At 60.4% G+C, this 56702-nt stretch carries 56 protein-coding genes (2 of these 56 only partly in view); 35 read left to right on the top strand and 21 right to left on the bottom strand.

Translation table 11 applies throughout. The annotated features are described in order from the left end of the window. Positions 1-1107 carry the 3' portion of an anion permease gene (locus U0004_RS15960; RefSeq protein WP_070253454.1) on the top strand. It extends 399 nt beyond the left edge of the window, so the window shows 1107 of its 1506 coding nt (coding positions 400-1506); its start codon lies off the left edge, out of view; the stop codon is at positions 1105-1107. A gap of 13 nt (positions 1108-1120) precedes the next feature. Here U0004_RS15960 and U0004_RS15955 read toward each other — a convergent pair whose 3' ends face one another. From U0004_RS15955 to U0004_RS15920, 8 genes are all read right to left on the bottom strand, one after another. Beyond that, positions 1121-1495 (bottom strand): hypothetical protein, encoded by a 375-nt coding sequence (locus U0004_RS15955; RefSeq protein WP_070253453.1) that lies wholly within the window; start codon positions 1493-1495, stop codon positions 1121-1123. 20 nt (positions 1496-1515) lie between these two features. After that, a complete protein-coding gene (locus tag U0004_RS15950) occupies positions 1516-4056 on the bottom strand; it encodes an EAL domain-containing protein (protein ID WP_070253452.1) in 2541 nt (846 codons plus the stop codon). Further along, a complete protein-coding gene (locus tag U0004_RS15945; RefSeq protein WP_115057498.1) occupies positions 4053-7721 on the bottom strand; it encodes a response regulator in 3669 nt (1222 codons plus the stop codon). Before U0004_RS15945 ends, U0004_RS15950 begins: the two co-directional genes overlap by 4 nt. A gap of 28 nt (positions 7722-7749) precedes the next feature. After that, positions 7750-8907, bottom strand: a complete 1158-nt coding sequence (locus U0004_RS15940; protein ID WP_070257600.1) for an ABC transporter substrate-binding protein — start codon at positions 8905-8907, stop codon at positions 7750-7752. 120 nt (positions 8908-9027) lie between these two features. Then, positions 9028-10035 (bottom strand): NADP-dependent oxidoreductase, encoded by a 1008-nt coding sequence (locus tag U0004_RS15935; RefSeq protein WP_070257601.1) that lies wholly within the window; start codon positions 10033-10035, stop codon positions 9028-9030. A gap of 35 nt (positions 10036-10070) precedes the next feature. Further along, entirely contained in the window at positions 10071-10880 is an 810-nt protein-coding gene (locus U0004_RS15930) for an oxidoreductase (RefSeq protein ID WP_070257602.1), read from the bottom strand. Between the two features lie 104 nt (positions 10881-10984). Then, positions 10985-11602, bottom strand: a complete 618-nt coding sequence (locus tag U0004_RS15925) for a TetR/AcrR family transcriptional regulator (protein ID WP_070257603.1) — start codon at positions 11600-11602, stop codon at positions 10985-10987. Between the two features lie 60 nt (positions 11603-11662). Continuing rightward, positions 11663-12565: a LysR family transcriptional regulator gene (locus U0004_RS15920; RefSeq protein ID WP_070257604.1), complete on the bottom strand. Its 903-nt coding sequence runs from the start codon at positions 12563-12565 to the stop codon at positions 11663-11665. A 148-nt stretch (positions 12566-12713) separates the two neighbouring features. On the opposite strand from U0004_RS15920, the gene U0004_RS15915 reads away from it, so the two are divergent. Both U0004_RS15915 and U0004_RS15910 read left to right on the top strand, forming a co-directional pair. Beyond that, positions 12714-14111 (top strand): amidohydrolase family protein, encoded by a 1398-nt coding sequence (locus U0004_RS15915; protein ID WP_070257605.1) that lies wholly within the window; start codon positions 12714-12716, stop codon positions 14109-14111. A gap of 10 nt (positions 14112-14121) precedes the next feature. After that, positions 14122-14595, top strand: coding sequence for a DMT family transporter (locus tag U0004_RS15910; RefSeq protein WP_070257617.1), 474 nt, complete (start codon positions 14122-14124; stop codon positions 14593-14595). A gap of 324 nt (positions 14596-14919) precedes the next feature. Here U0004_RS15910 and U0004_RS15905 read toward each other — a convergent pair whose 3' ends face one another. From U0004_RS15905 to U0004_RS15885, 5 genes are all read right to left on the bottom strand, one after another. After that, positions 14920-16869, bottom strand: a complete 1950-nt coding sequence (locus U0004_RS15905; protein WP_115057497.1) for a cytochrome c/FTR1 family iron permease — start codon at positions 16867-16869, stop codon at positions 14920-14922. 147 nt (positions 16870-17016) lie between these two features. Next, positions 17017-17721: a hypothetical protein gene (locus U0004_RS15900; RefSeq protein WP_070257607.1), complete on the bottom strand. Its 705-nt coding sequence runs from the start codon at positions 17719-17721 to the stop codon at positions 17017-17019. Positions 17722-17812: 91 nt separating this feature from the next. After that, complete coding sequence (locus tag U0004_RS15895; protein WP_269462252.1) at positions 17813-18850, bottom strand: zinc-dependent alcohol dehydrogenase; 1038 nt, start codon at positions 18848-18850, stop codon at positions 17813-17815. Positions 18851-19019: 169 nt separating this feature from the next. After that, the gene (locus U0004_RS15890) at positions 19020-20018 is read right to left on the bottom strand and encodes an acetoacetate decarboxylase (ADC) (protein WP_231958258.1); all 999 of its coding nucleotides are present in this window, start codon (positions 20016-20018) and stop codon (positions 19020-19022) included. A 38-nt stretch (positions 20019-20056) separates the two neighbouring features. Next, positions 20057-21298 (bottom strand): NADH:flavin oxidoreductase/NADH oxidase family protein, encoded by a 1242-nt coding sequence (locus U0004_RS15885; RefSeq protein WP_070257609.1) that lies wholly within the window; start codon positions 21296-21298, stop codon positions 20057-20059. A 236-nt stretch (positions 21299-21534) separates the two neighbouring features. On the opposite strand from U0004_RS15885, the gene U0004_RS15880 reads away from it, so the two are divergent. Together U0004_RS15880 and U0004_RS15875 are read left to right on the top strand one after the other, a co-directional pair. Next, positions 21535-22323 (top strand): type 1 glutamine amidotransferase domain-containing protein, encoded by a 789-nt coding sequence (locus U0004_RS15880; RefSeq protein WP_070257610.1) that lies wholly within the window; start codon positions 21535-21537, stop codon positions 22321-22323. A 16-nt stretch (positions 22324-22339) separates the two neighbouring features. Then, positions 22340-22753, top strand: a complete 414-nt coding sequence (locus U0004_RS15875) for a MerR family transcriptional regulator (protein ID WP_070257611.1) — start codon at positions 22340-22342, stop codon at positions 22751-22753. An 18-nt stretch (positions 22754-22771) separates the two neighbouring features. Here the strand turns inward: U0004_RS15875 and U0004_RS15870 are convergent, their stop codons facing one another. Both U0004_RS15870 and U0004_RS15865 read right to left on the bottom strand, forming a co-directional pair. Next, the gene (locus tag U0004_RS15870) at positions 22772-23266 is read right to left on the bottom strand and encodes a MarR family winged helix-turn-helix transcriptional regulator (RefSeq protein WP_081345705.1); all 495 of its coding nucleotides are present in this window, start codon (positions 23264-23266) and stop codon (positions 22772-22774) included. Beyond that, a complete protein-coding gene (locus U0004_RS15865; protein ID WP_070257612.1) occupies positions 23259-24590 on the bottom strand; it encodes a S41 family peptidase in 1332 nt (443 codons plus the stop codon). Before U0004_RS15865 ends, U0004_RS15870 begins: the two co-directional genes overlap by 8 nt. Before the next feature lie 270 nt (positions 24591-24860). Here U0004_RS15865 and U0004_RS15860 point away from each other — a divergent pair, with 270 nt between their 5' ends. The 6 genes from U0004_RS15860 to U0004_RS15835 all read left to right on the top strand — a co-directional run bounded on the left by U0004_RS15860 (position 24861) and on the right by U0004_RS15835 (position 29006). Further along, on the top strand, positions 24861-25274 hold the full coding sequence (locus U0004_RS15860; RefSeq protein ID WP_070257613.1) for a VOC family protein: 414 nt from the start codon (positions 24861-24863) through the stop codon (positions 25272-25274). 236 nt (positions 25275-25510) lie between these two features. Next, positions 25511-25912: a hypothetical protein gene (locus tag U0004_RS15855; RefSeq protein WP_139144186.1), complete on the top strand. Its 402-nt coding sequence runs from the start codon at positions 25511-25513 to the stop codon at positions 25910-25912. Positions 25913-26306: 394 nt separating this feature from the next. Continuing rightward, entirely contained in the window at positions 26307-27050 is a 744-nt protein-coding gene (locus tag U0004_RS15850) for a KilA-N domain-containing protein (RefSeq protein ID WP_071653693.1), read from the top strand. 75 nt (positions 27051-27125) lie between these two features. Next, positions 27126-27362, top strand: coding sequence for a hypothetical protein (locus U0004_RS15845; RefSeq protein ID WP_071653694.1), 237 nt, complete (start codon positions 27126-27128; stop codon positions 27360-27362). A gap of 38 nt (positions 27363-27400) precedes the next feature. Beyond that, positions 27401-28420 (top strand): DUF4917 family protein, encoded by a 1020-nt coding sequence (locus U0004_RS15840; RefSeq protein ID WP_070257615.1) that lies wholly within the window; start codon positions 27401-27403, stop codon positions 28418-28420. Positions 28421-28472: 52 nt separating this feature from the next. Continuing rightward, complete coding sequence (locus U0004_RS15835) at positions 28473-29006, top strand: hypothetical protein (RefSeq protein ID WP_070257616.1); 534 nt, start codon at positions 28473-28475, stop codon at positions 29004-29006. 43 nt (positions 29007-29049) lie between these two features. Here U0004_RS15835 and U0004_RS15830 read toward each other — a convergent pair whose 3' ends face one another. Further along, positions 29050-29442 (bottom strand): helix-turn-helix domain-containing protein, encoded by a 393-nt coding sequence (locus U0004_RS15830; RefSeq protein WP_115057496.1) that lies wholly within the window; start codon positions 29440-29442, stop codon positions 29050-29052. Between the two features lie 285 nt (positions 29443-29727). Here U0004_RS15830 and U0004_RS15825 point away from each other — a divergent pair, with 285 nt between their 5' ends. From U0004_RS15825 to U0004_RS15785, 9 genes are all read left to right on the top strand, one after another. Next, positions 29728-30402, top strand: a complete 675-nt coding sequence (locus U0004_RS15825) for a hypothetical protein (protein WP_070254906.1) — start codon at positions 29728-29730, stop codon at positions 30400-30402. A 512-nt stretch (positions 30403-30914) separates the two neighbouring features. After that, a complete protein-coding gene (locus U0004_RS15820) occupies positions 30915-31130 on the top strand; it encodes a major coat protein (protein ID WP_070254907.1) in 216 nt (71 codons plus the stop codon). Between the two features lie 54 nt (positions 31131-31184). Continuing rightward, positions 31185-32555, top strand: a complete 1371-nt coding sequence (locus U0004_RS15815; RefSeq protein WP_175494849.1) for a hypothetical protein — start codon at positions 31185-31187, stop codon at positions 32553-32555. Between the two features lie 2 nt (positions 32556-32557). Further along, positions 32558-32893, top strand: a complete 336-nt coding sequence (locus U0004_RS15810) for a hypothetical protein (RefSeq protein ID WP_139144115.1) — start codon at positions 32558-32560, stop codon at positions 32891-32893. A 9-nt stretch (positions 32894-32902) separates the two neighbouring features. Beyond that, positions 32903-34048, top strand: a complete 1146-nt coding sequence (locus tag U0004_RS15805) for a zonular occludens toxin domain-containing protein (RefSeq protein ID WP_081345549.1) — start codon at positions 32903-32905, stop codon at positions 34046-34048. Beyond that, positions 34045-35373, top strand: coding sequence for a type II secretion system protein GspD (locus U0004_RS15800; RefSeq protein WP_167468662.1), 1329 nt, complete (start codon positions 34045-34047; stop codon positions 35371-35373). Before U0004_RS15805 ends, U0004_RS15800 begins: the two co-directional genes overlap by 4 nt. A gap of 237 nt (positions 35374-35610) precedes the next feature. Further along, positions 35611-35880 carry a hypothetical protein gene (locus U0004_RS15795; RefSeq protein WP_070254915.1) on the top strand — a complete coding sequence of 90 codons (270 nt, stop codon included), beginning with the start codon at positions 35611-35613 and terminating at the stop codon, positions 35878-35880. Positions 35881-36090: 210 nt separating this feature from the next. After that, positions 36091-36990: a rolling circle replication-associated protein gene (locus U0004_RS15790; RefSeq protein WP_070254917.1), complete on the top strand. Its 900-nt coding sequence runs from the start codon at positions 36091-36093 to the stop codon at positions 36988-36990. Between the two features lie 40 nt (positions 36991-37030). Next, the gene (locus U0004_RS15785; protein WP_139144116.1) at positions 37031-37249 is read left to right on the top strand and encodes a hypothetical protein; all 219 of its coding nucleotides are present in this window, start codon (positions 37031-37033) and stop codon (positions 37247-37249) included. 495 nt (positions 37250-37744) lie between these two features. Here U0004_RS15785 and U0004_RS15780 read toward each other — a convergent pair whose 3' ends face one another. Next, positions 37745-38383 (bottom strand): NAD(P)H-binding protein, encoded by a 639-nt coding sequence (locus U0004_RS15780; protein WP_070254919.1) that lies wholly within the window; start codon positions 38381-38383, stop codon positions 37745-37747. A 29-nt stretch (positions 38384-38412) separates the two neighbouring features. Here U0004_RS15780 and U0004_RS15775 point away from each other — a divergent pair, with 29 nt between their 5' ends. From U0004_RS15775 to U0004_RS15765, 3 genes are all read left to right on the top strand, one after another. After that, positions 38413-38634, top strand: a complete 222-nt coding sequence (locus tag U0004_RS15775) for a hypothetical protein (protein WP_139144118.1) — start codon at positions 38413-38415, stop codon at positions 38632-38634. Positions 38635-38987: 353 nt separating this feature from the next. Further along, positions 38988-40355, top strand: a complete 1368-nt coding sequence (locus tag U0004_RS15770; RefSeq protein WP_231958257.1) for a chitinase — start codon at positions 38988-38990, stop codon at positions 40353-40355. Positions 40356-40582: 227 nt separating this feature from the next. After that, complete coding sequence (locus U0004_RS15765; RefSeq protein WP_070254921.1) at positions 40583-41005, top strand: DUF2061 domain-containing protein; 423 nt, start codon at positions 40583-40585, stop codon at positions 41003-41005. Positions 41006-41024: 19 nt separating this feature from the next. On the opposite strand, the gene U0004_RS15760 is transcribed toward U0004_RS15765, so the two are convergent. Beyond that, the gene (locus tag U0004_RS15760; protein WP_115057495.1) at positions 41025-42461 is read right to left on the bottom strand and encodes an amidase; all 1437 of its coding nucleotides are present in this window, start codon (positions 42459-42461) and stop codon (positions 41025-41027) included. Positions 42462-42562: 101 nt separating this feature from the next. On the opposite strand from U0004_RS15760, the gene U0004_RS15755 reads away from it, so the two are divergent. The 4 genes from U0004_RS15755 (at position 42563) to U0004_RS15740 (ending at position 47751) form a co-directional block, all read left to right on the top strand. Next, positions 42563-43474: a LysR family transcriptional regulator gene (locus tag U0004_RS15755; protein WP_370452805.1), complete on the top strand. Its 912-nt coding sequence runs from the start codon at positions 42563-42565 to the stop codon at positions 43472-43474. A 123-nt stretch (positions 43475-43597) separates the two neighbouring features. After that, positions 43598-45688, top strand: a complete 2091-nt coding sequence (locus tag U0004_RS15750) for a c-type cytochrome (RefSeq protein ID WP_070254452.1) — start codon at positions 43598-43600, stop codon at positions 45686-45688. 58 nt (positions 45689-45746) lie between these two features. After that, positions 45747-46532: a class I SAM-dependent methyltransferase gene (locus tag U0004_RS15745; RefSeq protein WP_070254451.1), complete on the top strand. Its 786-nt coding sequence runs from the start codon at positions 45747-45749 to the stop codon at positions 46530-46532. An 82-nt stretch (positions 46533-46614) separates the two neighbouring features. Further along, complete coding sequence (locus U0004_RS15740) at positions 46615-47751, top strand: catalase family protein (protein WP_070254450.1); 1137 nt, start codon at positions 46615-46617, stop codon at positions 47749-47751. 67 nt (positions 47752-47818) lie between these two features. Here U0004_RS15740 and U0004_RS15735 read toward each other — a convergent pair whose 3' ends face one another. Then, positions 47819-48613 (bottom strand): SDR family NAD(P)-dependent oxidoreductase, encoded by a 795-nt coding sequence (locus tag U0004_RS15735; protein WP_070254449.1) that lies wholly within the window; start codon positions 48611-48613, stop codon positions 47819-47821. Between the two features lie 71 nt (positions 48614-48684). Here U0004_RS15735 and U0004_RS15730 point away from each other — a divergent pair, with 71 nt between their 5' ends. The 7 genes from U0004_RS15730 (at position 48685) to U0004_RS15700 (ending at position 53644) form a co-directional block, all read left to right on the top strand. Further along, on the top strand, positions 48685-49077 hold the full coding sequence (locus U0004_RS15730) for a MerR family transcriptional regulator (protein WP_070254448.1): 393 nt from the start codon (positions 48685-48687) through the stop codon (positions 49075-49077). A gap of 3 nt (positions 49078-49080) precedes the next feature. Further along, positions 49081-49731, top strand: a complete 651-nt coding sequence (locus U0004_RS15725; RefSeq protein ID WP_070254447.1) for an SMI1/KNR4 family protein — start codon at positions 49081-49083, stop codon at positions 49729-49731. 113 nt (positions 49732-49844) lie between these two features. Continuing rightward, complete coding sequence (locus U0004_RS15720; RefSeq protein WP_070254479.1) at positions 49845-50396, top strand: DUF4142 domain-containing protein; 552 nt, start codon at positions 49845-49847, stop codon at positions 50394-50396. A gap of 103 nt (positions 50397-50499) precedes the next feature. Further along, positions 50500-50880 (top strand): hypothetical protein, encoded by a 381-nt coding sequence (locus U0004_RS15715; protein WP_070254446.1) that lies wholly within the window; start codon positions 50500-50502, stop codon positions 50878-50880. A 28-nt stretch (positions 50881-50908) separates the two neighbouring features. After that, positions 50909-51325: a hypothetical protein gene (locus U0004_RS15710; RefSeq protein ID WP_070254445.1), complete on the top strand. Its 417-nt coding sequence runs from the start codon at positions 50909-50911 to the stop codon at positions 51323-51325. A 240-nt stretch (positions 51326-51565) separates the two neighbouring features. Further along, on the top strand, positions 51566-52033 hold the full coding sequence (locus tag U0004_RS15705; RefSeq protein ID WP_231958256.1) for a cache domain-containing protein: 468 nt from the start codon (positions 51566-51568) through the stop codon (positions 52031-52033). 60 nt (positions 52034-52093) lie between these two features. Beyond that, entirely contained in the window at positions 52094-53644 is a 1551-nt protein-coding gene (locus tag U0004_RS15700) for a methyl-accepting chemotaxis protein (RefSeq protein WP_231958255.1), read from the top strand. On the opposite strand, the gene U0004_RS15695 is transcribed toward U0004_RS15700, so the two are convergent. Next, on the bottom strand, positions 53641-54693 hold the full coding sequence (locus U0004_RS15695; protein ID WP_139144096.1) for a hypothetical protein: 1053 nt from the start codon (positions 54691-54693) through the stop codon (positions 53641-53643). The two genes, U0004_RS15700 and U0004_RS15695, sit on opposite strands and share 4 nt — an antisense overlap. Before the next feature lie 42 nt (positions 54694-54735). Continuing rightward, a complete protein-coding gene (cadR, locus tag U0004_RS15690) occupies positions 54736-55167 on the bottom strand; it encodes a Cd(II)/Pb(II)-responsive transcriptional regulator (protein WP_034787498.1) in 432 nt (143 codons plus the stop codon). Between the two features lie 98 nt (positions 55168-55265). Here cadR and U0004_RS15685 point away from each other — a divergent pair, with 98 nt between their 5' ends. After that, a protein-coding gene (locus U0004_RS15685; protein ID WP_070254443.1) for a heavy metal translocating P-type ATPase crosses the window boundary here: on the top strand, positions 55266-56702 show its 5' portion. 867 nt of this gene lie beyond the right edge of the window; only the first 1437 of its 2304 coding nucleotides appear in the window; it begins with the start codon at positions 55266-55268; its stop codon lies beyond the right edge, outside the window.

Raw genomic sequence — 56702 nt, 5'->3', positions numbered from 1 at the left:
CTGGGCAAGCGCACCATGGGCATCGGCTACGGCCTGGCGATCTGCGAACTGGTGCTGGCGCCATTTACGCCGAGTAACACGGCGCGCGGCGGCGGCATCGTCCACCCCGTCATGAAATCGATCGCCAATGCCTTCGATTCGGACCCGGCCAAGGGCACGGAAAAGAAAGTAGGCACCTATCTGGCCCTCGTCAACTACCACGCCAATCCGATCACCTCGGCCATGTTCCTGACGGCCACGGCGCCGAACCCGCTGGTGGTCGACTTCGTGGCAAAGGCCAGCGGCCAGAGTTTTCACCTGACGTGGACCACCTGGGCCCTGTGCATGCTGCTGCCGGGCCTGGTCTGCCTGCTGGTCATGCCGCTGATTATTTATTGGCTGTCGCCGCCGGAACTGAAAGCCACACCCGACGCCGTCACCTACGCCAAGGCGGAACTGAAAAGCATGGGCCCGCTGTCGCCGTCGGAAAAAGTCATGCTGGGTACCTTCGCCTTGTTGCTGCTGCTGTGGGCAAACGTGCCCGCCATGCTGTTCGGTCCCGCGTTTTCGCTCGATGCGACGGTGGTCGCCTTTGTCGGCCTGTTTGTACTGATCATTACCGGCACCATCGACTGGGACGACGTGCTGTCGGAAAAGAGCGCCTGGGACACCCTCGTGTGGTTCGGCGCGCTCGTCATGATGGCCGAGCAGCTGAACAAGACAGGCGTGATCGCCTGGTTCTCGGCGGGCATGAAGGCCGCCATCGTCGCCAGCGGCATGGACTGGCTGCCGATTGCCGCCGTCCTGGTGCTGGTGTTTGTGTTCTCGCATTACTTCTTCGCCAGCACGACGGCCCACATCAGCGCCATGCTGCTGGCCTTCCTGACGGTGGGCCTGCACCTGATCCCCGCCGGGTACCACGTGCCTTTCATGCTGATGATGACGGCCGGCTCGGCCATCATGATGACCCTGACCCACTATGCGACGGGCACCTCGCCCATCATCTTCGGCAGCGGCTTCGTGACGATGGGCAACTGGTGGCGGGTCGGCTTCATCATGTGCGTGGTGGAACTGCTGATCTTTGCCGTCGTCGGCACGACCTGGTGGAAGGTGCTTGGCTACTGGTAAGATCAGTTGCCCCTCACAGCAGCTGGCCGCGCACGACCCGCAGCAGATAGGTGCGCGCGGCGGCCCGTTCCATGCCTTTTTCTTGCAATAGTGGCAATAGCTGTTCAAACAACTGGCGCCGCTGCAGAGATGCTTCGGACGTGTCACGCCGGTCTGAAAAGAAATCCATCAGGGTCGAGCCGCACAGGCAATTGCGGTAGACCTCGACGATGGCGATGTTGTTGTCATCGAAACTTTGTTTCAGTCCGGAGACATTCTGGCGCATCGCCTGCGTCTGCCCAATGAACTCGTCCGCCGTGGCGAAGACGCGCCCGCAGCAGGCGCAATGCTTGGGAAAGGCGGCTTCGGCCAGGGCCCGCAAGCCTTCGAAGAACAGGTGTTCCTGCATGATGGCTCCTGGTGGCGCGCCTAGGCGGCGCGGTTGCTGATCTCGATGCCATGCGGCCCCACTGGCGGGCGCTGCACGCCCGATTCAAAGCGCTGGAAGGCTTCCTGCAAGTGCTCCTTCAGCAGGGTCTCGTCCCAGGGCTTGGTGATGAACTTGTATACCGAGCCTTCATTGATGGCCGCCGTGACCGAATGCAATTCAGGGTAGCCCGACAACATCACGCGCACGATCTCCGGATAGATACCCTTGATGCGGCGCAAGAGTTCGTTGCCGGACATGCCCGGCATGCGCGCATCCGTGAGGATCACGCCCACCGCATGGGCGGCCACCAGTTCCAGCGCTTCCTGCGGCTTGGTGGTACTGAGTATCTGGTAGCCTTCCTTGCGCAGCGAGCGGCGCAGGGCGGACAGGATATGCTCCTCGTCATCGACCAGCAGCAGCACGCGCTGCGGCGCGTCGGCATGGCAGCTGTCTGGCGGCAAATGAGTGCCTGCATGCAACATCTGATCCATCTCGGCGCCGGGCAGCGGGCGGCTGAAGTAATAGCCTTGCATGGCGTCGCAATGGTTGGTATTGAGAAATCCCAATTGTCCCTCCGTTTCCACGCCTTCGGCCACCGTGGTCATGTGCAGCGACTTGGCCATGGCGATGATGGAGCGGGTCAGCGACGCGCCGTCCACGCTGTCGGTCACGTCGCGGATGAACGATTGATCGATTTTCACCACGTCGATGGGGAATTGCTTGAGATAGGACAGGCTGGAGTAGCCGGTGCCGAAGTCGTCCAGCGACAAGGTGATGCCGATTTCTTTCAACTGTTCCAGCGCCTTCACCACGAGGTCGCGGTTTTGCATCAGCACGCTTTCCGTCAGTTCCAGTTCCAGGCAGTGGGCCGGCACGCCGCTTTCCGCCAGCACTTCGCGCACCAGTTGCGGCATGTCGACCTGGCGGAACTGGCGCGCCGACACGTTGACGGCCATGGTCAGGTGCGTAAAGCCGTAGGCATGCCAGACGCCCAGTTGCGCGCAGGCCGTGCGCAGCACCCATTCCCCGATGGGCACGATCATGCCCGTTTCCTCGGCCAGGGGAATGAAGCGGTCCGGCGGCACCAGCCCGATGCCAGGCCGGCGCCAGCGCAGCAGCGCTTCCATGCCATAAATCTTGCCGCTGGTGAGATCGACCTTGGGCTGGTAGTGCAATTCCAGCTCGCCCAGCGCCAGCGCCTGGTGCAGCGCGTGTTCGATTTCGGCCCGTTCTTCCACCAGCACGCCCATCTTGTGGTTGTAGAACTGGTAACCGTTGCGGCCCTTGTCCTTGGCGCTGTAGAGGGCCGCATCGGCTGTCTTCAGCAGCAAGTCGGCGCTGTCGCCGTCGGAGGGAAACACGCTGGCGCCGATACTGGTGCTGACGTGCAGGGTATGTTCGCCCAGCTGGAAGGGCTCGGCGAACGCCGCCAGCACTTTTTTCACGATCTGTTCGGCCGTTTCGAGGTCGGGCAGGTCCGTCAGCAGGACGACGAACTCGTCGCCGCCCTGGCGGGCCACGGTGTCGCCCGCGCGCACGGCCAGCTTCAGGCGGCGGGCAACTTCCTGCAGCAGCGCATCGCCCACGGGGTGGCCATAGCTGTCGTTGACGAACTTGAAACGGTCGAGGTCCAGCATCAGCGTGGCCAGGTGCAGGCGGGTGCGGCGGGCATGGGCGATGGCCTGGCCGATGCGGTCGTTCAGCAACTGACGGTTGGGCAAGTCCGTCAGCGCATCGTGGTTGGCCAGGTATTCGATGCGCAATTCCTGCAGCTTGCGTTCCGTGATGTCCTGCACGGTACCGCGCATCAGCAGCACTTCGCCACCGTCGCGCACCGCCTCGGCCTGGTGAAAGACGATGCACTCGGCGCCGTCCGGTTGCACCACCTTGTGTTCCAGGCCGTAGCTGGTGCCGTTGGCATGCAGTTCCATGAAGGCATCGAGCAGCAGGGGCCGCTGGTCTTCCGGCAGGCATTGCAGCAGGCGCTCGAAGCTGGTGGAGCCGGAATCGGCGTCCAGGCCCAGGATGCGCAACAGTTCCGGCGACCAGTAGCCGTCGCCGCCGGTGCCCCGGTATTCCCAGTTGCCGAGGCGGGCCAGTGCCTGCGCGTGGCTGAGGCTTTCCTGGATGCGGCTCAATTCGGTTAATGCGCTGCTGGCCCGCAGCAGGTAGCGCAGCCGGTGCGCCAGCAGCCGCCATTGCATCGGCTTGGAGATAAAATCGCTGGCGCCCGCTTCCAGCGCCTGCTTGATGGAGTCATCGTCGTCGTTGCCGGTCAGCACGACGATGGGCACATGCGCGCCGCCGGGCAGCCGGCGCAGCTGGGTGCAGCATTCGAAGCCGCTCATGCCGGGCATGGCGACGTCGAGCAGGATCAGGTCGGGCACGCCGCGCTGGAAGGCGGCCAGCGCTTCCAGGCCGCTGGCCGCTTCCTCGATGCGGAAGCCTTCCGGTTCCAGCGCTTCCGTCACCAGAATGCGCGTCATGGTGTCGTCATCAACCACCAGGACCAGGGCTTGCGGGGGTTGTGCGGTATTCATAGGGCTTCCTTTTCAAGGGCCAGGGCTGCGAGGACACGGTCGAGTTCTTGCTGGATGCCGCGGATATGGTTCAGTGCGCTGCCGACATCATTGCCGCGCGCGTATTGTTCGATTTCACGGCAGGTGGCCGACAAGCCCAGTGCGCCCACGTTGGCGCAGCTGGACTTGAGCGTGTGCGCCGCCAGTTGCAGGGCCGCGGCATCGCTGGCCCCGGCGGCCACTTCCAGCTGGCCCAGCAGGCGCGGGGCGTCGCTGTAGAACAGGTCGATGATGCGGCCCAGCACGTCGGGACGGCCGGGACGCCGCATGGCGCGCAGGTTTTGCAGGGCGGCGGCGTCGAGGATGGAGGCCGATTCGACCGCCGCCGGGACAGGCTCCGCCGCCGTTTCCAGCGTCGCCGCTGCCGTCGTCGCCACCGTCCCGGCTGCCGCCGGCGACGGGCGCCAGCGGGCCAGCATGGCCAGCAGGGCGGCGCGCGTGTACGGCTTGGCGAGGTAGTCGTCCATGCCCGCGTCCAGACACAGTTCGCGGTCGCCCAGGATGGCGTTGGCCGTCAGGGCAATGATGGGCGTACGTTCGCGGCCTTGCTGGGTTTCCATGCGGCGCAACTGCCGGGTCGCCTCGAACCCGTCCATTTCCGGCATCTGGCAATCCATCAGGATCACATCGAACGGGCAGCGTTCCCACAGGGCCAGCGCGCGCCGCCCGTTGTCGGCCGGGATGGCTTCGTAGCCGCTATCTTCCAGCATGGCCAGGGCGATTTCCTGGTTGATCGCGTTGTCTTCCACCAGCAGCATGCGCAGCGGCGCCTGGCCTGCGGCTGCGCTGTCCGGCGCGGCGGGCATGGCAGGCATGGCAGGCAGCGTGGGCGCCATGGTGCCGAAGCCGCCGACGGCTTCGATGCAGTGGCGCAGTTCCAGTGCCCGCACGGGCTTGGTCAGGCAGTATTCCACTCCCAGCGCCGTCACCTGGCGCAGATCGGCCGAGGCGTCGAGTGAGCTGAGCATGATGATTTTCAGCGCCGCCATGCCGGTGTCGGCCTTGATCGCCCGCACCAGTTCGGCGCCATCCATGACGGGCATGCGCATGTCGATGATGGCCAGGTCGAACGGGCGCCCGCCGCACAGCGCGCCTTGCAGCAGCCCCAGCGCTTCGGCGCCGTCGGCGGCGCTGGCGGCAGCCATCTGCCACTCGATCGCGTGCTGCAGCAGGATGCTGCGGTTGGTGGCATTGTCGTCCACGATCAGCACGTGCAAGGCATCGAGCGAGACGCGCGGCGGCGCCGCCGGCGGCGCGTCCTCGGGCGCCACCTTGCCCACGACGACGGTGACGGCGAAGCTGGAACCCTGGCCCGCCACGGATTTGAGCACAATGTTGCCACCCATCATCTCCGCCAGTTGCTTGATGATGGCCAGTCCCAGTCCCGTGCCGCCGTACTTGCGCGAGGTGGTGCTGTCGGCCTGGCGGAAGGGCTGGAAGACGGCCGCCGCCGCTTCCGGCGCCATGCCGATGCCCGTGTCGCTCACTTCCAGCCGGATCTGGCCGGCAGCGGGGCAGCTGACGTCGACGGAAATCTCGCCCCGCTCGGTGAACTTGGTGGCGTTGTTGAGCAGGTTGGTGAGGATCTGGCGCAGGCGCACGGGGTCGCCGCGCACGTGCTGCGGCACGTCGGAGGCGATGCGGCAGGTAAATTCGATGGCCTTGCGCTGGATGCCGTTGGCAAACAGCGCCACGACGTCGTCGATCACCTGGCGCAGGTCGAAGGGAATGTGTTCGAGCACCAGCTTGCCCGCCTCGATCTTGGAAAAGTCAAGGATGTCGTCGATGATGCTCAGCAAGCTTTCGCCCGAACGGTGCACCGTGTGCACGAAACGCTGCTGCTTGGGACTCAGTTCTGTGCGCTGCAGCAACTCCGTCATGCCCAGCACGCCATTCATCGGCGTGCGGATTTCGTGGCTCATCTTGGCCAGGAACTCGGATTTGGCGCGGTTGGCGGCGTCGGCCTCGGCCTTGGCCTGCTTGAGCGCCAGGTCGCGCTGTTCGACGTGCTCGAGCATGCCGTTAAAGCCCAGGATCAATTGCCCGAGTTCATCGCTGCCGTGCTGCGCCACGCGCACCGACAACGCCTTGCCGTCGCGGATATGCGCGATGGCGTGGGACAGGCGCGCCAGCGGCCTGGCGATGGAGGCGCTGATCAGCCCGGTGATGGCCACGCAGGCCAGCAGCAGGACCAGCGCGATGCCGAGGATCAGCATGAAGGCATGCCGCACACCCTCGCGCACCTTGCTCACCGCGTCCTGCTGCTGGCCCGTGATGCGCGCCACCTGCTGCGCGGAATAGGCTGCCTGTTCGCGTTCGAAGGCGCGCACATGGTCGATCACCTCGTCCAGCGCCGCCTGGCTGTCCAGCACGCTGCCCTTGGCTTGCACCAGCCGCTGTCCCGAGCGCTCCACCGCATCCAGATGGGTGTTGACGCCGCGCGTTTCGGCTAGCAAGCCCAGCTGGCCTATGCTTTGCAGCAAGGTCTGCATGGTGGCCATGTCGCGGTGCAGGGCGCTGATGCGCTGCGCGATATCGTGGCCCAGGCGCGTGACGTCGGCGGCTGCCGTGGCCAGCATGACTTCGCCCACGTCGATGCTGATGGCGTCGACGGCCAGGTTGATTTCGCCGCTGGCGTCCTCAATGCGGGCCGAGGTGTGCATGTAGCGGCCGGCCTCCGCCAGCCGGTCGCGGCCGATGGCCAGCTGCAGTTCGATGGGATCGAGCTCCTCGGCCAGGCGCAGGTGGGCGCCGGCCAGGGCGGCGCTGGTTTGTTGCTTGAGGGCGGCATAGCCGGCCTGCTGCGCCGGGCTGCTGCCCTCGGCCAGCAGCCCGGCACGCAGGGCCAGCAAGCCGGCGGCGGGATCGAGCATCTGGCGCGCCGTGACCAGCAGTTTTGCCCGCAGCGCCTGCTGGGCCGGGCTGATGTCGCGCTCGCTGGTGCCTTCCAGGTGCGCGACGGCCGCCGTCAGCCGTTCGCGCAAGGGAGCGATGCGGAAACGGTTTTTCACGGCCTCCGTTTCGGCCAGCGCAATCTGCATGTCGTGGATGCTCTTGCGCAAATCGGTCAGGTAGCGGGCATTCTGGTTCAGGCGCTGGCTTTCCAGCTGCACCTCGGCGGCCGTGGCCTGGGCCTGGCTGTCGACCAGGCGGATCTTGCTGCGTGCATCCTTGGCCGCGGCCTTGATCTGCGCCAGCACTTGCCGCATCTCCGTCGCCTGCGCCTTGTAGTAGGCCTCGTTTTCCAGGCGCTTGCGCACGGCGACGCGCATGCGCTGGAATTCCCGTTCGAAGGCCGAGTGATAGGGGGGCGCTTGCGACTCGCCGTGGCGCCGCAAGTCCTGGCTGATGCTCTCGGCGGTCCGGATACTGGCGACGATCTTGCTCGATACCTGCTCCAGCTGCGCCAGGTCTTCCGCCTTGCCCAGTTCGAAAAAATCCGACGTCATATCCTGCACGGTATAACGCAGGCGCAACACGTCCGTGTACAGGGGCACGGTCTGGTCGGTCAAACCGTGCACATGGGTTTCGATGCCTTTCACCAGCAGCAGGCTGGCCGCCGCCATGGCCGCCACGCCCGCCAGCAGGACGGTGGTACTGATGATCAGCTTGCTCCTGATTTTCATGCCAGGCTCCAGAGGAGGGGCGCGCGCATCACTTCGCGCCAGGCGCCGGGTCGGCCGGAACGATCCGGCCGTCGGCGATGCGGGTCAGGAAGACGGCCGTCGAGGCCTGGTGGTCGCCTGGCCGCAGCGTCACGCGCAAGCCGCCCAGATCGAGCCGGTCGAACGTTTCGAAACTCTGGATCAGGCGCTCGCGCGTGAGGTCGGCGCCCGCGTGGCGCAGCGCCGCCACCATCAGGGTGGCAGAAATGCAGCCCTCGAAACTGACGAACGACAGGCTGGCCGCCGGCACATGCCTGGCCAGCAGCGCGGTGCAGTCGGCGGCGATCGGCAGCGTGCGGTCTTCCGGCAGGGGCACCACTTGCGAAATCACAATGTTATTGCCTTCCGTGCCCAGCAACTGCAGCAGGCTGTCGGTGCCGACAAAGGACACCGTGGCCAGGGCCGCCTTCAGCCCGGCCTGGCTCGCCTCGCGCACGAACGCGGCCACCGGGGTGTAGGGGCCGGCCATGATCACGGCTTGCAGGTCGTGTCCGATCAGGGCCGCCAGGCCCGCCTTGACGGCCGTGGTGCCGCGCTGGAAGGCGCCCTTGGCAACGAGTTCCATGCCGCGCCGCTGCAGCGCGCGCACGGTGCCGTCGAGCACGGCATTGCCGAAGCCGTCGTCCTGGTACAGCACGCCAAACCGCTTGACGCCGCGGCTGGCGAAATACTGCACCAGGGCATCGGACTCATCGTCGTAACTGGCGCGGAAGTTGATGATTTCATGCACCACGGGGCGGCGCAAGGTCATCGCGCCCGTAAACGCGCCCACCAGCGGCACCTTCATTTCCTGGACGATCGGTATGACGGCGTTGGTAGTGGGCGTGCCCACATTGCCGAACAGGGCGAACACCTGCTTGTCCTCGACCAGCCTGAGCGTTTCGCTGATGGCGCGATCCGGATCGTAGCCGTCGTCGGCGACCACCAGCTCGATGCTGCGGCCATGGATGCCGCCGCGCAGGTTAGCCTCCTGGAACACGGCCGTCGCGCCGTCGAGCATGGCCCGCCCCAGCCCCGACGCGGCCCCCGTTTGCGCATTGACCATGCCCAGCCGGACTTGCGTATCGGTGACGCCCGGTTCGGCGGCCTGGCCGATGCCGGCCACGAGGGTGAGAGCGAGCCAGCAGCATTCCGGGAAAACGCGCATGAGCTACCTTTATGGAGGTTGACCGGTATCAATAGGTGAACGGTTGACAAGGAGTATGGAGGAAATTGCCAACGCAAAACTCACACATAGTCACGGCGCGAAAAGCATTCCAAGGGCAACTCAAGGGACGATCAGCTGCACCACCACCTTGCCCCGTGCGCGTCCCTGCGCCAGGTAGGCCAGCGCCTGTTTCGCCTCACGGAAAGGAAACACCTGGTCGATGACGGGACGGATGGTGCCCGCTTCGAGCAGGGCGGCGATCTGCGCCAGCTGGCCGCCGTCGGGACGCACGAAGTGGAAGGCATAGCTGGCGCCGCGCCGCTTCGCCAGGCCGATGATCTTGCGGCTGAGCAAACCAAACACCAGTTTCAGCACCACGTTCATGCCACGCGCACGGGCGAAAGTGGCGTCCGGCGGGCCGATCAGCGAGACGACATGGCTGCCAGGCTTGACGATGCGCAAGGCCTTTTCCAGCCCGTCGCCGCGCACCGTGCCCAGCACGGCGTCGTAATCGCGCAGCACGTCCTCGAACGGCTGTTTCTTGTAATCGACCACGTCATCGGCGCCCAGGCCGCGCACCAGCTCCACGTTCGCCGTGCTGGTGGTCGTGCCCACGCGGGCGCCCAGGTGCGTGGCCAGCTGGATGGCAAACGTGCCGATGCCGCCGGAACCGGCCGGGATGAACACTTTCTGGCCCGGCTGGAGCTGCATGCGCTCATGCATGGCTTGCCACGCCGTCAAGCCCACCATGGGAATCGAGGCCGCCTGCACGAAATCAAGGTTCGCCGGTTTCAGTGCGGCCGCCTGTTCCGGCACCACGGCAAATTCGGCCAGGCTGCCGTATGGCGTGTCGAAAATACTCGCATACACGGCGTCGCCCACCTTGAAGCGCGTGACGGCGCCGCCGACTGCCACCACCACGCCGGCCAGGTCGCTGCCCAGGGTGGCCGGCAAGCGCAGTTTCAATATCGGCTTGAAGTCGCCCTTGGGAATCAGGTTGTCGATGGGGTTCAAGCCCACGGCGTGCACCTGCACCAGCAGTTCGCCGGGGCCGGGAGTGGGGCGGGGCAGTTCGGCAAACGCCACGTGATCAAGGCCGCCGTATTTTTTAAGTTGCAATGCTTGCATGATATTCTCTCTGAATGCTGAAAAGGCGTCGGCGTTCAAGCCAGGCGCAGGTCCTTGCGCAAGCCGGCGTCCATCAGCGCGGCGGGCATGAAACGGCGCATCAGGCGCAGGCGTGCCGCCAGCGGCCCGGCCGTGTAGCGCAATTTCGGCTGGCGCGCCTGCGCCGCCGCCAATACCGTGTCGGCCACGACGCCAGGCTCATCGGCGCCGGCCATCAGCGCTTGCAGCCGGCGCGTGACGGCCGCGCTGACTTGCCGGTAGGCGGACAGCGGCGCATCGGGCGCCAGCAGATTGGCTTCGAACGTGGTTTTCGTATAGGCCGGTTCGATGACGCTGGCGCGGATGCCCCAGCCCCGTACTTCATGGTCGAGCGATTCCGTGTAGCCCTCGATGGCGTGCTTGGTGGCGGAATACAGCGCGCCGTAAGGCATGGGCAAAAAGCCCACGACGGAACCGATATTGAGGATGCGCCCGCCGCCCTGGGCCCGCATGTGTGGCAGCACGGCGCGCGTCATGCGCACGAGACCGAAGAAATTCGTGTCGAAGATGGCTTGCGCCTGCGCCATGCTGCTTTCCTCGGCGCCTGCCGGAGCCACACCGAAACCGGCGTTATTGACCAGCAGGTCGATGCGGCCTTCGCGCTGCATCACCTCGGCCACGGCGGCAGCGACAGACGCATCGCTGGTGACGTCGAGCGCCAGCATCGCATGGCCGGCTGCGGCCGCCTGGCCGCCACGGCGGCTGGTGCCGTACACCGTGTAGCCCGCTTGCGCCAGGCGTTGGGCCGTGGCCGCGCCGATGCCGGACGAGGCGCCGGTGACCAGGGCAATCTTGTGGTTTTTCATGGCAGTTCCTTCAGTGATTGACAGCTTGGGACATGGAATATGACGATCATCATATTTTTGTTGAAAAAAAAGCCCGGGACGGATCAACGCCACGGGCGGTGCGGTTAGCCGGGCGCCTGAATTTGCGCCAGGGTGGCTGCGCACAGTGCGTCCGACAGGGCTGGCTCGTCGACGGCACGGGCGAGGATGGTGGTGCCGATCAGGGCGCACACCGTCGCCATGGCCTGCGCATGCGCTTCGGGCTGGCCCCAGTTCGGCAACTGGCGCGCGAACAGGTCGATCATTTCCTTGATATGGATGGTGGCGGCGCGCCGCACCTCGGGCGCCTGGCGAGGCATTTCCGAGCCCAGCGCCGACACGGGGCAGCCAACCTCGATGGCGGCGATGTGTTCGGGCGACAGATACGCGGCCATCATGGCCTGCAGGGCTTGGCCGGGAGGGGCGGCAGCCGCCACCCTGGCCGCCAGCGCCACCGCTTCGGCTCCCGCGCGGTCGCCCGCTTCGGCCAGCAGCGCGTCGCGCGAGGCGAAGTGGGCATAAAAGCCGCCGTGCGTCAGGCCCGCTTCCTTCATGATGTCGGCCACGCCCGTGCCCGCATAGCCGCTGCGGCGGATGGCGCGCGTGGCCACCTCGACAATGCGTTCGTGGGTGGCTTCCTTGCGGCTTTGCGCCATGATTTTGGCCGCTGACTTGTTGGGTAAGTTCTGCATGATGATCATCATATCGTAATTTCCAACTCCGTGCACGCGATGCGCTACGCCTGCAGGCGGCGCTCGGCGCGGTCAAATCAGGCTGGCGTTGCTGAACAGTTCTGTCGTCCAGTCGGTGAAGGCCCGCATTGCCGGGGAGAGAAAGCGGTGGTGGGGATAGAGCAGCGATACCGGCACAGGTGCCGGCCGCCTGTCGGCCAGCACCTCTACCAATGCTCCAGCCTGCAAATGGTCGCGCACCAGGATGTCGGCCAGCTGCATCAAGCCGTGGCCGTCGAGGCCCAGTTTGATGTACAGCCCGGTCTCGTTGACTGCGGCCGTGCCAGGGACCGGCACCGCGACGCGGACGCCATCGTCGATGAAATGCAGATCGCTCCCCCGCCGCGCCGTGCCGGAAAAGTAGTGGATGGCCCGGTGGCTTGCCAAATCCTCCGGGAGCGCGGGAACACCGTGTTCGGCCAGGTAGGACGGCGCCGCGCAGGTGATCCAGCGCAGCTCGCCCAAGCGGCGCGCGACCAGCGTCGAGTCTTCCAGGCTGCCGGTGCGGATGACGCAATCGACTCCCTCCTGTATCAAGTCGACCTGGCGATCATTGACGCCGATCATCAGGTAGATATCCGGGTAGCGCTGCTGAAATTGCCGCAACTGCGGCAGGATCACGGCATGGGCGATGCCGCCCGGCATATCCACGCGCAGTCGTCCTTGCGGGCGCTCGCCCGGGCCTTGCAGGCTGGCTTCGGTGTCGTCGATGAGGTCGAGTATTTCGCGGCAGCGGTGGAAGTAGCGCTCGCCTTCGGGTGTCAGGCTGAGGTTTCGTGTGGAGCGGTTCAGCAGGCGCGTCTGCAAATGTTTTTCCAGCCGCTTGATGATGCCGGTGACCGACGATGCGGGCAAGCCCAGGGTCTCTGCCGCGCGCACAAAACTCCTGCTCTCGACCACGCGAAGGAATACCTGCATTGCTTGTACGCGATCCATGTCTTGTCCGTGTGATGCTAAGGGAAATGGCACTATAACCTAACATTGTTCGGATTTTCCGCATGCTGAAAACGCCCGGCGCTACTTTTTCCGCCGGCTTGACTGCACTAGACTGCGTGCAAGCCATTACCTATCGCAGGACTCAACCATGCTTGAACAAGATACTCAATTGCCGGCTCTGCTGGCGCCACTGGCCCCAGCCCCCCGCAAGATGCTGATACGCGGCGCGACGATCATCAGCATGGATGGCAATATCGGCAATTTGCCCAAGGGCGACATCCTGATTGCCGACGGCGCCATTGCCGCCATCGGCGTGCACCTGGAGGCCGACGGCGCCGAGGTGATCGATGCCGCGGAGATGATCGCCATTCCGGGCATGGTCGATACCCATCGGCACTCCTGGGAAGGCCAGCTGCGCCGCATCAATCCGAATGCGGCAACGCTCGAGGACTATTGCAACGCCACCCATTTCTCGTTTGCCAAATACTACCGGCCGCGCGACATTTACGTGGGCAACCTGCTCACGGCATTGGGCTGCATCGATGCCGGCATCACGACCGTGATCGACAACTCCCACAACAGCCGCACCGCGGCGCACTCCGACGCGGCCGTCGAAGCATTGTTCGATACGGGTATCCGCGCCGTGCATGCATCCGGTGCGCCCGTATCGGGCGACTGGGATGAGGCGCATTGGCCGGGCAACCTCGCACGCCTGCAGGCCAAGTATTTTGCCAATCCCGACAGCCTGGTGACGCTGGCCATGATGGCGCAGCTGGAACCGGAGCAGTGGGCCATCGCGCGGGCACTGGGCATTCCCATCGTGACCGAGTTTTTTGGTGGTGGCATGGCAGCCGAACTCGAAGGCCTGCACCAGCAGGGGCTGCTTGGCAACGACAACATCTTCAACCACTGCACCTGCCTGCCGGAATCCGGCTGGAAAATCTTGCGCGAGGCAGGCGTGCGCGTCAATGTATGCCCGCGCTCGGATGCCCACTACGGTATCGAGGATGGCATGAACGCCTGGCAGGCGGCGTTCCAGCACGGCATACGCCCCGGCCTCAGTGTCGACAACGAGACCTCGTACAGCGGCGACATGTTCATGGAGATGCGCGTGGCGTTCTACCTGCAGCGGGTCTTGGGGCATACCCAGCGCCTGCATGGGCACCACCATGCGGCGGCGCCCACCGATGCGTTCCGCTTGCTGGAGGCGGCCACGATCGACGGCGCCGCGTGTGCGGGGCTGGAGCAACGCATCGGCAGCCTGGCGCCAGGCAAGCAGGCCGACCTGGTACTGATACGCACCGGCGACCTCAACCTCTACCCGGTCAACAACGCCATCGGTACCGTGGTGCACGCGGTAGAGCGCAGCAATATCGATACCGTCATCATCAACGGGCGCGTGCGCAAACGCGGTGGCGTCGTACTGGGCGTGGATCAGGCAAGGCTGCGCTCCGCGATCGACGAATCCTGCGCTCACCTGTTCAATGCCGCCGGTTACCAGCCCGATCTGTTTGCTGAATCGTTCGCGCCGATCCACCATGCGTAAGCAGCGCCTGATGAACGCGCTACTGTTACCCATCGCTTTCGGCGCGGGCATCGCCATTGCCTTGCAAACCACTTTGAATGGCCAGCTTGCGCGGGGCATCGGTGGAGACTCCCTGACGGCGGCGCTGGTGTCCTTCACCATCGGCGCGCTGTGTCTGGCTGTGATTGCCTTGCTGCGTGGTGGCAGCGTGGCGTCACTGGCGGAAGTTCCCGCTCAGCCCCTCTGGAGCCTGTTGGGTGGCATGCTGGGGGCCGGCTCCTTGCTGTGTAACGTCTTGCTGGCACCGCGCATCGGCTTGACCTTGCTGGTGGGACTGGCCGTGGTCGGCCAGCTCACGTCATCGCTGGTCATCGATCACTTAGCTTTGCTCGGTGCAACGGCACGCCCGATTTCGCCCGGAAAACTGATGGGCTACCTGCTGATGATCTCCGGTTTGGCAGTGCTGGTGTTCGGAGACCGCGTGTCGAAAGCCCTGTCCGGATGAAAACGGTACCATCCACGCAAGGGCGACGTCAGGAAATGGTCCGCAATGGCCACCTCGACGATGCGTTCGTGGGTGGCTTCCTTGCGGTTTGGCGCCGAGGGTTGGGCAGTTGAGTTGTTGCGCAAGTTCCGCATGATGACCATCATATTCTATTCAGGATGTCTTGCCGGGCAAAGGAAAACGGCGGCGCATCCTTGCCTGGCCCGCCGCCCGTCATGACGATGTTGGCGATGAAAGTGGGGCCGATGGCGGGGGAGGGATGGCGCGCCTGAACAGGCGCGCCGTGGCCGGCACGGGCAGCTTGCCCGCGCCGGCTCTACAAGGTCAGGCCAGCTTGCGCTTGCCTGCGGAAACGCGGTTCCAGCCATAGCCAACGACGATGATGGCCAGGATGGCCGCTTGCGCCAGCAAGGTTTCCAGGGTCGGCAGGATGCCCAGCAGGTCGACGCGGATGAAATCGACGGGGCTCACGCCGACCCAGCCCGCTTCCTGCAGCGCGGCCACGCCTTTGCCCATCAAAATCACGGCCAGCACGGCCACGAAGGCGGACGTCCACGAGAAGAATTTGCCGATCGGCATGCGCGCGCTGGTGCGCAGCAAGGCCCAGGCGATCACGACCAGCAGCACGATGGCCACCAGGAAGCCGCCCAGCAGGGCGCCGCCGTTGCCGTCCGCCGCCAGGGCGGAATAGAACAGCACGGTTTCAAAGACTTCGCGGTAAACGGCGATGAAGGCCAGGGCGAACAGGCCCCAGGCGGAGCGCCGCGACATGGCTGCCGTGAGTTTCTCGTGCAAATATTCCTGCCAGCGCCCGGCGCTGCTCTTCTGGTGCATCCACAAGCCCACGCTGAGCAGGACCAGGGCCGCGAACACGGAACCAAGACCCTCGCTCACTTCACGGCTGGCGCCGCTGATGGTCACCAGGTAGGTCGCCGCCACCCATGTCAGGCCGCCCGCCACCAGCGCGCTCGCCCAGCCCGCATGCACATAGGGCAGCACATCGTTGCGCTTGGCCTTGCGCAGGAAGGCGATGATGCCGATGACGATCAGCAGCGCTTCCACGCCTTCGCGCAGCAAGATCGTCAGGGCGCCGATAAAGGTCGTCATCGGGTCGGCCTTGGCGTCGCCCAGCTCCGCTTCCACATGAGTAAACAGTTGCTGCAGCTTTTCGCCAGCCGCGTCGGCGTCGGCCACCGTGCCCTTGGCCACGGCGGAGCGGTAAGCCAGCATGGCGTTTTCCACGGCCAGCAGCAGGGATTTATTGCGCGCGCCAACCATCGGCTCGATCGGCTCGAAACCGTCCAGGTAGGCCGACAGGCCCAGGCGCGTGGCGCCTGCGCGGTCGCCCGCATGCATGGCCTCGAGGCTTTCCGCCAGGCGCAAACGCGACAGGGCCAGGCCGGCCGGCTTGTGCGCGTCGGCCTTGCCAGGGTTGCTGCGCAAGTACGCCGTCAAGGCTTGCGCCTCGTCCGCGCCCAGCTTGGCGGCAACGGCTTCCTGTGTCAGGGTCGTCACGGCAGCCAGGTCCGCGTACAGGTTCTTGCTGCGCGGATCATCCTGCCACAGCTTTTCTCCGCGCGCGCTTGCCGCCGCATCGTGCGACATGCCGCCGACATAGAACGCCAGGTCCCAGCGTTCGTTTTCGGACAGCTGGCCAAAACTGGCCATCGAAGTGCCGGCCACGCCTTGCGAAATGACCTGGTACAGCGCCATCAGGCTGCGCGACTGCGCCCGTTCGGCATCCGTGAAAGCGATCGGCTTCGGTTCCAGGCTGGCCGCCAGCGGACCATCGCCGCCGCCGGCCACGCCGTGGCAGGACGCGCACTGGGCCGCATACAGGGCCGCGCCGCGCGCCAGGTTGGGCAGCACTTTCGGCGCCACGGGAATCGGGTAGGCGGCGATCAGCAAGCCATTCGCGTGGTGCGCCAGGCGCTTGACTTCCGCGCCGTCCGCCTTGGCGACGACGGCTTTGCGCAGGTCGGCGATGGCGGCGGCAATGGCCGCCTGCGAGGCGTGCGCGGGCAGGGCGGCGATCTGCGTCGTCGCGTTGTCCGTAAAATCGAGCATTTCCGCGTATTCCGCTTCGCTGACCACCTTGCCGTCCTCGACGGCGCCGCTGTAATCGACGGCAACATAATCAATCAATTGCCACAATTGCTTGGCGCCGGCGCCCTGGTCGGCCACTTGCGCTTGCGCGCCTCCGGCCAGTAACAGGCTGAGGCTGGCGGCCACGAGTGGATAGCAGACGAGCCATTTCTTGATAGAACTGAACATGATTCTCATTCTCATTTGTCGTTAACCCGGCGACTATAGGACAGACCGTGCTGGGTGTCAACGGCGCACGGGCGTGCGCGTACGGCCCCGGTCAGTATTCTTGACCAGGACAACGTGCCTGGAGAATGGAAAGAAGGGGAAAGAAGGCTATTGCGTCGATGCCGGTTTGGCGTACAGGCCCCTGGCCAGGCCATTGTCCGCATCGTCGACTTTCAGGCCACCCTTGACCACGCGCAAGCACAGCTTCTGGAATGCCTGGGCTCTCAACCACTGGGGATCGGTGACGGCGAATGCGGCGATACGTTCCTGCGCGCGCACGGGCGGCACGGCCAGCCATTGATAGTCGGCTTTTGAACCCTGGCGGCGCAAGCCGGCGCGCACCCAGCTTTCCGACGCCGGCATGCGGACGATGGCGTCGCCGTTCGCCACGCTGACGGCCGTGGCCGTCTTGCCGCTTTGCGCTTCGAACTTTACTTCCACGCCGGCCATCGGCCCCACTTTGGGGAAGCCGACGATGGCCACCCACAGGCCCGCTTCGGCGGGTTTCTGGATGCGCATTTCCGATTCCTCGAACACGCGAAACTGCGGCTCCTTGCCGCCGTTGCCCGCCACCAGGGTCACCACGTCGCCAGCAACGCGCCACTCGCCGCTGGCTTGCTCGTCGGTATTGCCATAGCTGAGCATCCATTCGAAGGTGCCGTCCTTTTTCAGCAGCAGTTCGGAACCCGTTTCCATGACGCCTTGCAGGTAATAGTGTCCGGGCAGCGTAGCCGGGGCCGGCTCCGCCGCGCTGGCCGAAAACGACAAGGCGAGGGCGGCGCAGGCCAGCAGGCCGTAGAGGGATTGCTTCATCGGTGTGTCCTCGGTGTTCTGTATGAGATGCCATCATAGCAACGGCAATTAAATTGCCGTCGCACGACACACCGCGCTGCCCGCCTGGCGTTCAGCTGCCGCTGAAATCGAGCACCACGCGCGAGGCAACCTTGCCATGTTCCAGCCGGCTGAAGATCTCGTTGATGGCCGACAGCGGCTGCAATTCCACGCCGGCCTTGACCTTGCCCGTGGCGGCGAAGGCGAGCGCCTCGGCCATGTCCTGGCGCGTGCCCACAAAAGAGCCGCGTATCGTCACGCAATTGGCCACCACGTCGAACAGCGGCGTCGGGAAGTCTCCCGGCGGCAAGCCCACCAGCACGCAGGTGCCGCGCTTGCGCGTCATCGCCACGCCTTGCTGGAAAGCATCGATCGATGGCGCCGTGATCAGCACGCCGTGGGCGCCGCCCCCGGTCGCTTCGCGCAAGGCCGCGACGGGGTCGCCCTGGCGCGCATTGATGGTCACTTCGGCGCCCAGGGCGCGCGCGTGCTCCAGCTTGCCTTCATCGATGTCGACGGCCGCCACGCGCAAGCCCATGGCCACCGCATATTCGATGGCCAGGTGGCCCAGTCCGCCGATGCCGGATACGGCCAGCCACTGGCCCGGCCGCGCCCCCGTTTCCTTGATGCCCTTGTAACTGGTCACGCCCGCGCAGATGATGGGCGCTGCTTGCACGGCAGAAAGATCCGCCGGAATGTGCGCGACGTAGCGCGGGTCGGCCAGGATGTATTCGGCGAAGCCGCCATTCTTGGTGTAGCCGCCGAACTGCGCCTCGGCGCACACGGTTTCCCAGGCTGCCAGGCAATGTTCGCAATGGCCGCACGCCGAGTACAGCCAGGGCACGCCGACCCGGTCGCCCAGTTGCACTTCGGTCACGCCCGTGCCCACGGCCACCACCAGGCCGATGCCTTCGTGGCCGGGAATGAACGGCGGCGTCGGCTTGACGGGCCAGTCCCCGCGCGCCGCATGCAAGTCAGTGTGGCAGACGCCGCACGCTTCCGTCTTGACGAGGATCTGGCCGGGGCCTGGCACCGGCACGGGAACCTCGCGCAGCACCAGCGGCTGGCCCAGTTGCTCGACGACGGCGGCTTTCATGGTAGGGGGGATCATGGTATTCCTTATGAAGTGGCGAATGCATCGTGCAAGGCGCAGAACAGATCCTTGCGAATGATCATATTCTGCTGCACACAACAGGAAAATTGATTGATCCACATCAACTTATACTGGGAGGGCGGCTATAAAAAAGCACCCGTAAGGATGCTTGCTGCTCATATAAAAATCATTTGTCTGTAGCCAGGGTTTGTAGCGGCTTCGGGGCATACAGTGCATTCTGGAATTCTGGCACGTATTCATATTTCATCATCTTTCCCAGCTTCAATGACTTGATATACCGGGAAAAGCTGCCGTCGCCCAGTTTCAGGCTTGCCGATTCCGCGTTCGTGCTCGATGCATGACTCAGTTGGCGGGAAACGGAATAGCCGTAAGTCAGCTTGCCGGCGCCATCCTTGTTGGTGAAGCTGTTGGTCACCATATCTGCCTTGTGCGACAGGTCGCCCAGTTTTTTTCCTGTAAAAACAAAATCCAGCTGTCCCGTTGCGCTGTCCGTGACGGCAAAGGAAATGCTTGCGTCATTTTCTTTTATGTCGATGCCAGTCAGCCACTTGGGCAGGTTGTAGCCAACGACACCACGCACCCTGGCCAGTTCCGTGTTCACGGGCAGCTTGAGCACATAGCCCCAGAAATCATTGGACAGCGATTGGCCCAGCAACGTGAACGGGCCAAAACTGGAGCTGCCGGGCTTGTTGGTCACGATCGCCAATGAAATTTCATTGTAGCTGTCGTTGTCGCAGTATTCGTAGGCGTAGGCCGTCAACGCCACCGCGCCCCGGCCCGGCCACACTTGCAATGGCTGCACTTCTTTCAGTATGTCTTCCGGCATCAGCTCCTTCAAGCGCGCGATGTCGGCCGTAAATACGGCCGTGATCTTGCGGTTCTTGTAATAGAAGTTCGGTGAATATGAGTCAAAGCCGATGGCGACCTTTTCTTTTTGAATGCCCTGGAACCAGCTCAGGTCTAGTTGCGGCGCTTCCGACGCGATGACCGATAACGGTGGATTCGAGCGAAAGCGGTCATACAAGCCGCCAGCCGCCACCGGCACGTCATGGCCGGCGATATCAATGAAGACCTGCGTGTTTGTCGCAGGAATTTCTGCCCGGGATGGGCTCGCGGCGATACTTAGCATCAATGTTGATACTGCCGCGGCAATTGTCATGTTCATTGCTTGCACCTTCACTGTTTGATTTGGGTAAATTCCATTTACAGGCCGCTTGCCGCGAGCCCGTTCATCCTGCGGCGATACTGCCGGTTCCTGACGGCGGTTTCCCATTGCTGCATCGCTAGCGCCAGGGCGGGCGCCACATTGGGCCTTGTTTGCTTGCCCTGACTCAGGCGCCGCAGCTGATACTTCACCATCGCCATATAGCCGATCGACGACAGCACCTTGTTTTTCCAGGTAATGGCCCTGAGCAAGGGGCTTGCCGATTGATCGGAACGCCATGCTTCCGGCAACTGCGGATCGATGGCCAGCGCCGTTCCCATGCCTGCCATGGCAATGCCGCTGTTCAATACTTGCTCGACCACCGGGTAACGGCGTATGCCGCCCGTCACCATGATGGGCATCCGGGCCACGGTGGCGATGTCCTTCGCGAATTCCAGGAAATAGGCTTCGCGGGCCAAGGTGCGGCCGTCGCGGGTCTGGCCATGCATCGCAGGGGCTTCATAACTGCCGCCGGACAATTCAATCAGGTCCACGCCCAGGGTATTGAGCATGGAAACTACATGCTTGGCATCTTCCGAACTGAAGCCGCCTTTCTGGAAATCCGCCGAGTTGAGCTTCACCGCGACGGCAAAGCCTTGGCCCACAGCTTGCCGCACCCCGTTGACAACATCGACCAGCAGCCGCGCCCGGTTTTCGAGCGAGCCGCCCCACCGGTCCCTGCGTTTATTCGTAATAGGGGAGAGGAACTGGCTGAGCAGGTAGCCGTGCGCGGCATGGATTTGCACGCCCGTAAAGCCGAACTGTGCCGCCAGCTTGGCGGTATGGACAAAGCGCTGCTTCACGTCGGCAATATCGGCTTCCGTCATTTCCCGCGGCGCGGAAAACTGCTTTGAAAAGTTGCCCATATCCATAGGCACAGGTGATGGCGCCATGGTTTCCTGTCCCATGGCGGCAGGCATCTGGCGTCCTGGATGGTTGATCTGCATCCAGACCTGCGCCCCGCGCGAACGGGCGGTGCGTGACCACTGCTCGAAGCGGGCGCCAAATTGCTCGGACTCAAGCACCACCCCGCCTGCCCCCGTCATGGCGCGGCGGTCGATCATCACGTTTCCCGTAATCATCAAGCCAACACCACCGTCGGCCCACGACTGGTACAGGCGGATCAGCTCGTCCGAAGGAGCGTGGTCCTTGTCGGCCATATTCTCTTCCATGGCGGCTTTGGCCAGGCGGTTGGGAATGACGGTCCCATTGGGCAATGTCAGTGCGGTAAAGGGGTTCATGCTTATCTCCAAGGTTGCGATGGCCTCACGATAAGCTTTAAGCTAACTTGAAGGTCAAGCCCTGAAATGCACTTTTTTTGCCTGTGTCCCGTTCGCGACACGGGCTGCAAGAAATGCAGCACCTTGAGACAACAAAAATCCTGCCACCACCCATCTGCCGCTTGACATTCAAGTTGGCTTTAAGCTTATAGTGGATCACATGGTGCAGGCCACGCAACCATCAGGAGGACGATCCCATGTCAGTTTTCAAGCAGCTTTTCCTCGCCTTCATGCCGCTCCTGTTTGCGCAGATGGTCGCTGCAGAACCGGCGTCGCCAAAGCGGGAACCGGGCACAGTACTCGTGGTCATGACCAACCATTCCCAGTATCCGAGCAGAAGCGACCATACGGGGCTCTGGCTCACGGAATTGACGCATGTGTATGACGCGCTGAAGGACGCCGGCTTTGGCGTCGACTTCGTCAGCCCGAACGGCGGCGCCGTGCCGCTCGATGAGCGCAGCCTGGGATGGCTGTATATGGATGCGGCGGCCAAAAACCATTTGAAAGATCCCGCTTTCATGGCGGCGCTGGAATCGACGCACGCGCCGGCCGACATCGACCCTGCTGCCTACCAGGCTATTTTCTACACGGGCGGCCATGGCACGATGTGGGATTTCAAGGGCAACCAGGAGCTCAAGCGCATTGCCGAGGCGATCTACCGCAACGGCGGCATCGTTTCTTCCGTCTGCCATGGCGCCGCCGGCCTGCTCGATCTGCAAGACGATAACGGCAAGCCGCTGATACAAGGGCGCCGAGTGACGGGTTTTTCGAATACGGAGGAATCGCTGGCCGGCATCAAGGAGCAGGTACCCTATCTGCTGCAAAGCGAGCTCGAGGGCAGGGGAGCGCTATATGATAAAAGCTTCATCCCGTTCGGCAGCTTCGTCATGACCGATGGCCGCCTCGTCACGGGCCAGAACCCCGGATCGAGCAAGGAAGTGGCGCAAGCGCTGCTCACGGCCCTGCGGAATAACAAACCATACTAAGGGAGCGGGAAAAACGATGAAAATTGGCGAACTGGCCAAGCGCAGCGGCCTGGCGGCATCCACGATACGCTTCTATGAATCCAAGGGCTTGCTGAAAGCCGTGGACCGGCAATCGAACGGCTACCGCGACTATCCTCTGGAAGCGGTGGCGGTACTGTCCATTATCAGCGACGCCCAGCAGGCGGGCTTTTCCCTGGACGAAATCAAGCAAGTCTTGCCGGAGGATATTTCATCATGGAAACATGATGCGCTGATGGTAGCGCTCAAAAAGAAGATCGTCGATATCGAGTCCCTGGAAGTACGCCTGGCGCAGAACAAGGCGCATCTTTTGTCGCTGATTCAACTGATCGATGCCAGACCCGAGGATATCGACTGCAAGGATAATGCGGCCAGGGTGATGGAAAGCATGGGTATAGTCAGTAAAAAATGAATACAAAACTGGTTTGCATCAGGTAAAACGCGCAGGGGAATGGATGCGCTTGTCCAGCGGCCTCTCGTTGAGCGCATCGGCGGCCCGATCCACGAATTGCCTGACATCCCCCACCTCCGCAAACAAGGCGGCATAGGCCCCCCGGATCAGCACCGTGCACTGCTCGAATTTCGCGAGCTGCGACAAGCCTTCATCCGTGGGCATGAATATCCGTCGCCGGGCATCATTGTCATCGTTCCGATACTGTATGAGGCCCAGGCGGAGCAGCTTTGGTATCTTTTGCATGACCAGCTGGTGCGAATGTCCGAGTTCGCGCGCCAGATCCGCGGCGGAGGCCGTGCCGAGCGTTGCAAGAACAGTCATCAGCGAACACGAACGGACCGGGATGACGATCCCCATCGTATCGAAGACGGCCTTGGATTGCTCAGCGATCAGGACGCTCAGCCGTTCGACAGCGCGGCCGAGAAACACGGCGTCATCGATCGCGGCCGGTTGAGGTGTCTCCTTAGTCAAGGCGCTTGTACCTCTGGATGCTGCCGTCCATGTTCACGCGTTCCAGCGCCGTCACTTTTCCGCGCGAAACATCCAAGCGGTATCGAAAATCCGACACGCCTTCCACCGCGAACAGGTTGGGACCGATCGGCTCGAGCGCGACCCGAAACCGGTCGCGCCAGATATAGTAGAGCGTGCCATTGTCCAGGATGATCTGGCGACCTTCATATTTTCCAGCCGCTTTCGCCAACATCCCGGCATCGACGTGCGGGCGCTCGATGGCCGCCGTCAAGCTCGGGAGCAGCCAGGCAAGTTCGGTTCGCCTGGCGTCATCGGTCTTCGCCAGATTTTCAAGCGCCAGCTTGTGCGCCAGAGGCAGCGCGCGTATAGAGGGGCTAGGGATATCGGGTTGCACGCCGGCACCTTCGAAATCGCCATGGTCCACGGGGTCCTGGATCTGGCCGATCGGCACTTGCAAGAAAAAATCGTCGTTGAGCGGCTTGCGCGCAACCGGATGCGCACCGCCGGCGGTCCGCTCCCCGATCAGTGTCGCTCGCCCGAGCTTCTTCATCGCATAGGAAAACCATTCTGCGGAGGAAAACGACGTGGAGCCGGTCAGGATATAGACCGGCTTGTCCACCATGCGCTTGCCAGGCAGGCCCGGCAGCACCCATTGCCCGCGCTGGATACGCTTGCCATCCTCATTATAATAATAGTCGAAGAGCAGCTGGTCTTTCTCGCTGGAGAAGAAATAGCTCGCCAGGAATTGCGCCATTTCCAGATGTCCGCCATTGTTATAGCGCAAATCGATGATAACGGCATCCGTATTGCCGACGAAGCGCATAGCGGACGCGGCCGTATCATAGGCAAGTTCCGGATCGGCAAAATAGCTGAAGCGTATATAGCCGATATTTCCCTTCAGGCGAGCGACCTCATCGAAACCGAAATTGCTCTCCTCCAGCGTGCTCAATTCTTCTTTTCGTATCTTGGCCTTGAGCGCCGGATTGGCCTTCGCCTTGAATTCCGCGATCCATTTTGCGTCGGCACCCACGAAGAAATGCAGGTCGCCGCTGACTTTGAGGAGATCGTCGGTCAGCTTGCTCGCAAACGCTGCCTTCGTGGTCGCCGCGTCATAATCTCCCTTTTTCAGCCGCTCCTGAAGCACCGGCGTAATTTTTCTTGCGATGTCCGGAAACGGGTAGTTCGCATTCAAGGTGCTATCGAGGGAGGCGATGATCGCGCCCTTTTCGTCTCGTGAGATGCCCGGCACCTCGGCAAAAGCGCCCGATGCGCAAACGATGGACAGCGCCGACAGCGCTTGAAGCAGACATGAGTGATAGCGCATTCTAATGTTTCTCCTCGGTGAGACTCAAGAATACAATATATTGCGCAATATGTTGTATAAAAAATTAGGCAGCATCGGGCGGGCGGCTTCCACCCGGTGCCTGACGCATTGCGTGCTGACGGCCGCTTCAATCCGGTATCCAGTGCGCGTGTCTTGGGCGATGCAGTGTTGCTCAAACCGTGATGTTAACGTCTTGCTATCAATACTGTATGCATGTACAGTTAACGTGCTTCAATCGCATACAACAATCTACCTCGGGAGTAACTCACCATGCTTGACCACATGACTTTCCGCGTGACCGATATTGGTCGTGCTAAAGCGTTTTACAGCGCAGCCCTTGCGCCATTGGGCTACAGCCTATGCTTCGAAGGCAACTACGGTGCGAACATGCTGGGGTTTGCTTACCCTGACGCCTCTGAGCCTGACGGCAAAAAAGCCGATGTATGGTTCATCGATGGCCCATCACCATACGGGGGGCCGCCAGCGACTACCGGCTGCCACCTGGCATGGCGCGCAGAAACTCGTGCGCAAGTGGATGCTTTTTACCTCGCAGCGATCACCGCCGGAGGAAAAGACAATGGCGCCCCCGGCCTCCGCCTAGACTATCACCCTCACTACTATGGCGCCTTTGTCATTGATTTAGAAGGCAACAACATCGAAGCTGTGTGCCACCAACCAGGATGAGTAGCGCACAGTGATGACGCGTGAACGGCCGGATACCCAGACCGCCGAAACGCCGAGCGCATGCGGGGCGCTGGAAGTGCAGGCATACAGGAAGGGCGGCCTTCGCGAAGGTATGACACAACCAGTGTGAAGACGCCCGGCGTAGCTGTTCAGCTTGACCCATATCGCCGACTTTATCCAAAGAATCAGCAGGGCCGGCGCGGCGAGTTTTGACGATCGGATACAGGCCGTGACGCGTGGTCGCAAGCCGCTATGCTCAAGGCATCCTGGGGCGCGGCCCGAACGGTGAACAAATGGGACAAGTCCACGTCCGTGACCCGCACCGTTTCGGCTTCGGCGTGGCCGGGGCGCACAAGATCGCCAGCTACATAGCGAAATACTGCGGCAAAGAAATGCAGTGCAGGGCGCTTGACCAGAAACGCTACTTCCGCTCCAGGGGCATCGTGGTGCCGGAAGTCGATGTATGGCGGGTGCCGTTTTGTACAAACATGCTGCGCGCTGCGCAGGCCGCATTCCAGGCGCTATCAGGTCATTGCATGGACGGCCTACAGAGCTGGTGCAACAACAATCTCGGCGTCGTTTTTTACCTGGCGACGGCTCCGGGGTTGCCACAAGCGGTGGACGATTGTCCCTTCTGACAGTTACTCCACCTTGATTGACAGGTAGGGGGGGGCGTGACATGGCAAATTTTGATGCTAATTCACTGCGGATACTTGAGCAAATAGAGGATGAATTCCGCAATCAGTACTGGATTATCCGTAATTCCAGGCGGACCAATTGGCGGGCAGTGAACCGCACGAGGATGCTAGGCGATTTTATGTACATGCTAGGGGTTCCGAAATGGGCGGTGCAGCAGGCTCGTTATTGTCTTCGTCTGCGTGTATGCAAACGTTGTTTTAAAGATGAATTTCGGTGTTATGGAATTTGTGGGCGCGCAAAGCGTGGTGATTTTGACACGTAGAAATTTATTTTTTGGCTGCTGACTTGTCGATGCGAGTAGAATGAGGTTCACAATTCCCTCGATGGATTTTTATGGACCAGCTAACTCTTATTCCCCGCGTTGAATCTGGAAGTATTATTCCTCAAAGAAGTAGAGATGGATACATTAGTGCCACAGCACTGTGCCAATCTGTAAATAAAAGGTATTCCGACTATAGATCCTTGAAATCCACTAGTGAATTTATTGCTGAATTGATAGCGCAAACAGGCCTATTGGAAAACCAACTTATTCACATTATTAGCGGTGGCAACCCTAGCTTACAAGGAACGTGGGTTCACCCATATCTTGCTATGAACTTGGCGCAGTGGTTATCGCCTAAATTTGCAGTTAAAGTGGCTCAGTGGGTAACTGAATGGCAGCAGGGAATTTCCAAGGCTGTATTGCCAGCGCATATCGAGAGATATATGCTGAACCGTGGGAAAATTCCATATACCCATTTTTCAATGCTTAATGAAATTACTTTAAACCTGATTGCCCCACTAGAACAAGGAGGATATACACTTCCTGAAAATATGGTGCCTGATATTTCAGAAGGAAAAATTTTCTGCAAATGGCTTAGAGAGCACCGTGGAGTAGAACCTAGCGAATTTCCAACTTATCCGCATGCATATCCAGATGGTCGAGTAGTGCCAGCTAAACTTTATCCGATTGAACTGTACGAGGATTTCAAACGTCATTTCAATGAAATTTGGCTACCGCTACATGCGCCGCGATATTTCGCAGCGAAAGATCAACAGGCGTTGTCGTATGTAAAAACTCTCTTACTCTCCAACTAGAAATAATTTTTGGCTTTAATAAATATTATTTTTGGCTTTAATAAATATTAATATAATTTTTATATGGAAAAATAAATGTCTACCAAATCGACTGGCAGTAAAGTAGCTTCCACTGTAGGACGGAGTCTGGCAAATCCGAATGCATCTACACTTCAGCGTAGGTTAGCTGGCAGCGCATTGGCTCAGTCCGGAACGACAAAGGTCACTGGAAAAGTGATGGAAGGTAAGGCATCTGCTGCGTTGCAAAGTGGAAAAAGCAGCCCTACAACAAAGGCGCTGGCAGGTTCCTTAGTTTCTCAATCCAAAAAATAACCGTAACTGGTGTCCAAACTGTATTGCACAGGAATTACATGAAAACGATGACCTTTGAAGAGGCACTTAACGATTCTCTGATATGTAAAAAGCGACATCTACTGCTTGGCAATGGATTTAGTATCGCCTGTCGTCCAGATATCTTTGTTTATAAACGTTTGTTTGAACAAGCTGATTTTCGACAGCTATCCGCAACTGTGAGACAGACATTCGAAGCGTTGGATACACAAGACTTCGAACGGGTTATTAAAGCCCTACGTGATACAAGAACCATTGCTGCGACATACGGGGGAACTCCACCCGAAGTCCTACGGTCCATGTATGAAGACGCCGTGGGTTTACGTGAACTGCTTGTTGAAACCATCGCAAACAGTCATCCAGCTTGGCCTGGTGACATCAGTGATGCTGAGTTCCGCGCATGTAAGATTTTTCTGGCAAATTTCAACAATACGTACACGCTGAATTATGACTTACTCTTGTACTGGACCCAAATGCATACTGATGAGGGCGAGGCTCGGATGTCGGATGATGGTTTTCGCAAATCAGAGGACGATTATGATACCCCTTACGTGGTATGGGAGCCTAGCAACAGTCATAATCAAAATACTTGGTTTTTGCATGGCGCTTTACATCTGTTCGACGCCCGGACCGAAGTTCAGAAATATACTTGGATCAATACCGGTCTTCGTCTTATTGAGCAAATCCGTGATGCCTTGAATCGAGACCTTTTTCCTATTTTTGTGTCAGAAGGAACCAGTAAAGAAAAATTGGAGCGTATCCGCCACAACGATTACTTAGCGAAGGGGTTTCGTAGTTTTTGCGAAATTACCGGTGCTCTCTTTATCTATGGGCACTCATTGGCAGAAAATGATGAACATTTTCTTAAGAGAATAGAAAAAGGAAAAGTTAGCCGATTGTATGTCGGGATTTATGGTGATTTGGAAAATGTAGCCAACAAAATTATTATTCGTAGGGCCTTATTAATGGTGGATAAGCGCGCACAGAGGAATCTCACAGTATTGTTCTATGATGCTGCCACTGCAAAGGTATGGGGTTAAGTTGAAGATTAAATCTCTCAAAAAATGCACTTTATTAAAATAGGGTGGCTGAATGAATGCGATCAATCTTCAAAACGTCACGATCCATAATCACACGGAATTAACTGCGAATGGGGATTGGGTGTTAGTGGAACTAGTTGGGGAAGTGAATGTATTAAAAATCGAGGTCGGGATTGTGCTTAATTTTGGCGGGATTCTTCTTACTGGAACGCTCGTTGGCGGTGCAAGATATTTCGATGAGGTGAAGCAGCAGATGACGGCTTACGAGAGGATTGATGGTTCTCTAGATAGCACCTTGGAAAGAATCGTAGATCAAGGAAAATCTTTGTACAACGTTGCTGCAAAAGACGGGATGCGGCGCCCACCAGAGTACTTACATTTGATTGATGTTCACTTTCCAAGTAACGTCAACGACGTAGGCACTGTGAAATTGTCAACTTGGAGGGGGAAGATCGCGGATGTTTGTGGCTTCCATTTGCATATCGCAGCAGAAGCTCCAGAGCTAAGGCATGCAACTATGTCAAGAGGGTCTGGCGATCTTGGTTCAAGTGTTCTTGGCGTTTGTGAGTTGGAGAGAGCGAAGTAGGAGCTGATTTGTATGAACTAAAAGTAGTACCCACCTCCGTCCATTATTTGACATAATATAAAGAGTCTGCACCTTGCGAGGCGATAGGGGCCTTTATTTGTGCGGCTTGCGCGCTGTCAGGTGTCAAAAACAAATTGACGCCTGCCACCAGTAGGACGCTAGCTGCCGTTGCTGCCGTCCTCGCCATAAAAACTTCCCACAGACTGCTTTGCCCGGTCTTTTCTGCTCGGTCGATGCATGCGGCTCCGACCACTAGTAGCGGATCAATATTTAGCGCCATGGCGACAGCTAAGCATGTTTCGTCATCCATCACTCTTCGACCGTTGACGTAGTGTGCTACAGCGCCCTGAGTGATTCCCAATATCTGCGCCAATTGTTGTTGAGTTGGGTTCCCGAGCTTTGCTTGTAAGTCCGCTAAATATTTCACGCTCTTCATATATTTCTCCTTGACACTATTACGCCTGTATTGTTTAATACACCTGTACTTATTACACCTGTGTTATCTGACGAATCGTAGGTGTTTACCTGCGTCGAGTCAATCGGTTAACGCTGATAAATCTATCCAATTGTCACAAATTTTCACGTTGAAATGCTCAGTGTCCGGTGCGTGGGGTGTCTTGAACGGTTCTCTTCGGCCTGAAATAGCGTGACAAGTAACGAAATTTATTTCGCCGTAATGGCGCCATTTATGCCCTAGAGGGCTAACGAAAAGGGAATACACATGAAAGCCAAAATCGAGATCGTACACATCGTCCAAGTTGCCGGAACCTCCCGTAAAACCGGTAATGACTACGACATCCGCAATGCGCAGTGCGTCGTCCGTAATGTGGGGCCGGATGGTGTCGTCAAGCCGATGATTGGCGTTCTGTCGCTTCCTGCTCGATACAAGGATTTGCCGAAGGGGGTTTACATGATCGAGTTTGACGCCGCCGTGGGTCAAAACAGCCGCATCGTGTCGGAGGTGGCTGACGTCAAGCAGTGGGATGGCGCCGCAGTCGAAGGCCCAGTCCGTACTGTCACCATCGAAGTACTGAGCGTTACCTCGCGCTCCGGCTTCTCCAAAAAATCGCTCAAGGATTACAACATGCTCTTTGCCGATTGCCTTGTACATAAGGTGGATCGTGAGACGGGCGAAGTGGCGCTACTCGTCGGTGAGTTGCTCGTGCCGGATACCTTTAAAGATGTTGTTCCGGGCCTGTATGAAGTCGAGTTTGAAATCGCTATCGGCCAAGACAAGCGTATCGGCGGTCGTGTCGTCGGCATGGTTCCTAAAGTGGCTACTGCGTCCAAAGCGCCGCAAGTTCCAGCTGTGCCTTCCTCCGCTTCCACGGCTCAAGAAAAACCTGTCGCCACGGCATCTTCTAAGGCGAATCCGGCTCAACAAACTTCGGCGTAATTCATATGCCAGTTTGCGTCGAAGGAATGTCACTTGCTACCACGCCCCGCACACCTGGGCTGTCTCCTTACATTCCGGTTCCTTTTCGTAACGATCCCAATGCTTGTACTTGGGTTTTGCAAACTGGTCGTGAGTTCGCGGAGGCTCAGGCTGCTCAGCAGGAGTTGGAGGCTATGTTTTTGCCGTGCATTTTGGTCGTTATTTTTGTCCTCGGCTGGATAGCGGGGGCGCAACGATGATGCTGCTTAAAAATCTCTGGCCCGTTCTGTTTTTGGCTGGCCTGTTTGTCTGCGGCGTGTATCTGGCCAAGTACGTTATTGCCCGTTTTATGGAGCACAAATAATGACTATCGCCGCTGTCGTTGGCTATGCCTTGGGTGCGTTTGGTATTGGGTATGCCGCTGGCTCGATACAGCGAATTATCCGGCGCTCTATCGAAATTTTGGATTAGCTCTCTTTTGGCGCGTGGCCGTCGTCAATCGTACTCGTAGGCCAAATTTTAAGGACTTGAACATGAAAAAAAATATTCTGCGTGGTTTGGCTCTGGTAGGTGCTGTGGCTGTTTCGGCTGGTGCGTCGGCTGCTGACGATCAAGGTGTTGCCGCGATCACGGCATTGTCCGCCACGGCCACTACCTACATCTCGGCAGCGTTCGCGGTTGCCGTCTTGGTCGCCGGTGGTTTCTGGGGTATCAAGATGATGAAAAAGGCATTCTCGAAGGCTGGCTAAGTCTGGCTCTGTGGTACGGGCGACTTCGGTCGCCTTTTTTTTTGAGGGGCCATTATGCGTTTTATTTTTGCTTTTATTGTTCTGGTATTTGTGAGTGTTATTCCAGCATATGCCGGGGGTGGAAAAATCTATTTTTCCAGTGTTGCTACTCCTGTTCTAACGCCTAATTGTGCTGGTATTTTGGTCGCTGTAAACGCTGCTTACTCTCGTGATTATGGGTTTACTTGCGAGGGGCCTGACTCTGGCGATGCTTATACTATTAAGAACTCCGAAGGTAAACAGGAGATGAAAGGCACGCTTCGCGAGGATTGTGATCGTCCTCGTTTTGAATCTGATTCTTCTAAGCCGATAGGCCAGCGATGCCAGCGGGTTAAGTGTTTTGATGGTGATGCGCTTGGCTCATACAAGGTGGCGACTGCTTATTGGCAAATTGCGCCACCGGTACTAAAGCAAGCAATTATGGCCGATGCTGATGCAAAAAATTATAAAGTTTGTATTGAGGGTTGTGTAGCGCGCACTTCGTCGGTTTCAGCTTGTAATGATTCTCGTACTGTAGCTCCAAACTTGGCATTGGTTAGTTGCAATTTGGCAATGGAAGAAACGGGGCAAAAATGCTCTATTTGGGCTGATCCTACTGATGTACCCCCGTTTAATGGTTCTGTGGGGCCAGGTGACGGTAGCGGTACTGGAACAACGACGCCTGATCCGAATAATCCGGGAACGGGTACCGGCACCGGAACAGGAACCGGCACAGGAACGGGCACCGGTACAGGAACGGGCACGGGCACCGGTACAGGAACGGGCACAGGAACCGGCACAGGAACCGGCACAGGAACCGGCACAGGAACCGGTACAGGAACAGGGACGGGCACCGGAACAGGAACGGGCACAGGAACGGGCACAGGAACAGGAACGGGCACCGGTACAGGAACGGGCACGGGCACCGGTACAGGAACGGGCACAGGTACAGGAACGGGCACAGGTACAGGAACGGGCACAGGCACAGGAACAGGCACAGGCACCGGAACGGGCACCGGAACAGGAACAGGAACAGATACCGGGCCTGTAAAACAGCCCTGTGGCGCTCCTGGTCAGGCACCTTGTCGAATTGATGAGACCGGTACGCCGGAGTTGGACGGCAAATTAGGTAATGGTTGGCTTGAAACTTTCGATGATCAGAATAAAAGCGGACTCGATCAAATAGGCCAGCTTGCAAGGGAAAAGTTGGGCGCTGGTGATTGGTTTCCGAATATTAATACTGCTGCTTGTACGAACCCAAGTGTGCCAAATCCGATAACAGGTAATTCAATTGAATTGAATATTTGTAACTATGTCCAAATATTTGCAAGGTTCATTTCGGGAGTTATATGTTTTTTTGCTCTTATCGGTTCTATTCAGCAAATTACTTCAGCTTATAAGGCCTAATCATGCCAATTCTTGCAAACTTATTAGTATCTATTATCACTTTCCTTATTAGTTTCTTTGGTAGATTCATGGTCGCCGAAAAAGCTTTCCGCCTTTCCGCTGTGTTGATATTTATGGGGTTGGCGGGTACTTTATTGGCGACGGGTTTATCTTGTGCTCGTGGTGTCTGCGCACAGGGTATTTCTGGAATGTCGTCTACGCATCCTAATTTTGCTGTCGGCCTTGGCATAGCCTTTAATGGAACGACGATGGCGGCAGCTTCTTGTTATGCATCGGTGTGGCTTGCTTGCCAAATATATGTGATTAATAAAAAAGGTATTAACCTTGTGACTAAGTAGGCGGTTGATATGGCAGTTTACGCAATTACAGGCAAGCTCGGTAGCGGCAAGGGCAAAGCGGCAATTGATCAGATCAGACGTTACTTGCGGGACGGTAAGAGGGTGGCGACGAATTGTGACGTTTTTCTTGAGTACCTGATGCCATCCACGGATAAAAGCGTGGTCATACGCGTGCCAGACAAGCCGTCAGCGGTCGATCTGTACATGGTCGGTAGCGGCAACCGGTTTATCCAGTTCGAACCCATTTTGCAGTATGGCCGCGCTGGCATCACGGCCATAGCGCCGTCGCCTAAGTTGCTGCCTGGGTTTGATGAGCACCACAATGGTGCGCTCATTCTCGATGAATGCGGGTCGTGGTTAAACACACGTAATTTTCAAGACAAGGGCAGGGCGGAAATGTTGGAATGGGCCATCCATGCGCGCAAGTATGGATGGGACATTTTTTTCATCATGCAGAACATTAGCCAGGTCGACAAACAGTTGCGCGAATCGCTGCTTGAGTATGTGGTGCGCTTGAATCGTCTTGATCGCATGAAGGTGCCGCTTTTGAGCCCCGCCATTGCATTTATGACGGCTGGCGCATCGACGGGCAGTATGCCCCGCTTGCATATTGGTGTCGTGCGCTTGGGCGCTTCTCCTGATGCGCTGGTGGCGGATCGCTGGTACTTCCGGGGCGATGACTTGAACAATGCCTATAACACCACGCAAGTCTTTTCTGATAGCTACCCCCATGGCGCGCATTCCTTGCTGTCGGCATGGCACTTATCTGCTTCTGTGGGTGTTCCTCCCGATTTCATCGGGCCATTGCAGGCTACGCCTGCCGCCTTGTCTCTGTTGCGCCCAAGGGCGCTGCCTCCTAAGCCACCACACAAACATATGTCTAAATTTCTATTCTGTTCGCTGCTCTTGGGCGTCGCTCTTGGTGTTTTTGGTTATCACTTTGGAGGCTCATTTTTTGCGCATGATGTTATCCAGAAAAATGAGGAGTTTGTCTATTCCAATACGATCACGGGTGTCGGCTACATGAATCAGGGCCATAAGTACATGGTCAGTCTGTCCGATGGGCGTGTGATACAGGCGTTGCGCTTCCGCTTTGTAGATGGTGGCTGGATAGCGCAGATCGAGCCGGGCTTATGGGTACGAGGTGCCGCATGAAAAAATGGATCCTGTACCTGATGCTGATGCCCTGCATGGCGATGGCCAATAACCAGCCTGTCACGATCAATTTGTCCTCTGCTCCGCTTGTGGCATTTGCGCAAGCAACGTATAAAAATCTTCTTGATCGAGATTACGTTATCGCGCCGGATGCGCTGGCCTTAGATCGCAAGATTTCGGTTTCGGTGCGGTCGCTTACGCCGCAACAATTGCCAGTTTTTATTGAGGGTGTGCTTGCTGATCAGGGTATCGCGTCCGAGTTGCGTGAAGGGGTGTATTACCTGCGTGCTGCACAGTCTTCGCGGTCTGCACAAGCTCCGGTTGTGTCGCTTCCGCCTGAGGTCGCAACACAAAGCGCGTCGTCATCTTCTGCGGCCTTGTTTGCGCCTTTGAACAGGCTCAAATCAGGCGAAGGGGAGGGGTATTTTGACGGTGGGTATGCCAGCGGCATTGCTGGTAGTTCCTCCGGCCGGCGCCGTGATGATGAGTCCGAGGTATATGCGCCGGCTGGCCGTTCGGTTGATTTCTTGGTGCAGGTTATAACGGCTGCGTTTGGGGTGCGTAGTGCTGTGGCGGCTGGCAATCAACTTGTGCTGACCGGCAGCGCGTCGGAGTTAAACAAGATGCGCATCTTGCTCGGTGCGCTCGATCAGTTGCCGCGTATGGTTGATGTGTCGGCGTCGTGGGTCGAGGTCACGGATAACGCCAGCTCGGGCCGCGGCATTTCCATCATGGCCAGCGTGCTTGGTGCGAAGTTCGGCGCGTCGCTGGGCAGTGTCAATTCGGCGTCCGCGATCAGCTTGCGAGGAACAAATTTTCAGTTGGTGATTGACGCGTTGAACACGGATGGCCGTTTCAAACAAGTATCGAACAGCCGCATCGTGGGTGACGACTATCAAAAAATGGTGCTGACGGTGGGCGATGAGACGCCGACGATTGCCAGCACGGGCAAAGACAATTCCGGCAACAGCGTGCAAAACATCGTCTATCGGCCATCCGGCGTTATCGTCGACGTGCTGCCCAAGATACTCGGTAGCGGGAAAATCAATCTCGCCATTGATGGGCAAATTTCAAGTTTCAAGCCTACGGCCAGCGGCGTGACGGGGTCGCCCACGCTGATCAAGCGCCAGGTCAAAACAGCCGTCACGGTGAACGATGGTGAGGTGCTGTTGATCGGTGGTCTGAACGATGCGCAAACCGTCGATAGCTCCTCTGGCTTCTCGTTTCTGCCGTCATCTTGGGCTGCTCGATCGGGGACAAAGCTGCATACCGATTTGGTGCTGATTTTGAGTGCGCAAGTTCCGCGTGCCTCAGAAAAACGGTGACTTGTCACGCTAATTCCGGGGTGACGGCACAAGCGGCCCGAAGGGCAAAATCTTTGAGGGCTGATCGAAGTCGGCGGTTGATTTTGAAGTAATGGCATCAGATGGCCCGTGCGCATCGGAGCGAGGAGCGACACGACTTCAAAGTTTTAGCGGGTAGTCCGGCGCCTTGTTTAGTGCCTTGTCGCTGCACGTTGGCCAGTACGGCCCACTCTGAAAAACCGTTTTGAAAGTTTGCATATGAAACAGCTTGAGGATGACAAGACGATTGATCTACTCGGCCCGATTAAACGCGGCAGGGGACGTCCGGTGACTGGCGCGGCAAAGTCTAGTGCGCAACGGCAAAAAGAGCGTAGGGAGCGCTTGCGTGACGATGGTAAGGCATTTTTAACTGTGCATATTGATGCGCAGGTGCTTATAGGTTTGAAAGCGTATATCCGCTTTAAGGATGTGACGCCGGATCAGGTAATAGAGAAATTGTTGCGTCAGCAGTTGTTGCGTAAGCGGTAGCGGAAAGCTACGTGACGCTACCTGTGCGCAGCGCGGGTAGCGGCGCGGAGCGCCGCTAAACTTGTATTAGGGACACTTAAGAACACAGACAACTAAAACCCTGTGTTTGCCATAGGAAGAAGTAAGGATTTTCGAAGCACAAAAGAAAAGGCCCCGAACAGCTTGCAACTGTCCGAGGCCCTTGATAGACCTACCGACATAGGAATACCAATGAACGAATTAGATTATGAAAATGCGTTGTCGTCAATTGATTTTACGCCTGCTGTACAAGATGCGGATTCAGTTAAACCGGATTGGTGGTCAGACGATGGTGCCAGGGGGACGTGGCAAGACACCTATACGGCCCGTAAGCGAGTTTTCCCTGATGGGCAGTGTGTTGTCAGCGTCGTTAAGGATCGTTACTTTGTAGGGGCTGCACAGACTCGTGTTAAGGCCAAGCGTGGTGAGTCAGAAAAACGCGAAGAAAACGACGATGACGCTGGCCGTCGCGCTAAGTCGAAGGTCAGTGAGCGTTGCAAGGCAATTTCAGCTGATCGCATGGTCACACTAACGTACCGTGAAAACATGGTGGATCGTGAGCAGGCATTAAGGGATTTCAAGGCGTTCCGTCGTAGGTTGAGCAAGGTTGAACATTTTCACTACGTGGCGGTGATCGAGGAGCAGGAACGCGGCGCTTTGCACTTCCATGTTGCTGTCCGTGGCAAGCAAAACTACATATTGTTGCGGTCTGTGTGGCAAAGCGTCCTCGGCCGGGGGCCGGATGGTGAGCATATGGGACAGGTCAACGTGCGTAACCCGAACGATTTTGGATTCTCGATCAAGGGCGCGCACCGTTTGGCTTCATACATTGCCAAGTACTGCGGCAAGGATATGCAGTGCCGGGAACTTAACAAAAAGCGTTATTTCGCATCCAAGGGCATCGTGGTGCCCGAGGTGCAGTATTGGCGCTTGCCGCACTGCGTTTGTATGCTTGACGCCGTCCATGCTGCTTTTAGGATGATTGAGGGGCATGAGATGGGCGATTTGGTCACTTGGTGCAATAACGGTCTTGGCGTTGTGTACTTGGCGACGGCGCCCGGGTTGCCCGACTTGTCTGATTGTCCGTTTTGAGTGCTACACTGTATGTCCATACAGTATTTTCGGAGGGCATATGTCCAGCACTGCACGCACAATTTATTTTGTTCTCTATACACCTCCGGGCGCTCGTAAAAAGCCGCTTAAAAGCCGCTTCCGGATGACTCCGGAGGATGCTGCAAAGCGCTATGCAGGAATGCAGTATGAGCTGGTCGAGGCTGGGAAAATTGACATCCCCGACGGGCTTGATATTTCTAGCAATTCTACGAGTGCGTTTTTACGTGACCAGCGTTAGTTTTCGTGGCGTTTCGCGCCCTGAGGAGTAATGTTGCTCTGGTATGATTGCTCAAATGCAACTAGAACTTTTTCCCTTTGATTGTCTCAGCTCGGATGAGCTCGCAGAAATTTTTCACTCTATACGTAATCATTACTGGTACTTGAGAAATCTCAGGGGTGGCCGGTTCGGCCAGGCGCGTCGAAGGCAGCAGTATAGGATGGTGGCGATCCAAAAAAAACGCCTGTTGTTAGCAGGCGTCTCAAAGCGTGAAATATTGGATTTTTTACGGTGTTGTAGGCTGAAGTGTAAGAGGCATCAGCAACCCTTTAAACCATGTCCGTATTGTCCGCAGTAGCGATGCCCTACGCGTACGTCGTTTTACATAATATAAATTATGCGAAGTTATGGAGAGATTTGAGAAAACCCCCATTTCGCCAACTCCCCAATCGCAAATGCGATTTCCCCCATCTGCGTGCCGCTGTCGTGGTCGCTGGATATCTTCGCTTGGACAAGCTACATGAAATACGGCTTGTCCCCGTCCGTGTTCGGTTTGTTCACGCCCAGGTTGGCGTGCCGGTGCAGGTCTGGCGCTTCGATGATGCTGGCGATCAGGTCTGCCACGCTCTTGCGCGATACCACGGTGCCCTTGAATGGCGCGTGGCGCGTCGTCAGTTCGTAGTCGACTTCGTCTTCGTCCGTCATCCAGGCTGGACGCACGATGGTGTATGCCAGGCCGGACGCTTCGATGGCGTCGGCGGCGCGGCGGAATGGTTTCAGGTGTTCTGCCAGCCTGGCGTTGTTCCATGCGCCGAATTTTCCGGGAACTTCATCGTAGATGCCCATCGACAGGACGAAAACCAGGCGCCCGACACTGGATGCCCGCATGGCGGCAATGATGCTGTTGGCCTGGGCTTCCATGTCGTCGCCCACCAGATTGGCGTAGACCAGATCGTGACCGGGTATCGTTTGCCGCAGCAATGCCTGGTCCAGCACGTCGCCGGCCAGCACGGTGCCGTTGGCCGGGACTGGCGTAGACAGCTTGCCGGGATTGCGCAACAACAGCGTCAAGGCGATGTCTTCACGGCCCGCCAAGGCGCGGATGACCCACTGCGCCACCTGTCCGCCTGCACCCAGTATCAGTATCTTCTTCATTATTTCCGCTTTCGTCATGGCACGCTGCCATGCAGGAAGTTACAGGTTTTCTTTCAGGAGCGGAACATGGAACCCTTGAAAAAGAGACATTGCCTGATGAGGCGCGCGGGCTTAGCGCCTGGCCTGGTGGTAAGTTATTGCCCGTGGCAAGTATTTCCAATGCCAGCAATATCAATGAAATCAGGCATTTGCCGCCCATTTTGCATGAGAAGTCTCAACACTCGCATACCCCACGCTGGACTGCCGTCTGATGCGGCGCCAGACGGTGGCCTTGACGCAAATGCTGCTGGACCTGTCGCGCGCACCGTACGCCGATTTGCGTCAGGAAACCGCGCCGCCAGACCTTGCCCCGCATGCTCCTCCCTTCCCCGCCCTGCTCCCGGCGACATTCCGGACACCATACCAGCGGACTGGAAAACAGGCACTGGTATGGCCAGTATCGCCCTTATGCCGGGGCAAGGCTGCAACTGGTATTGTGATAATGCGCAAAGAATAAAACCAGTTGACTACCACCTGCAATGCTTGCACTCTGAAAAATCGGACGGTGTCCAGCCGCCCGGCCATACTAAAAACACACAAGGAGATGCAAGTGAACCGGACAGTCATGAATACCCTCATCCTTACCCTCTTCGGCGGCACGCTGGCCGCCTGCGGTGGCGGCGGCGACGGATCCAGCGGTGGCGCGAGCCAGTTGCTGGCCGGCGCGACCGCAGCAGTGGCCTGCTACACGCCGTGGAACAGCGGCACCGCCTACAACGGCGGCGGCCAGGCCAGCTACAACAACGTCAATTACACGGCCAACTGGTGGACGCAAGGCAATAATCCTTCGACCAGCAGCGGCGGCGCCGGCAGCGGCCAGCCCTGGACGGCGGTGGGAGACTGCGGCACGCCGACTCCTACCCCGACGCCCACGCCTACCCCAACACCTACGCCGACTCCCACCCCGACCCCGACGCCAACGCCAACACCAACACCTACTCCAACGCCGACCCCGACACCAACGCCTACTCCGACGCCAACGCCCACCGGCCTGGCCAAGCACGCGCTGATCGGCTACTGGCACAACTTCACCAACCCCAGCGGCGCCACGTATCCGATCAGCCAGGTCAGCGATGACTGGGATGTGATCGTCGTCTCCTTTGGCGACAACGCGGGCGGCGGCAATGTCAGCCTGACCATCGATCCCGGTGCGGGCACGGAAGCGCAATTCATTGCCGACGTGGCTGCCAAGCGCGCGAAAGGCAAGAAAGTCATCCTGTCGCTGGGTGGGCAAAACGGTTCCGTTTCCGTCGGCAACACGGCTGAAGCCACCAATTTCACCAACAGCCTGTACGCCATCATCACCAAATATGGCTTCGATGGCATCGACCTGGACCTGGAAAACGGCGTGGCGCAAGGCGCGGCCATCCAGACCTATCTGCCGATCGCCGTGAAAAACCTGAAAACCAAGGTCGGCAGCAGTTTTTACCTGTCGATGGCGCCGGAATGGGTGTATGTGGAAGGGGGCTACACGAGCTATGGCAGCATCTGGGGCGCCTACATTCCCATCATCAACGCCTTGCGCAGCGAGCTGACGGTGCTGCACCCGCAGTACTACAACAATGGCGACATCTACACGCCGTACGCCACGGGCGCCATCAAGGCGGGCTCGGCCGACCAGCTGGTGGCCACGGCGCGCATGCTGATCGAGGGATTCAATTATGGCGGCAATACCTTCGCCGGCCTGCGACCGGACCAGGTGGGCTTTGGCGTGCCATCGGGGCGCAGCTCGGCCGGCTCGGGTTTTACGACGAATGCCGACGTCAGCAATGCCCTGAATTGCCTGACGCGCCTGCTCAACTGCGGCACCATCAAGCCGTTGCAGGCGTATCCCGACTTCCGCGGCGTGATGACCTGGTCGATCAACTGGGACCGCCACGACAACTATAATTTCTCCGTGCCGACGAAGAATGTACTGAAAACCCTGCCGTAACAGCCTTTGCCCGACTGCGCATGGGAGCCTTGCTGCTCACATGCGCAGCACATGCCCTGGCGCAGCATCTCCCTCCCCTTGCGTGTGCTTGGATGCATGGCAATTAATATTTCTCAATCCATAGATGCAATCTATGGATCCAGTTGAAATATTTTACTTCCTTTTGTAAATGAGAATCGTTACTATCTACTTCAAGGATAAGCGAATTCAACAGAAAGGAGCATCCCTTGTTTACAGCCATCAAAACATTCAGCCAGGTCTGCACGCATACGTCGATCGCCTTCGGTCTCGCCTACTTGCTGACGGGGTCCCTGGCAATCGGTGGCTTGGCCGCAATCATCGAACCGGTCATTAATGTCGCCTTGCTGCCATGGCACGAAAAAGCCTGGCACGCGATCCGCCGCCGCTACGCCGCCAGCCGCCTGGGCTTTGCCGCCCTGGCCGGTGAAAAACTCAGCCAGACAGCCCTGCACATGGGCGTGGCCTTCGGTGTCATGTACTGGGCCACGGGTTCCATGGCCTTCGGCGGCTTGCTGGCCGTGGTCGAGCCGATCTGCAACGTGATCGTCCTGCCCTTCCACGACCGGCTGTGGGAAAAAGCCCGCTTTCGCCTGGAATGCCGGGGCGCGGCCCGTCTCGCCGCCTTGTAGTCCTCCTCCGTTCCCCTTCTTAATTACCTGCCCACACGGGCGGACGCCGCTGCACCCACGGCGCCGCCCGCTCCAGTTGCCCTGCCAGGCGCAGCAGCACGCCATCCCTGGCGTAGCCAGCCATGAACTGCATGCCGATCGGCAAGCCCTCATTTGACATGGACAGCGGCACGGACATGGCTGGCAAGCCCGCCACGTTCGCCAGCGGCGTATAGGGCGAATGCTCGAACAGGCGCGCCGTCCAGCCCAGCCCATCAAACTGTTCCTCCTTTTCGCCATAGTGCCCCAGCTGCCACGGCAAGTCCGGCATGGTGGGCGTCAGCAAGACGTCGTATTGCTCAAACAATGCGCCGGCCTGGCGCGTGACCGTGTTGCGCACGTCGAGGGCCGCCACGAAATCGACCGCCGAGACCGTCTTGCCATGACGGTAGCAGGCCAGGGTCGCCGGTTCCAGGGTATCGAGCGACACGCCGCGCCCGCTCTCTTGCGCCAGGCCGTCTATCCACGGCACCAGGTTGGCGCACCAGATACTGGCATTGGCGTGCACGAACGCTTGCCACGACACGCCCAGCGCGGGCGACACTTCTTCCACGTGGTGGCCCAGGCTTTGCAGCAGGCGCACGGCAGTGTCCAGCGCGGCATCGATGGCGGGCACAGGATAGGCGCCATCGCAGGCAGCGCGCTGCACGCCGATGCGCAGCTTGCCCGGCGCCACGCTCACCTGCGACAGCCAGCTATGGCCGGGCGGACTCGTCAGATACGGCTCGCCCGGCAGTACTCCCTGCACGGCGTCAAGCAAGGCGGCGCTGTCGCGCACCGTGCGGCTCACGCCCAGCTGCACGCCCAGGCCGCTGAAGATCTCGTCCATGGCGGGGCCGTTCGAGACGCGACCCCGGCTCGGTTTCAAGCCGAACAGGCCCGTCGAGGCGGCCGGCACGCGGATGGAACCGGCCGCATCCGTCGCATGGGCCAGCGGCACGATGCCGGCTGCCACGGCCGCCGCCGCGCCGCCGCTGGAGCCGCCCGCGCTCAATGCCAGGTTCCAGGGATTGCGCGTGGCGCCGTACAGCACGGGTTCCGTGGTGGTGGCAAAGGCCATTTCGGGCGTGCTGGTGCGGCCGAACGTCACCAGGCCCGCCTGGCGAAACTGCGTCATCAAGTGGGAGTCGGCCTGGGCCACGTGGCCGGCACCCAGGCGGCTGCCCGCTTCGCTGCGCTGGCCCGCCATGGTGACGGCCACATCCTTGATCAGGAATGGCACGCCGGCGAACGGCGCCGCCTTGTCGATGACCGATAAATCTGCCGGCCACAGTTCGACCACGGCGTTGATGCGCGGGTTGACGGCGGCGCAGGCGCGCATGGCAGCGTCGTGCAATTCGGTGGAGGAAACGTCGCCTTCGCGCAGCAGCTGGGCCAGTCCCAAACCATCAAAGCTAGTGTATTCATGGAGTTGCATCAGTTTATTCCTGTAATAGATGAAGAGTGGAAATCACAGGAACTACTGTAGGGCTTGCGCTATCATAGTGGAAATGAATAGTTGATATACAAGGTATAGCCGTGAACAATTCGCATAAGCTGGATTTGCACAAACTGGACTTGAACCTGCTGCTGACCCTCAACGCGCTGCTGATTGAGCGCAACGTCACGCGGGCGGCGGCGCGGCTGCACCTGAGCCAGCCTTCCGTCAGCGTGCAGCTGGGCAAGCTGCGCGCCGCTTTCGATGATCCGCTGCTCTTGCCCGGTCCGCGTGGCATGCTGCCCACGGCGCGTGCGCTGGCCCTGTTCGCGCCCCTGCAAGCCGTGCTGGCCCAGCTGGAGCAAGTCTTGCAGCCGGAACAGGCGTTCGAGCCAGCCACGGCCGAGGTGCGCTGGAACCTGGCGGCCGCCGACGCCACCGAGTATGCGATCTTGCTGCCGATGCTGCCCGGCCTGCGCGCGCAGGCGCCGTTGTCGCGCATGGCCGTCTTCGAAGCCGTGCCGGCGCGCATGGCGCACGACCTGGAAAGCGGCCAGGTCGACCTGGGCTTTCTGGCGCAGGAAGAAGCGCCGCCCGGCTTGCGCCATCGCACCCTGTTCACCGAGCACTATGTGCTGGCGGGCCGCCGCGACCACCCGCTGCTGAAGACGCCGCCCGACCTCGAGCAGTTTTGCGCGCTGGAATTCATCGTCGTCTCGCCCAATGGCGGCGGTTTCCGCAGCAACGTGGATATAGCGCTGGAACAGCTGGGCCGAACGCGCAAGGTGGTACTGTCCGTGCCGCATTTTCTCATCGTGCCACCCCTGCTGGCCGCGTCCGACATGGTGGCCCTGCTGCCGTCGCGCCTGCTGAAGAATGCGCTGGGCGCCTTGCGCACATGGGAGCCGCCCGTCAGCCTGCCCGACTATGAGATGGCCATGGTCTGGCACGAGCGCATGCACCTTGAGCCGGGCCACCGCTGGCTGCGCGAGCGCATCATGGCCAGCTTGTAAGTTGGCCTACACGATTTTCCATCTCAAAACACTAGGCAAAATTACCTAGTCGATCGAAAGAAACTCCCAATGTTCGCCGTGGTGACGACTGCGTAAGCTTGCGCGTAATAATAAAGGGTCACCATGAACGCCATTTCCATCCTGCATCGCGGGTCGCACCGTCCTCCTGCTTCCTCCCCCTCGCTGTTTGGCCGGCTTGCCGCCATGCTCCTGGGCATGCTGGCCTTCTGCGCCGGCGCCTGGGCCGCGCCTGCGCCCGCCGCGTCGGCCGAGCTGATCAAGCGCGGCGAGTATGTTGCCCGACTGGGCGACTGCGTGGCCTGCCACACGAGCCCGAACGGCGCCGCCATGGCCGGCGGCCTGGAGCTCAAGACGCCGTTCGGCACCATTTACAGCACGAATATCACGCCGGACGCCAAGACGGGCCTGGGCACGTATACCTTTGCACAATTCGACCGCGCCATGCGCAAGGGCGTGGCGGCGGACGGGCACAACCTGTATCCGGCCATGCCCTACCCTTCCTACGCGAAGATCACGCCCGACGACATGCAAGCCCTGTACGCCTATTTGCAGCGCGGCGTGGCGCCCGTGGCGCAGAAAAACCGCGAAACGGATATGAAATGGCCGTTCAGCATGCGCTGGGGCCTGTCGCTGTGGAACGCCGTCTTCCTCGACGACGCGCCGTTCAAGCCCGACAGCGCCAAGTCGGCCATGTGGAACCGGGGCAGCTATCTGGCCCAGGGTCTCGGCCATTGCGGATCTTGCCACACGCCGCGCGGCGTGGCCTTCCAGGAAAAGACCATGGGCCAGGATGGCAGCGGCGGCAAGCACTACCTGTCCGGCTTCACCTTCGACGGCTGGCATGCGGTGAACCTGCGCAGCCTGTGGACGCCAGGCGACATCGTGCAATTGCTCAAGACGGGCCGCAACAGTTTCGGCACGGCGGCCGGCAGCATGACGGAAGTCATCACGCACAGCACGCAGTACTTCACGGATGGCGACCTCGATGCGCTGGCGCATTACCTGCACAGTTTGCCGGCCAAGAATGGGGCGGCCGCGCCGCCGAAGAAAACGGCGCCCCTCGTGGCGGCCAGCAACGACGCCCTGTACAACACGCGCGGCGGCCTCGGCTACCTGCAGTTTTGCGCCACCTGCCACCGCCGCGACGGCCGTGGCGTGGAAAACATCTTCCCGCCGCTGGCGCAGAACGACTCGGTGCAGTCGAAGGATGCCACCTCCGTCATTCATATCGCGCTGACGGGCTGGCAGTCGGCCGTCACGCAGCATTCGCCCCGCTCCTTCGGCATGCCCGCGTATGACCGCCTGTCGGACACGGAACTGGCGGAAATCCTCACCTTTGTGCGCGGCAAGTGGGGCAATCAAGGCGCGCCCGTCACGCCTGCGCAGATCGCCAAGGTGCGCAAGGAGCTCAAGCTCAAGGCGCCGGACGCGGGCGGCTTCGTCACGCCCCGCTTCGCCGCCCTGACGGCCGATCCGAATGCCAGCCAGCTGATCCATGGCATGCAACTGATGACGGAAACGCGCGCGCGCCTGCCGCAAAACGTGGGCAACGACCTCAATTGCAGCAGCTGCCACCTGAATGGCGGCACGGTGGCCAACGGTTCGCCCTTCCTCGGCATTTCCGCCTTCTTCCCGTCAGAAGCGCCGCGCGCCGGCAAGATCATCAGCCTGGGCGAGCGCATCAATGGCTGCTTCCGCCGCTCGATGCACGGCAAGCCGCTGCCCGTGGACGGCCCCGACCTGCAGGCGATGGTCGCCTATATCGACTGGATGAAGGGCGCCACGCAGGCGAATGACAAGGTGGCGGGACGCGGCGTGGCGAAGATCGACCGCAATCTGCTGCCCGATCCCGTGCATGGCAAAAAAGTATATGCCGAGCAATGCGCCGTCTGCCATGGCGCAAATGGCGAGGGCATCAAGGGCGCCAATGGCGTAGTAGCCTTCCCGCCGCTGTGGGGCGACCGTTCCTTCAATATCGGTGCCGGCATGGCCCGCACCTACACGGCGGCCGGCTTCGTCAAGGCCAACATGGTGATGGGCCACGGCCAGAAATTCCCGCTGGGGCAAGGCAACCTGTCCGACCAGGATGCCGTCGACGTGGCCGAATATTTTACGCACATGCCGCGTCCGGACTTCCCCGACAAGGTCAAGGATTGGCCGAAGGGCGGCAAGCCCAGGGATGCGCGCTACTGAGGCGCCATCCAGTGCGGAATCTGCTACGCTCATGCCACGACCATCCGAGGAGTCTTGCATGAGCAGCAATATCCATCACGCGGCAGCCGGCGGTTACGCCACGGCGGCCGCCAGCTACGTCAAGGGCCGGCCCGATTACCCGCCGGAAGTGTCGGCCTGGCTGAAGGATAGCCTGGGCCTGGGGCCGGGTACCACCGTGCTGGACCTGGGCGCCGGCACGGGCAAGTTCACGCCGCGCCTGCTGGACACGGGCGCCACGGTCATCGCCGTGGAACCCGTGCCGGCCATGCTGGCGACATTGTCCGCAACCTTGCCGCAAGTCCAGGCCTTGGCAGGTACGGCAACGTCCATTCCCCTGCCCGACGCCTCGGTCGATGCCGTGGTTTGCGCACAAGCCTTCCACTGGTTCGCCACCTCTGCGGCGCTCGATGAGATATTGCGCGTGCTCAAGCCGGGCGGCAGGCTGGGCCTGGTGTGGAATCTGCGCGACGCCAGCGTGCCCTGGGTGGCCAGCCTGAACGCCATCGTCAACCGTGTCGAGGGCGACACACCCCGCTACTACACGGGCGCCTGGCGCCACGTCTTCCCCCACGCGGGGCTGACGCACTTACAGGAAACACAATTTTCCCAGGAGCATACGGGCACGGCCGAAGACGTGCTGTTCAACCGCGTGCGCTCCACCAGTTTTATTGCCGCCTTGCCGCCGCAGGAGCGCCAGCGCATCGACGACGAGATTCGCCAGATGATCGCCTCGGAGCCGGCCTTGCGCGGGCGGGACAGCATCAGCGTGCCCTACCGGACGGCCGCTTTCATGGCGCAAAAGGCGGCATCGGCAGATATTTAGGGGCCAGTGTATGCCAGCAAACAGAAGGATGTGGCGTTGGCGGCAATGATGGGGGCACACTCACCCATCACAAGGAAAAGCCATGTTCGCCATTCCACGCCCGCCCCTGCCCTACGAGCCGCGCTACGAGTTTGAAGAGGACGGCGAGCAGGAGACGTGCGCGCAGCTGCTGCAAACCCTGCACGGCATTTCCGCCACTACCTATGCAGACTCGGGCCATGCCACGCGCAGCGTGCATGCGAAAAGCCACGGCTTGCTGCGCGCCCGCCTGCAGGTACTCGATGGCCTGGCGCCCGAGCTGGCGCAAGGCCTGTTCGCCACGCCGGCCAGCTACGATGTGGTCATGCGCATCTCCACCATCCCTGGCGACATGCTTGACGACAAGGTGTCCGTGCCGCGTGGCATGGCCATCAAAGTGATCGGCGTACCGGGCACGCAGCTGTCCAGCCTGGAACCGGACGATGGCACGGAGCCCGCCAGCACGCAGGATTTCGTGCTCGTCAACGGTCCCGCCTTCCTCGCACCCAGCGCGAAAAAGTTCCTCGGCAGCCTGAAGCTGCTGGCCAGTACCACGGATAAAGTCCCGCGCCTGAAACAGGCGCTGTCGACCGTACTGCAGGGAGCGGAAAAGGCGCTCGAAGCCGTGGGCGGCGAAAGCGCTACGCTGAAAAGCCTGGGTGGCCATCCGGAAACCCATGTGCTGGGCGAAACCTACTATAGCCAGGCGCCCATTTTATATGGCGTCTACATGGCCAAGGTGGCGCTGGTGCCCGTGTTGCCGGAACTGTCAGCCCTGAAAGGTGCGCCTGTCGACCTGGATGGCAAGCCGAATGGCTTGCGCGACGCCGTCGTGGCCTACTTTGCCCGCCACGCGGCCACCTGGGAAGTGCGTATCCAGCTGTGCCGCGACATCGCCAGCATGCCGCTGGAAGACGCCTCCGTCGCCTGGTCCGAGGCAGACAGCCCGTATCTGCCCGTGGCCCGCATCACGGCCCAGCCGCAGGCGGGCTGGAGCGAAGCCCTGTCGCGTGCCGTCGATGACGGCATGGCCTTCAGTCCCTGGCATGGCTTGCTGGCGCACCGGCCGCTCGGTTCCATCATGCGCGTGCGCAAGGCTGCGTATGCGATGTCTGCGCGTTTCCGCTTCGAACGCACGGGCAAGGTCGCGCGCGAACCGCGCAACCTCGACGACGTTTTTGTCAATGACGCCATCAAATAGGCACCATGCGCAGCGACAAGCCATGCTGACCGCACCAGCCATGTCCGCCACCATGGCCTTCTGAAGCCTACGCCGCCTTCGGCTTGAGCATGCCTTCCACGATCCCCAGCACGGTCTGGCGCGGCAGCAAGCGCGGCAGCAACGCCAGAAGCCGGTTCGGCCTGCCTGCCACATGGCTGCTGCGGCCCCGGTCCAGCGCGCGCAGCGCTTCATCGACGACGGCTTGAGGATCCATGCGCTTGCCCACGGCCGCTTCGGGAGCGGCCACCACGTCGAAAAAAGCCGTTTCCGTGGCGCCCGGGCACAGGGCCAGCACGCGCACACCGCGGCTGCGGTTTTCGGCCCACAGGGCTTCCGAAAACGACAGCACGAAAGCCTTGCTGGCGCCATACACGGCCATGTAGGGATCGGGCTGCAGGGCCGCCGTGGACGCCACATTGATGATGGCGCCCCGCCCTTTTGCCAGCATGTGCGGCAAGGCGCAGTGCGTCAGTTCCATGAGGGCCGTGCAATTGACGGCCACCTCAAGCCCCTGGCGCGCGAGATCGATGCTTTCGAAGCGGCCGTGCGTGGCGAAACCCGCATTATTGATCAGTACATCGGGCGCCATGCCCAGCGCGCAGGCTTGCGCGTGGGCGTTCTGCGCGGCGCCGGGCAGGCCCAGGTCGGCCACCAGCGCATGCGCGCGGATGCCGTGGCGCTGGGAAAGTTCCTTGGCCAGGCTGTCGAGCACGGCGCCGGAACGGGCCAGCAGCAGCAAATGGGCGCCGCGCGCGGCCAGGGTTTCCGCGAAGACGCGGCCGATGCCGGACGAGGCACCCGTGATCAGCACGGTCTGCTTGGTGTAGTCGTATGGGAGCATGGTAAAAGTGTCGTAGTTGAAAGTGTTTCTACTGTAAACTGCGGTCTTTAGTCCACGGTCAAGGGAAAACGATGCGCATCGGAGAAATCACCCGCCTGACGGGCGTGAGCAAGGACACGGTGCGCTTCTACGAGCGCCAGGGTCTGCTGGATGAAGCGCCGCAGCCGGGCTTGACGAATAACTACAAGGAATATTCGGCGCAGGCGCTGCGGCGCATCGAGCTGATCGGCCACGCCAAGGCGCTGGGCTTTACCTTGAAGGAAATCGCCGAAGTCATTGCTGTATGGCAGGAAAACGCGCTCGATGCGGGCACCAAACGAGCAATGCTGGAAACGAAAATTGCCCAGATAGACGACAAGGCCCGCTCGATGGCCGTGCTGCGCGCCGGCCTCGTCGATGCGCTGGCCAAGGTGGAGACGGGCTGCGAGGACGGCGTGGCGGTCGCAAGAAATTTACAAGGATAATCAATGACTTATTACACGCAATACCGCCACCTGGCGCTCGAGGGCGCCAAGCCTGCCCCCACGGTGCAGCAGATCGCCGCCATCGAAGCCTTGCTGGAAGCACCGTTGCCACCCGCCTTCCTGGCGTTCTTGCGAGTGGCTAACGGCGCCTGGTTCGACTACACCTGCGATGTGCCGGACGGCAATGGCGGCGTGGAAAAAATGGGCTTCAATACCTTCTTCAGCGCCGACGAAGGCGATTTCTGCGATGAAACCCTGGTGGGCGAGATCCGCGCCGCGCGCAAGCATACGGACATGCCGGTGCGCATCCTGCCGTTCGCCCGCGATGGGGGCAATTCCATGGTCTACCTGGACCTGACGGAGGAAGGCGGCGGCCGGGTACTGGCCTATGTGCAGGAGTTGCCGGACTGGACGGGCAAGCGGGCACACGGAATGATGGAGCTGGCGCCATCCTTCGACGCCTGGCTGGACAGCCTGTACATCGACCGCGACACGGTGCTCGACGAACTCGAACACAGCGTCTCGGAGCCATCCCACTTGGACGCGATGGCAGAATGGCTCGATATCGGCATGCCCGCCTGGCGCCGCGATGCGGGCATTGCCGCCTTGTTTGCGCTGAAACAAGTCGAATTGTGCGCTAACGAACAGGACTAGTCCTACGGGCATGGTCGTGACTGTCCTATGGGTGTGCGCAGGCTGCGGGCTTAACATTGTCATCAGCTTGCAGAAAAAACCACGCATGCGCTCATGATATGAAAGGATTTCCCATGCCTATCTCTACCACCAGTTCGCGTACGCCCTCCCTGAAAAGCGTGGCCATCGGCGCCGCCGTGGCGCTCCTGAGCGGCATCGCCATCAACAGCATCGCCGCTGCCGCGCCAGGCGCGTACGACAAGCAATTCCTCAGCAAGGCTGCCGATGCTGGCAGCACGGAAATTGCTGCCAGCAAAGTGGCGCAAAGCAAGAGCAGCAATCCCGAGGTGAAGAAATTCGCCGACGCCATGGTCACCGATCACACGAAAGTGGCCGACGAGCTGAAACAGCTGGCCAGCAGCAAGCAGATCGAGGTCAGTGACCAGCCCGGCGCCAAACACAAGGCGCAGATCGACAAGCTGAGCCGCCTGGAAGGCCAGCCTTTCGACAAGGAATATGCGGCCAGCATCGGCGTGGCCGCGCACAAGGAAGCCGTAAAACTGTTTACGGATGCCAGCCAGAAAGCCAGCGATCCCGACATCAAGGCCTTTGCGGCCAAGACCTTGCCAGCGTTGCAACATCACCTGGAAATGGCGAACGCCCTGCAGGCGACATTGGCGAAATAGACGGCCATACGCGGGGAAATACTTGCAGTACGTGCTGTACAGCAAGTATTTCCGCTCTTGACATACAATGCGGCAACTTCGTTTTTGGCCATGCCATGACCTCATGCAGCTACTCAAGAAAACCGGCCTGATCGTCGCCGCCTTCCTGCTCATCATTGTGTTGGCAGGTTGGCTATTCATCAAGGTGAGCGCGGCGCGCAATGCCACCGTCTATGCACAGCAGTGGAACGATCAGGGCACGTGCGTGATCAAGACCTATGTGCCGCACTACGGCAACGGCGTGCCGCACAACATCGTGCGCGCCCTCAGCACATCCACCTTCTTCCGCGTGTATCACAAGGATGGAACCCTGCTGGAAAGCACGGAATGGGTGCTGGACATGCATGAAGACGGCATTCTCGACCATGCGCGCTGGGGCCAGAACCGCGCCATCTACCCGACGGACATGGGCGACGAAGGCTGGACCTTGCCCGAATGCGCGTAACTCTTTAGCAATCAAACGAAAGACTCCCATGCTGCGCGGCCCCTGGAGCGACGCCCCCTACCTTCCCACCTTGCACCATTTCCTCGGCCCTTTCGACGTGTATGACCGCGAAGAAACCCTGGGCGTGGAATTGGACGCCTGGGACATGAACGACCCGGTCCAGCGCACGGCGCTGATACGGCGCGACATCACGTCGCAATACAAGGAACTCGGCTACCGCCACCGCCATGCGCTGGTGGCCGTGCTGGCGCAGGCGCTGCAAGACCCTGACTATGACTTCCAGGCCATCCTCGAGCATGACCCCGAAAGCACGCACGCCCTGCCTGCCCGGTGGGATGAGATGGCTGACCCGCGCGCCTTCTTTGCCGATATCTACCGCCTGGCGCAGCAGGACTGGCGCGACGACCTGGCGCGCGCGGCGGCGGAAGACCCGGCCGACTGGTAGCGCGGCGCACGCGCCACACTATCGACACGATAGGCTGAACCCTCCTTTCCCCTATGAAATATCCATTGCGGCAACGTGCACGCGGCGTTGCAAAAACGCCCCACTGAAAAAATATCTGTTGCACCAGCGCATGCTCGCTGGCATCGCGCTACCATGAACCGTCGGCACTTCCATAGGCGCCGCCTTACCGCACCGGTTCCCCCGCCGGCTTTCCCCTGCCGCAATGTGAAGGAGATTCTCATGCCCAAGTTCGCCCCTGCCATGTGCCTGTCGCTCATCCTTGCCGCCGCTGCGCTACCTGGTATCGCCAGCGCTGCCGAAGGCGGCGCCACGCGCCCCGATGCCGAAGCCATGGTCAAGAAAGGCGTGGCCTACATCAAGAGTGCCGGCGATGCCAAGGCGTATGGCGACATCACGGCCAAGTCGCCGCAATTCATCCTGCACGACCTGTACCTGGTCGTCTATAAACTCGACGGCACGGTCGTCGCGCATGGCGCCAACCCGAAAATGGTGGGCAAGAACCTGATCGAATTGAAGGATATCGATGGCAAGGCTTTCGTCAAGGAACGCGTCGACCTGGCCAAGAGCAAGGGCACGTTCTGGCAGGAATACAAATTCACGAATCCGGAAACCAAGAAAATCGAGCCGAAAGTGATGTATTGCGAAAAGCTGGCCGAGACCGTCGTCTGCGGCGGCATCTACCTGTAGCCGGCCGCCGCGCCGCCAGCGCCGGGATGGTTTTCCGATCTCTTGACGATAGGGCTTCCGATGAAAATCGCACAGAAGATGTTGATCGTCCCGGTGGTCGCGCTGGCTTGCCTGCTGGCCATGGGGGCCTTGTCCTACTTCGCCATGCAGCAGAACGAGCAGCGCATGCGCGAATTGAAAGACGTCACTCTGACGGCCGAACGGCTTGCGAACCAGCAAGCCATTGCCCTGGGCCAGGTGCACGCCGACGTGTACGCGAAGATTGCCATCGCGGCCAGCCTGTCGGACGAACAGTTCAAGCAATTCGGTACGCAAACGGATGGCCAGCTGAACGCCATTGCGCAAGGCTTGAAGGTACTGCAGAAATTCTCGGGCGCCGCCACGGAAGCGGGCCAGGCGCTGCCGGGCATCGAGCGCTACCGTGCCAGCGTGGCACAGGCGCTGGACCTGGCGTCCATGGACCCGAATACGGGCGTGGCCGCGATGCAAAATGCCGCCGGACACTACCAGCAAGTGCGCGGGCAGTTGCGCCAGGTGCTGCTCAATCTCGACCACCGCACAGTCGATGCCTTGCAGGATACCAAGAATGCGGGCCAGCGGGCCGGCTGGCTGTCGCTGGGTACCATGGTCATCGGCTTTGCCCTGCTGGCCCTGATCGCCACGTGGGTGGCGCGCTCCGTGGTGCGGCCCATCGATGATGCTTGCCGTGCCGCCGAATCGCTGGCCGCCGGCGACCTGACCACGCGCATCGAGGCGCAGGGTGACGACGAGGTGGGCAAGCTGTCACGCGCCTTGGCCACCGTGCTGAAAAACTGGAACACCTTATTGGGCGACATCCGCCAGGCGGGCTCCACCATCACGGTGGAAGCGAGTGAAATCGCGCTCGGCAATGCCGACTTGTCGGCCCGCACCGAGTCGCAAGCCCATTCCTTGCAGGAAACGGCATCGTCGATGCACGCCTTGACCGATACCGTGCGCGAGAATGCCAGCCATGCGCACCAGGCCAACCAGATGGTGCTATCGACGTCGAACGTGGCGCTCGAGGGCGGCCGCGTCGTGGGCCAGGTGGTCGAAACGATGGGTTCGATCAAGGCCAGCTCCGGGCGCATCGTCGACATCATCGCCGTCATCGACGGCATTGCCTTCCAGACCAATATCCTCGCCTTGAACGCGGCCGTGGAAGCGGCGCGCGCGGGCGAACAGGGGCGCGGCTTTGCCGTCGTCGCCACCGAAGTGCGGGGCCTGGCGCAGCGTTCGGCCACGGCGGCGCGCGAAATCAAGCAATTGATCGAGGATTCCGTTGCCAGGATAGAAACTGGCAGCGAGCTGGCCGACAGCGCCGGGCGCACCATGGGCGATATTGTCGCTTCCGTCCAGCAAGTGACGGAAATCATGAACGACATCACGGCGGCCAGCCAGCGCCAGAGCAAGGGCATCGAGGAAGTCAACAATGCCATCACGGAAATGGACGAATTGACCCAGCGTAATGCCGCCCTCGTCGAACAGTCGGCCGCCGCCGCGCAAAGCATGCAGGACCAGGCGCACGATTTATTGCGCGTGGTCGACGCCTTCCGCTTGGGTGATGGCGGCCCGCCCTTGCTGACGCGTTAGCGGCGGTGCGGCATGGCGGCCTGGGCGCAGGCCTGCATGGCCTTGCCTGCCTCGACCAGTGCGGGGTCCGTGTCCCGCTGCAAGACATTGCCCATGCGGTATTGCTGATGGTAATCACCCAGCAGGGCGGAATACAGGAAGACCTGATCTTGCCTGCGCCAGGCGGCATGGTAGTTGCCACCTGGCGCAGCCGGGATGGCGGCGCTGAAATAGCTGTACAGACCGCCGACCTTCTTCTTGTGCAGCCATTCCATCAATTGCACGATGCGGTACTGTTCCAGCAGGCTCAATTCGCTGACCTTGCCGCTGGACAAGGCATAATACAGTTCCAGGCGGGCCATCCAGTTGCCTTTCCCGCCTGCCGCCACCAGCGCATCCCAGGCCGGGCCGGCCCGCACCTTGCGCACGTCGGCCGGCGCAGCCATCCAGGCCTCGACGGCGGCCTGGTCCGGCACGGGGCCATAGTAGGCGGGCGCGCGGCAGACGAACTGGCGCGCATCCGGCCCGTCCTGCGGGACTTCGTCGGCGATGTGCCTGGCGATCTTGTCGCCGATGCCCAGCAGGCGTTTGCCATAGCCTTCCAGGGTCCAGCTCGAAGGCACGCGCCCCAGCCAGGCCAGCGCATGGTCGTTGGCGCGGGCGGCCACCGCATAGGCGGCGATCCTGGCCTGCATCTTGACTTCTTTCTGCTGCTCCGCCAGCTTGAGCGCATCCTGCTCTTCATCATAGCGGCTCGTGGTTTTGGCCAGTTGCATGCATTGCTGGAAGGCGTCAGGGGCGCCCTGCCAGCATTCGGCGGGAACCTTCAGCTGCCAGCGCATGCTGATAGTTTTCAGAATATACGTGTCTTCCCCCTCCTCCCCCTTGACATAGGCACGGCCGTCCGCCTTGGTCACGCCTTTCGTCAGCTGCTTGCCGCCCACCGTGCTCCAGGTGTACGGATCATCATTTTGCGGCACGCCGGGCACGGCGTACAAAGTCAGGTAATGGCCGGCTGCGGCAGGTGCATCGGCGGCATGGCTCAGCGGCGACAGCAGGGATAAGGTCAATAAAGTTTTTTTAGGCAACAGTTTCAACATGCAGCAATCGGTTCAATGAAGTTCGGTATGGCAGGCGCAGTCGTGGCCGCTGGCCGCCTCGGACAGGTTTTGCAAAATCGCGCAGTCTTGCGACGGCTGCGGCTGGTCGCACTGGTGGCGCAAAGTCACCAGCTGCTGCTGCAAGGTTTGCAGGTTCGCCATCTGTTCGGCGATGCGCAGAATATGGTGGTCGAGCAATTCATTGACGCTCTGGCAACCTTCGGCCGGGTTGTTCTTAAATTCCAGCAAGGCGCGGATATCCGTCAAGCCGATCTGCAGAGAGCGGCAATGGCGGATGAATTGCAGCCGTTCCTGGTGTTCTTCCCGGTACTCGCGGTAGCCGGCGCTGTTGCGGCCCGGTTCCTGCAGCAAGCCCGCCTTTTCATAGTAACGCACGGTTTCCACGTCACAATCTGTCCGTTTGGCCAGTTCTCCGATACGCATGGCATCCCCTTTTCATTCTTTCATGCAAATTCCGCTTGACCCTGTAGCGGCTACAGGGTTTCTAATGGAAGCATACACGAAACCGGAAGGATGATGCGATGCCGCACGATAGCCATAACCACGCGCAGGGCCACGACCATAAGCACGATCATGACCATGGGCACAAGCATGCCGCCAGCCCGGCGCCCAAGGCCGCCGGCTGCTGTTCCAGCCAGCATGCGTGCTCGTCCACGCCTGCCGCCCCGTCCGGTCCAGCGCTGCCCAGCACGGCCATCGCCGGCGCCAACACGGCCAAATACCGCATCGCCAATATGGATTGCCCCACGGAAGAACGCTTGATCCGCAACAAGCTGGCCAATATGGCCGGCGTCGTGGGCCTCGATTTCAACCTGATGAAACGCGTGCTCGACGTGCACCACACCCTGCCGTCGCTGGCCACGGTGGAAGCGGCGCTGCACGGCATAGGCATGCAGGCGATTCCCATGGAGGCGGACGCGGTCGTCGCGCGCGACCCGAACGAAGGCAGCCTGTCCGGCATGCAAAAAGGCTTGCTGGTGGTTTCCGGCCTGGCCGCTGCCGGCGCCGAAGCGCTGGCATGGACCACGCATGAAGACAGTTCGCCCCTCGTCATCGCCCTGGCCCTGCTGTCGATCGCCACGGGCGGCTGGCCGACCCTGAAAAAGGGCTGGATTGCCCTGAAAACGTTCACCCTGAACATCAATTTCCTGATGAGCCTGGCGGTCTTTGGCGCCATCGCCATCGGCCAGTGGCCGGAAGCGGCCATGGTCATCTTCCTGTTCGCCATCGCCGAGCTGATCGAAGGCTTGTCCCTGAACCGCGCGCGCAACGCCGTGCACAGCCTGATGCAACTGGCGCCCGACACGGCGACCGTTGCCGACGCCAGCGGCGCCTGGCAGCCAGTTGCTGTCGCCACGGTGGCCATCGGCACGCTGATGCGCGTCAAGCCGGGCGAACGCATCGCCCTCGACGGCATCGTGCAAAGCGGCGAATCGTCCGTCAACCAGGCGCCGATCACCGGTGAAAGCATGCCGGTGGACAAGGCTGTGGGCGACGTCGTGTATGCGGGCACCATCAATGAACGGGGCTTGCTCGACGTTACCGTCACTGCCAACAGCGGCAACAGCACCCTGGCGAAAATCGTCAAGGTGATCGAGGAAACCCAGGGAAAACAGGCGCCCACGCAGCGCTTTGTCGACAATTTCGCCCGCTACTACACGCCGGCCGTGGTCGTGTTCGCCATCCTGGTGGCCGTACTGCCACCTTTGCTTTTTGGCGCACCGTTCATGGCCTGGGTATATAAAGCGCTGGTGATGCTGGTGATCGCCTGCCCATGCGCGCTCGTCATTTCCACGCCTGTCACCGTCGTCAGCGGCCTGACGGCGGCCGCGCGGCGCGGCATTCTGGTGAAAGGCGGGCAATTCCTGGAAACGGGTTACCGCATCAAGGCCATCGCCGTCGACAAGACAGGTACATTGACCATGGGCAAACCGGCCGTGACGGATGTGGTGGCCATG

Source organism: Janthinobacterium lividum (assembly GCF_034424625.1).
GTDB classification, from domain to species: domain Bacteria; phylum Pseudomonadota; class Gammaproteobacteria; order Burkholderiales; family Burkholderiaceae_D; genus Janthinobacterium; species Janthinobacterium lividum.
The sequence above is the reverse complement of the archived record's forward strand: the minus strand, read 5'-3'. Positions and strand labels throughout refer to the sequence as shown.

What these genes read in the sequence shown, in the direction of transcription:
- U0004_RS15715 (WP_070254446.1), top strand. Translation starts at nt 50,500, where the DNA reads ATGCAGCTACTCAAGAAAACCGGCCTGATCGTCGCCGCCTTCCTGCTC.
- U0004_RS15790 (WP_070254917.1), top strand. Translation starts at nt 36,091, where the DNA reads ATGAACGAATTAGATTATGAAAATGCGTTGTCGTCAATTGATTTTACG.
- U0004_RS15915 (WP_070257605.1), top strand. Translation starts at nt 12,714, where the DNA reads ATGCTTGAACAAGATACTCAATTGCCGGCTCTGCTGGCGCCACTGGCC.
- U0004_RS15905 (WP_115057497.1), bottom strand. Translation starts at nt 16,869, where the DNA reads ATGTTCAGTTCTATCAAGAAATGGCTCGTCTGCTATCCACTCGTGGCC.
- U0004_RS15920 (WP_070257604.1), bottom strand. Translation starts at nt 12,565, where the DNA reads ATGGATCGCGTACAAGCAATGCAGGTATTCCTTCGCGTGGTCGAGAGC.
- U0004_RS15835 (WP_070257616.1), top strand. Translation starts at nt 28,473, where the DNA reads ATGAATGCGATCAATCTTCAAAACGTCACGATCCATAATCACACGGAA.
- U0004_RS15720 (WP_070254479.1), top strand. Translation starts at nt 49,845, where the DNA reads ATGCCTATCTCTACCACCAGTTCGCGTACGCCCTCCCTGAAAAGCGTG.
- U0004_RS15820 (WP_070254907.1), top strand. Translation starts at nt 30,915, where the DNA reads ATGAAAAAAAATATTCTGCGTGGTTTGGCTCTGGTAGGTGCTGTGGCT.
- U0004_RS15950 (WP_070253452.1), bottom strand. Translation starts at nt 4,056, where the DNA reads ATGAATACCGCACAACCCCCGCAAGCCCTGGTCCTGGTGGTTGATGAC.
- U0004_RS15750 (WP_070254452.1), top strand. Translation starts at nt 43,598, where the DNA reads ATGAACGCCATTTCCATCCTGCATCGCGGGTCGCACCGTCCTCCTGCT.
- U0004_RS15710 (WP_070254445.1), top strand. Translation starts at nt 50,909, where the DNA reads ATGCTGCGCGGCCCCTGGAGCGACGCCCCCTACCTTCCCACCTTGCAC.
- U0004_RS15875 (WP_070257611.1), top strand. Translation starts at nt 22,340, where the DNA reads ATGAAAATTGGCGAACTGGCCAAGCGCAGCGGCCTGGCGGCATCCACG.
- U0004_RS15880 (WP_070257610.1), top strand. Translation starts at nt 21,535, where the DNA reads ATGTCAGTTTTCAAGCAGCTTTTCCTCGCCTTCATGCCGCTCCTGTTT.
- U0004_RS15930 (WP_070257602.1), bottom strand. Translation starts at nt 10,880, where the DNA reads ATGAAAAACCACAAGATTGCCCTGGTCACCGGCGCCTCGTCCGGCATC.
- U0004_RS15780 (WP_070254919.1), bottom strand. Translation starts at nt 38,383, where the DNA reads ATGAAGAAGATACTGATACTGGGTGCAGGCGGACAGGTGGCGCAGTGG.
- U0004_RS15775 (WP_139144118.1), top strand. Translation starts at nt 38,413, where the DNA reads ATGCAGGAAGTTACAGGTTTTCTTTCAGGAGCGGAACATGGAACCCTT.
- U0004_RS15800 (WP_167468662.1), top strand. Translation starts at nt 34,045, where the DNA reads ATGAAAAAATGGATCCTGTACCTGATGCTGATGCCCTGCATGGCGATG.
- U0004_RS15940 (WP_070257600.1), bottom strand. Translation starts at nt 8,907, where the DNA reads ATGCGCGTTTTCCCGGAATGCTGCTGGCTCGCTCTCACCCTCGTGGCC.
- U0004_RS15700 (WP_231958255.1), top strand. Translation starts at nt 52,094, where the DNA reads ATGAAAATCGCACAGAAGATGTTGATCGTCCCGGTGGTCGCGCTGGCT.
- U0004_RS15955 (WP_070253453.1), bottom strand. Translation starts at nt 1,495, where the DNA reads ATGCAGGAACACCTGTTCTTCGAAGGCTTGCGGGCCCTGGCCGAAGCC.
- U0004_RS15745 (WP_070254451.1), top strand. Translation starts at nt 45,747, where the DNA reads ATGAGCAGCAATATCCATCACGCGGCAGCCGGCGGTTACGCCACGGCG.
- U0004_RS15740 (WP_070254450.1), top strand. Translation starts at nt 46,615, where the DNA reads ATGTTCGCCATTCCACGCCCGCCCCTGCCCTACGAGCCGCGCTACGAG.
- U0004_RS15735 (WP_070254449.1), bottom strand. Translation starts at nt 48,613, where the DNA reads ATGCTCCCATACGACTACACCAAGCAGACCGTGCTGATCACGGGTGCC.
- U0004_RS15760 (WP_115057495.1), bottom strand. Translation starts at nt 42,461, where the DNA reads ATGCAACTCCATGAATACACTAGCTTTGATGGTTTGGGACTGGCCCAG.
- U0004_RS15885 (WP_070257609.1), bottom strand. Translation starts at nt 21,298, where the DNA reads ATGAACCCCTTTACCGCACTGACATTGCCCAATGGGACCGTCATTCCC.
- U0004_RS15845 (WP_071653694.1), top strand. Translation starts at nt 27,126, where the DNA reads ATGTCTACCAAATCGACTGGCAGTAAAGTAGCTTCCACTGTAGGACGG.
- cadR (WP_034787498.1), bottom strand. Translation starts at nt 55,167, where the DNA reads ATGCGTATCGGAGAACTGGCCAAACGGACAGATTGTGACGTGGAAACC.
- U0004_RS15935 (WP_070257601.1), bottom strand. Translation starts at nt 10,035, where the DNA reads ATGCAAGCATTGCAACTTAAAAAATACGGCGGCCTTGATCACGTGGCG.
- U0004_RS15705 (WP_231958256.1), top strand. Translation starts at nt 51,566, where the DNA reads ATGCCCAAGTTCGCCCCTGCCATGTGCCTGTCGCTCATCCTTGCCGCC.
- U0004_RS15785 (WP_139144116.1), top strand. Translation starts at nt 37,031, where the DNA reads ATGTCCAGCACTGCACGCACAATTTATTTTGTTCTCTATACACCTCCG.
- U0004_RS15865 (WP_070257612.1), bottom strand. Translation starts at nt 24,590, where the DNA reads ATGCGCTATCACTCATGTCTGCTTCAAGCGCTGTCGGCGCTGTCCATC.
- U0004_RS15825 (WP_070254906.1), top strand. Translation starts at nt 29,728, where the DNA reads ATGAAAGCCAAAATCGAGATCGTACACATCGTCCAAGTTGCCGGAACC.
- U0004_RS15925 (WP_070257603.1), bottom strand. Translation starts at nt 11,602, where the DNA reads ATGATGATCATCATGCAGAACTTACCCAACAAGTCAGCGGCCAAAATC.
- U0004_RS15840 (WP_070257615.1), top strand. Translation starts at nt 27,401, where the DNA reads ATGAAAACGATGACCTTTGAAGAGGCACTTAACGATTCTCTGATATGT.
- U0004_RS15895 (WP_269462252.1), bottom strand. Translation starts at nt 18,850, where the DNA reads ATGATCCCCCCTACCATGAAAGCCGCCGTCGTCGAGCAACTGGGCCAG.
- U0004_RS15805 (WP_081345549.1), top strand. Translation starts at nt 32,903, where the DNA reads ATGGCAGTTTACGCAATTACAGGCAAGCTCGGTAGCGGCAAGGGCAAA.
- U0004_RS15890 (WP_231958258.1), bottom strand. Translation starts at nt 20,018, where the DNA reads ATGAACATGACAATTGCCGCGGCAGTATCAACATTGATGCTAAGTATC.
- U0004_RS15725 (WP_070254447.1), top strand. Translation starts at nt 49,081, where the DNA reads ATGACTTATTACACGCAATACCGCCACCTGGCGCTCGAGGGCGCCAAG.
- U0004_RS15810 (WP_139144115.1), top strand. Translation starts at nt 32,558, where the DNA reads ATGCCAATTCTTGCAAACTTATTAGTATCTATTATCACTTTCCTTATT.
- U0004_RS15795 (WP_070254915.1), top strand. Translation starts at nt 35,611, where the DNA reads ATGAAACAGCTTGAGGATGACAAGACGATTGATCTACTCGGCCCGATT.
- U0004_RS15850 (WP_071653693.1), top strand. Translation starts at nt 26,307, where the DNA reads ATGGACCAGCTAACTCTTATTCCCCGCGTTGAATCTGGAAGTATTATT.
- U0004_RS15910 (WP_070257617.1), top strand. Translation starts at nt 14,122, where the DNA reads ATGAACGCGCTACTGTTACCCATCGCTTTCGGCGCGGGCATCGCCATT.
- U0004_RS15730 (WP_070254448.1), top strand. Translation starts at nt 48,685, where the DNA reads ATGCGCATCGGAGAAATCACCCGCCTGACGGGCGTGAGCAAGGACACG.
- U0004_RS15900 (WP_070257607.1), bottom strand. Translation starts at nt 17,721, where the DNA reads ATGAAGCAATCCCTCTACGGCCTGCTGGCCTGCGCCGCCCTCGCCTTG.
- U0004_RS15860 (WP_070257613.1), top strand. Translation starts at nt 24,861, where the DNA reads ATGCTTGACCACATGACTTTCCGCGTGACCGATATTGGTCGTGCTAAA.
- U0004_RS15815 (WP_175494849.1), top strand. Translation starts at nt 31,185, where the DNA reads ATGCGTTTTATTTTTGCTTTTATTGTTCTGGTATTTGTGAGTGTTATT.
- U0004_RS15770 (WP_231958257.1), top strand. Translation starts at nt 38,988, where the DNA reads ATGAATACCCTCATCCTTACCCTCTTCGGCGGCACGCTGGCCGCCTGC.
- U0004_RS15830 (WP_115057496.1), bottom strand. Translation starts at nt 29,442, where the DNA reads ATGAAGAGCGTGAAATATTTAGCGGACTTACAAGCAAAGCTCGGGAAC.
- U0004_RS15945 (WP_115057498.1), bottom strand. Translation starts at nt 7,721, where the DNA reads ATGAAAATCAGGAGCAAGCTGATCATCAGTACCACCGTCCTGCTGGCG.